This is a genomic window from Bartonella vinsonii subsp. vinsonii, assembly GCF_902825235.1.
Taxonomy (GTDB): domain Bacteria; phylum Pseudomonadota; class Alphaproteobacteria; order Rhizobiales; family Rhizobiaceae; genus Bartonella; species Bartonella vinsonii.
This window is the reverse complement of record NZ_CADEAJ010000001.1, coordinates 411,122-468,792: the sequence shown is the minus strand read 5'-3', so window position 1 is coordinate 468,792 and position 57,671 is coordinate 411,122. Positions and strand designations below refer to the sequence as shown.

56 protein-coding genes and 2 pseudogenes (2 of these 58 running past the window's edge) are annotated in these 57,671 nt (G+C 40.3%); 32 read left to right on the top strand and 26 right to left on the bottom strand.

Going from position 1 to position 57,671, the window contains the following annotated elements; genetic code table 11:
• Positions 1–425 carry the 3' portion of a fructose-6-phosphate aldolase gene (gene fsa / locus J7R12_RS01940; protein WP_126601921.1) on the top strand. 229 nt of this gene lie to the left of the window's left edge, so the window shows 425 of its 654 coding nt (coding positions 230–654); its start codon lies beyond the left edge, outside the window; the stop codon is at positions 423–425.
• Here fsa and lptE read toward each other — a convergent pair.
• Together lptE and leuS are read right to left on the bottom strand one after the other, a co-directional pair.
• The gene (gene lptE, locus J7R12_RS01935) at positions 422–1,012 is read right to left on the bottom strand and encodes an LPS assembly lipoprotein LptE (protein ID WP_126601923.1); all 591 of its coding nucleotides are present in this window, start codon (positions 1,010–1,012) and stop codon (positions 422–424) included. The genes fsa and lptE overlap by 4 nt on opposite strands.
• Entirely contained in the window at positions 999–3,641 is a 2,643-nt protein-coding gene (leuS, locus tag J7R12_RS01930) for a leucine--tRNA ligase (protein ID WP_126603993.1), read from the bottom strand. Before leuS ends, lptE begins: the two co-directional genes overlap by 14 nt.
• A gap of 177 nt (positions 3,642–3,818) precedes the next feature.
• Here leuS and J7R12_RS01925 point away from each other — a divergent pair, with 177 nt between their 5' ends.
• The 5 genes from J7R12_RS01925 (at position 3,819) to J7R12_RS01905 (ending at position 10,093) form a co-directional block, all read left to right on the top strand.
• Entirely contained in the window at positions 3,819–4,514 is a 696-nt protein-coding gene (locus tag J7R12_RS01925) for a YggS family pyridoxal phosphate-dependent enzyme (protein ID WP_126601925.1), read from the top strand.
• 924 nt (positions 4,515–5,438) lie between these two features.
• The gene (acs, locus tag J7R12_RS01920; RefSeq protein WP_126601927.1) at positions 5,439–7,397 is read left to right on the top strand and encodes an acetate--CoA ligase; all 1,959 of its coding nucleotides are present in this window, start codon (positions 5,439–5,441) and stop codon (positions 7,395–7,397) included.
• Between the two features lie 412 nt (positions 7,398–7,809).
• A complete protein-coding gene (ftsE, locus tag J7R12_RS01915; RefSeq protein ID WP_010705829.1) occupies positions 7,810–8,469 on the top strand; it encodes a cell division ATP-binding protein FtsE in 660 nt (219 codons plus the stop codon).
• On the top strand, positions 8,462–9,415 hold the full coding sequence (locus J7R12_RS01910; RefSeq protein ID WP_126601929.1) for a cell division protein FtsX: 954 nt from the start codon (positions 8,462–8,464) through the stop codon (positions 9,413–9,415). Before ftsE ends, J7R12_RS01910 begins: the two co-directional genes overlap by 8 nt.
• A gap of 3 nt (positions 9,416–9,418) precedes the next feature.
• Positions 9,419–10,093 (top strand): YdcF family protein, encoded by a 675-nt coding sequence (locus J7R12_RS01905; protein ID WP_126601931.1) that lies wholly within the window; start codon positions 9,419–9,421, stop codon positions 10,091–10,093.
• 108 nt (positions 10,094–10,201) lie between these two features.
• Here J7R12_RS01905 and J7R12_RS01900 read toward each other — a convergent pair whose 3' ends face one another.
• The 6 genes from J7R12_RS01900 to J7R12_RS01875 form a co-directional block, all read right to left on the bottom strand.
• Positions 10,202–12,205: a MacB family efflux pump subunit gene (locus tag J7R12_RS01900; protein ID WP_126601932.1), complete on the bottom strand. Its 2,004-nt coding sequence runs from the start codon at positions 12,203–12,205 to the stop codon at positions 10,202–10,204.
• 3 nt (positions 12,206–12,208) lie between these two features.
• A complete protein-coding gene (locus tag J7R12_RS01895) occupies positions 12,209–13,432 on the bottom strand; it encodes an efflux RND transporter periplasmic adaptor subunit (RefSeq protein WP_126601934.1) in 1,224 nt (407 codons plus the stop codon).
• Positions 13,432–14,925, bottom strand: coding sequence for an efflux transporter outer membrane subunit (locus J7R12_RS01890; protein ID WP_126601936.1), 1,494 nt, complete (start codon positions 14,923–14,925; stop codon positions 13,432–13,434). Before J7R12_RS01890 ends, J7R12_RS01895 begins: the two co-directional genes overlap by 1 nt.
• A 66-nt stretch (positions 14,926–14,991) precedes the next feature.
• A complete protein-coding gene (locus tag J7R12_RS01885; protein WP_126601938.1) occupies positions 14,992–15,801 on the bottom strand; it encodes an exodeoxyribonuclease III in 810 nt (269 codons plus the stop codon).
• A 31-nt stretch (positions 15,802–15,832) separates the two neighbouring features.
• A complete protein-coding gene (locus tag J7R12_RS01880; protein ID WP_126601940.1) occupies positions 15,833–16,462 on the bottom strand; it encodes a LolA family protein in 630 nt (209 codons plus the stop codon).
• A 113-nt stretch (positions 16,463–16,575) separates the two neighbouring features.
• Entirely contained in the window at positions 16,576–19,011 is a 2,436-nt protein-coding gene (locus J7R12_RS01875) for an FtsK/SpoIIIE family DNA translocase (protein WP_126601942.1), read from the bottom strand.
• Between the two features lie 452 nt (positions 19,012–19,463).
• Here J7R12_RS01875 and J7R12_RS01870 point away from each other — a divergent pair, with 452 nt between their 5' ends.
• Together J7R12_RS01870 and J7R12_RS09175 are read left to right on the top strand one after the other, a co-directional pair.
• Positions 19,464–20,759, top strand: coding sequence for a ubiquinone biosynthesis hydroxylase (locus J7R12_RS01870; RefSeq protein WP_370866376.1), 1,296 nt, complete (start codon positions 19,464–19,466; stop codon positions 20,757–20,759).
• 597 nt (positions 20,760–21,356) lie between these two features.
• Positions 21,357–21,490: pseudogene (locus J7R12_RS09175) on the top strand (SMI1/KNR4 family protein); the annotation flags it as partial.
• Between the two features lie 362 nt (positions 21,491–21,852).
• Here the strand turns inward: J7R12_RS09175 and J7R12_RS01865 are convergent.
• Positions 21,853–22,140, bottom strand: coding sequence for an H-NS histone family protein (locus J7R12_RS01865; protein ID WP_126601944.1), 288 nt, complete (start codon positions 22,138–22,140; stop codon positions 21,853–21,855).
• 128 nt (positions 22,141–22,268) lie between these two features.
• Between J7R12_RS01865 and J7R12_RS01860 the strand changes: the two genes are divergently transcribed.
• From J7R12_RS01860 to virB11, 17 genes and pseudogenes are all read left to right on the top strand, one after another.
• Complete coding sequence (locus J7R12_RS01860) at positions 22,269–22,895, top strand: hypothetical protein (protein ID WP_126601946.1); 627 nt, start codon at positions 22,269–22,271, stop codon at positions 22,893–22,895.
• Positions 22,892–23,542: a lysozyme family protein gene (locus J7R12_RS01855; protein WP_126601948.1), complete on the top strand. Its 651-nt coding sequence runs from the start codon at positions 22,892–22,894 to the stop codon at positions 23,540–23,542. Before J7R12_RS01860 ends, J7R12_RS01855 begins: the two co-directional genes overlap by 4 nt.
• A 127-nt stretch (positions 23,543–23,669) precedes the next feature.
• Positions 23,670–23,970, top strand: a pseudogene (gene korA, locus J7R12_RS01850) (KorA family transcriptional regulator).
• Positions 23,933–24,250 carry a VirB2 family type IV secretion system major pilin TrwL gene (gene trwL / locus J7R12_RS01845; protein WP_126601950.1) on the top strand — a complete coding sequence of 106 codons (318 nt, stop codon included), beginning with the start codon at positions 23,933–23,935 and terminating at the stop codon, positions 24,248–24,250. Before korA ends, trwL (J7R12_RS01845) begins: the two are co-directional and overlap by 38 nt.
• 157 nt (positions 24,251–24,407) lie before the next feature.
• Entirely contained in the window at positions 24,408–24,728 is a 321-nt protein-coding gene (trwL, locus tag J7R12_RS01840; RefSeq protein ID WP_126601952.1) for a VirB2 family type IV secretion system major pilin TrwL, read from the top strand.
• Positions 24,729–24,871: 143 nt separating this feature from the next.
• Entirely contained in the window at positions 24,872–25,189 is a 318-nt protein-coding gene (gene trwL, locus J7R12_RS01835) for a VirB2 family type IV secretion system major pilin TrwL (RefSeq protein ID WP_126601954.1), read from the top strand.
• Positions 25,190–25,315: 126 nt separating this feature from the next.
• Positions 25,316–25,627, top strand: a complete 312-nt coding sequence (trwL, locus tag J7R12_RS01830) for a VirB2 family type IV secretion system major pilin TrwL (protein ID WP_126601956.1) — start codon at positions 25,316–25,318, stop codon at positions 25,625–25,627.
• 143 nt (positions 25,628–25,770) lie between these two features.
• The gene (locus J7R12_RS01825) at positions 25,771–26,082 is read left to right on the top strand and encodes a conjugal transfer protein (protein ID WP_126601958.1); all 312 of its coding nucleotides are present in this window, start codon (positions 25,771–25,773) and stop codon (positions 26,080–26,082) included.
• A 14-nt stretch (positions 26,083–26,096) separates the two neighbouring features.
• A complete protein-coding gene (locus tag J7R12_RS01820) occupies positions 26,097–26,405 on the top strand; it encodes a type IV secretion system protein VirB3 (protein ID WP_126601960.1) in 309 nt (102 codons plus the stop codon).
• Positions 26,406–26,407: 2 nt separating this feature from the next.
• Complete coding sequence (locus J7R12_RS01815; RefSeq protein WP_126601962.1) at positions 26,408–28,879, top strand: VirB4 family type IV secretion/conjugal transfer ATPase; 2,472 nt, start codon at positions 26,408–26,410, stop codon at positions 28,877–28,879.
• Positions 28,876–29,649, top strand: a complete 774-nt coding sequence (locus tag J7R12_RS01810) for a type IV secretion system protein (protein WP_126601964.1) — start codon at positions 28,876–28,878, stop codon at positions 29,647–29,649. Before J7R12_RS01815 ends, J7R12_RS01810 begins: the two co-directional genes overlap by 4 nt.
• 234 nt (positions 29,650–29,883) lie before the next feature.
• Positions 29,884–30,768, top strand: coding sequence for a type IV secretion system protein (locus tag J7R12_RS01805; protein ID WP_126601966.1), 885 nt, complete (start codon positions 29,884–29,886; stop codon positions 30,766–30,768).
• A 183-nt stretch (positions 30,769–30,951) separates the two neighbouring features.
• Complete coding sequence (locus J7R12_RS01800; protein WP_126601968.1) at positions 30,952–31,095, top strand: TrwH protein; 144 nt, start codon at positions 30,952–30,954, stop codon at positions 31,093–31,095.
• Entirely contained in the window at positions 31,092–31,790 is a 699-nt protein-coding gene (locus tag J7R12_RS01795; protein ID WP_126601970.1) for a virB8 family protein, read from the top strand. Before J7R12_RS01800 ends, J7R12_RS01795 begins: the two co-directional genes overlap by 4 nt.
• Before the next feature lie 13 nt (positions 31,791–31,803).
• Positions 31,804–32,610 (top strand): P-type conjugative transfer protein VirB9, encoded by an 807-nt coding sequence (virB9, locus tag J7R12_RS01790; RefSeq protein ID WP_126601972.1) that lies wholly within the window; start codon positions 31,804–31,806, stop codon positions 32,608–32,610.
• Positions 32,610–33,770: a type IV secretion system protein VirB10 gene (virB10, locus tag J7R12_RS01785; RefSeq protein WP_126603995.1), complete on the top strand. Its 1,161-nt coding sequence runs from the start codon at positions 32,610–32,612 to the stop codon at positions 33,768–33,770. The genes virB9 and virB10 overlap by 1 nt, the downstream gene beginning before the upstream one ends.
• Entirely contained in the window at positions 33,742–34,806 is a 1,065-nt protein-coding gene (gene virB11, locus J7R12_RS01780) for a P-type DNA transfer ATPase VirB11 (RefSeq protein WP_197721514.1), read from the top strand. The genes virB10 and virB11 overlap by 29 nt, the downstream gene beginning before the upstream one ends.
• Positions 34,807–35,552: 746 nt before the next feature.
• Here the strand turns inward: virB11 and J7R12_RS01775 are convergent.
• The 7 genes from J7R12_RS01775 to rimM all read right to left on the bottom strand — a co-directional run bounded on the left by J7R12_RS01775 (position 35,553) and on the right by rimM (position 41,667).
• Positions 35,553–36,332, bottom strand: coding sequence for a succinate dehydrogenase iron-sulfur subunit (locus tag J7R12_RS01775; protein ID WP_126601976.1), 780 nt, complete (start codon positions 36,330–36,332; stop codon positions 35,553–35,555).
• Positions 36,333–36,346: 14 nt separating this feature from the next.
• Complete coding sequence (gene sdhA, locus J7R12_RS01770; RefSeq protein WP_126601978.1) at positions 36,347–38,191, bottom strand: succinate dehydrogenase flavoprotein subunit; 1,845 nt, start codon at positions 38,189–38,191, stop codon at positions 36,347–36,349.
• Between the two features lie 4 nt (positions 38,192–38,195).
• Entirely contained in the window at positions 38,196–38,582 is a 387-nt protein-coding gene (sdhD, locus tag J7R12_RS01765) for a succinate dehydrogenase, hydrophobic membrane anchor protein (protein WP_126601979.1), read from the bottom strand.
• An 18-nt stretch (positions 38,583–38,600) separates the two neighbouring features.
• On the bottom strand, positions 38,601–39,002 hold the full coding sequence (gene sdhC, locus J7R12_RS01760; protein WP_126601981.1) for a succinate dehydrogenase, cytochrome b556 subunit: 402 nt from the start codon (positions 39,000–39,002) through the stop codon (positions 38,601–38,603).
• A gap of 507 nt (positions 39,003–39,509) precedes the next feature.
• Positions 39,510–39,950 carry a 50S ribosomal protein L19 gene (gene rplS, locus J7R12_RS01755; protein ID WP_126601983.1) on the bottom strand — a complete coding sequence of 147 codons (441 nt, stop codon included), beginning with the start codon at positions 39,948–39,950 and terminating at the stop codon, positions 39,510–39,512.
• 210 nt (positions 39,951–40,160) lie between these two features.
• Positions 40,161–40,859, bottom strand: a complete 699-nt coding sequence (gene trmD / locus J7R12_RS01750; RefSeq protein WP_126601985.1) for a tRNA (guanosine(37)-N1)-methyltransferase TrmD — start codon at positions 40,857–40,859, stop codon at positions 40,161–40,163.
• A gap of 238 nt (positions 40,860–41,097) precedes the next feature.
• Positions 41,098–41,667, bottom strand: a complete 570-nt coding sequence (gene rimM / locus J7R12_RS01745; RefSeq protein WP_126601987.1) for a ribosome maturation factor RimM — start codon at positions 41,665–41,667, stop codon at positions 41,098–41,100.
• Positions 41,668–41,798: 131 nt separating this feature from the next.
• On the opposite strand from rimM, the gene J7R12_RS01740 reads away from it, so the two are divergent.
• Both J7R12_RS01740 and J7R12_RS01735 read left to right on the top strand, forming a co-directional pair.
• A complete protein-coding gene (locus J7R12_RS01740) occupies positions 41,799–42,620 on the top strand; it encodes a SapC family protein (RefSeq protein ID WP_126601989.1) in 822 nt (273 codons plus the stop codon).
• 2 nt (positions 42,621–42,622) lie between these two features.
• Positions 42,623–43,618: a tyrosine recombinase XerC gene (locus J7R12_RS01735; protein WP_126601990.1), complete on the top strand. Its 996-nt coding sequence runs from the start codon at positions 42,623–42,625 to the stop codon at positions 43,616–43,618.
• Here the strand turns inward: J7R12_RS01735 and J7R12_RS01730 are convergent.
• On the bottom strand, positions 43,615–43,893 hold the full coding sequence (locus J7R12_RS01730; RefSeq protein WP_126601992.1) for a BolA family protein: 279 nt from the start codon (positions 43,891–43,893) through the stop codon (positions 43,615–43,617). The two genes, J7R12_RS01735 and J7R12_RS01730, sit on opposite strands and share 4 nt — an antisense overlap.
• 122 nt (positions 43,894–44,015) lie before the next feature.
• Here J7R12_RS01730 and J7R12_RS01725 point away from each other — a divergent pair, with 122 nt between their 5' ends.
• From J7R12_RS01725 to cobT, 3 genes are all read left to right on the top strand, one after another.
• On the top strand, positions 44,016–44,636 hold the full coding sequence (locus tag J7R12_RS01725) for a J domain-containing protein (RefSeq protein WP_126601994.1): 621 nt from the start codon (positions 44,016–44,018) through the stop codon (positions 44,634–44,636).
• A 192-nt stretch (positions 44,637–44,828) separates the two neighbouring features.
• Positions 44,829–45,815, top strand: a complete 987-nt coding sequence (cobS, locus tag J7R12_RS01720; RefSeq protein WP_126601996.1) for a cobaltochelatase subunit CobS — start codon at positions 44,829–44,831, stop codon at positions 45,813–45,815.
• Between the two features lie 14 nt (positions 45,816–45,829).
• On the top strand, positions 45,830–47,719 hold the full coding sequence (gene cobT / locus J7R12_RS01715; protein ID WP_126601998.1) for a cobaltochelatase subunit CobT: 1,890 nt from the start codon (positions 45,830–45,832) through the stop codon (positions 47,717–47,719).
• Between the two features lie 131 nt (positions 47,720–47,850).
• On the opposite strand, the gene J7R12_RS01710 is transcribed toward cobT, so the two are convergent.
• Positions 47,851–48,537, bottom strand: coding sequence for a VUT family protein (locus J7R12_RS01710; protein WP_126601999.1), 687 nt, complete (start codon positions 48,535–48,537; stop codon positions 47,851–47,853).
• A 120-nt stretch (positions 48,538–48,657) separates the two neighbouring features.
• On the bottom strand, positions 48,658–48,963 hold the full coding sequence (gene rpmB / locus J7R12_RS01705; RefSeq protein WP_126602001.1) for a 50S ribosomal protein L28: 306 nt from the start codon (positions 48,961–48,963) through the stop codon (positions 48,658–48,660).
• A gap of 274 nt (positions 48,964–49,237) precedes the next feature.
• Here rpmB and J7R12_RS01700 point away from each other — a divergent pair, with 274 nt between their 5' ends.
• Positions 49,238–50,023, top strand: coding sequence for an SURF1 family protein (locus tag J7R12_RS01700; RefSeq protein ID WP_126602003.1), 786 nt, complete (start codon positions 49,238–49,240; stop codon positions 50,021–50,023).
• A 299-nt stretch (positions 50,024–50,322) separates the two neighbouring features.
• Here J7R12_RS01700 and J7R12_RS01695 read toward each other — a convergent pair whose 3' ends face one another.
• From J7R12_RS01695 to htpX, 5 genes are all read right to left on the bottom strand, one after another.
• On the bottom strand, positions 50,323–50,475 hold the full coding sequence (locus tag J7R12_RS01695; RefSeq protein WP_126602005.1) for a DUF1127 domain-containing protein: 153 nt from the start codon (positions 50,473–50,475) through the stop codon (positions 50,323–50,325).
• 145 nt (positions 50,476–50,620) lie between these two features.
• Entirely contained in the window at positions 50,621–52,237 is a 1,617-nt protein-coding gene (gene purH / locus J7R12_RS01690) for a bifunctional phosphoribosylaminoimidazolecarboxamide formyltransferase/IMP cyclohydrolase (protein WP_126602007.1), read from the bottom strand.
• A 166-nt stretch (positions 52,238–52,403) separates the two neighbouring features.
• Positions 52,404–54,119, bottom strand: a complete 1,716-nt coding sequence (locus tag J7R12_RS01685; RefSeq protein WP_126602009.1) for a heparinase II/III family protein — start codon at positions 54,117–54,119, stop codon at positions 52,404–52,406.
• Positions 54,120–54,165: 46 nt separating this feature from the next.
• Positions 54,166–55,533, bottom strand: a complete 1,368-nt coding sequence (locus J7R12_RS01680) for an RsmB/NOP family class I SAM-dependent RNA methyltransferase (protein ID WP_126602011.1) — start codon at positions 55,531–55,533, stop codon at positions 54,166–54,168.
• 41 nt (positions 55,534–55,574) lie between these two features.
• Positions 55,575–56,615, bottom strand: coding sequence for a zinc metalloprotease HtpX (htpX, locus tag J7R12_RS01675; RefSeq protein ID WP_126602013.1), 1,041 nt, complete (start codon positions 56,613–56,615; stop codon positions 55,575–55,577).
• Between the two features lie 83 nt (positions 56,616–56,698).
• Here htpX and J7R12_RS01670 point away from each other — a divergent pair, with 83 nt between their 5' ends.
• The gene (locus tag J7R12_RS01670) at positions 56,699–56,914 is read left to right on the top strand and encodes a DUF1674 domain-containing protein (RefSeq protein ID WP_126602015.1); all 216 of its coding nucleotides are present in this window, start codon (positions 56,699–56,701) and stop codon (positions 56,912–56,914) included.
• A gap of 112 nt (positions 56,915–57,026) precedes the next feature.
• Here the strand turns inward: J7R12_RS01670 and rpsP are convergent, their stop codons facing one another.
• Together rpsP and J7R12_RS01660 are read right to left on the bottom strand one after the other, a co-directional pair.
• Positions 57,027–57,392, bottom strand: a complete 366-nt coding sequence (gene rpsP, locus J7R12_RS01665; RefSeq protein ID WP_126602017.1) for a 30S ribosomal protein S16 — start codon at positions 57,390–57,392, stop codon at positions 57,027–57,029.
• A 43-nt stretch (positions 57,393–57,435) separates the two neighbouring features.
• A protein-coding gene (locus J7R12_RS01660; protein WP_126602019.1) for a chorismate mutase crosses the window boundary here: on the bottom strand, positions 57,436–57,671 show its 3' portion. The gene runs 64 nt beyond the window's last position; the window shows 236 of its 300 coding nt (coding positions 65–300); its start codon lies off the right edge, out of view — the gene reads right to left on this strand; its stop codon occupies positions 57,436–57,438.

Below are 57,671 nucleotides of genomic sequence, written 5' to 3'. Positions count from 1 at the left end.
CTGATAATATTTGCATCAAGCTTCCCCTAACGCTCGATGGATTAAAAGCCTCTAAAGCCCTTACAACACAGGGATTAAAAACAAATCTCACACTTTGTTTTTCCGCCAATCAAGCTCTCTTAGCCGCCAAAGCAGGTGCAACATTTGTTTCACCTTTTATTGGTAGAATTGACGATTGCGGAATGGATGGCATTGAACTGCTTCATGAAATTCGTACAATCTACAACAACTACGGTTTTGCAACACAAATTTTAGCAGCCTCAATCCGCACCGTGAATCATGTCAAAGAAGCAGCTTTGAGTGGTGCGGATGTTGCAACGGTCCCACCAAAAGTCTTAAAAGCGCTGGTCCAACACCCCTTAACCGATAAAGGTCTGCAAATCTTTCTAGAAGATTGGCAAAAAACCGGACAAAATATCGCTTAATGATGTGAAAGATCTTTTGAAAGCAGTAGGAGAATCTCTTCAGCTAATTCTTCAGCCACACGTTTTTGCGCATCTTCTTCTGCTTGCAAAGTTGCATATTCTTGGCGAAGCCGTTCAAAAGATGCACTCATGCTTACCGTGCTTTCGGCAATCACAACATTTTTCATATCTTGCAAAACATAGGAAACTTTCCCCATCACGGTTCCAACAGAAGGCCGCCCCTCTCTTTTCCTATCGCGATCCATCTCTATTTGTACAGAATTTCGTGTGAATGTGGATGTTTGCAATGCCAATTGATAAGCCGGAGCAGAAGGTTTCCGCCCATTTCCATAAAGAAGAAACAGCAGATGATTGCGCACCATTTGACCAAAACGATCTGAAGGTTCTGCAACAACAATGGAAGCAAGCTTTTGGGAAAGACTCAAAGCTTTTGGTTTTGCAGACGAATCCTCAAAAACGGAATCCACAGAACTTATTGTCGTCGAAATCTGAGATTCTTCACGATAAAGTGGCTCCACTATGCACCCACACAAAAGCGTAAGCAAACCAGCTAAACCCACAAAAATAAATTTTCTAAACAACGACATTTACAATCCTTTTTGGAACAATAATCATTTTTTTGACTGATTTTTCCACCAGATGCGCTTGGACAAAATCAAGAGCTAACACAGCTTCTTTAATCATCGCTTCACTTGCTGTTGCTGCCACCATCACCTCACCACGTTTTTTACCATTAATCTGTACCGGCAAACTATAGCTTTCTTCAACGGTTAACGCAGGATCATAAACAGGCCAAGGAAGCTCAGAAATCAAGGCTTTCCCTCCTAAAACAGCATGACACTCCTCCGCTAAATGAGGCATGATAGGCGCAATCAATGCAAGAAAAAAATCCATTGCTTGACGCAAAGCTGCCTTCATCTCATTTTCAACACTTTCTACTTTATTTAATAACGGTGCCATAATATTCAAGAACTCATAAAGACGTGCAATGGCGCGATTAAAGGCAAATTTTTCCAAATCATCCTCCACAGCACAAAGAGTGCGATGTGCAACTTTTGAGAGCTCCAAAGCAGCCCCCTGATGCCCTGCACACGGTGCAACTCCTCTTAACACTGGAGCACTCAAAGCCACACAGCGCCAAACACGTTGCACAAAGCGATGCGCCCCTTCAACACCAGCTTCTGTCCAAATAACATCTCGCTCAGGAGGAGAATCCGACAACACAAACCAGCGTACAGTATCGGCTCCATAGGAGGCGATAATATCATCAGGATCAACGACATTCTTTTTTGATTTTGACATTTTTTCAATCAAACCAATCGTCACTTCACTTTGATCAGACAATTTGTAAGCTTGACGTTTTCCATCCTTTTCAACAATGGAAATCTCTTCTGGTGAAACCCATCCCTGATCATCCCGATAGGTTTCATGAACCACCATTCCTTGGGTAAAAAGCCCCTTAAACGGCTCATCAACCGTCACATACCCTACCATTTTCATAGCACGCATAAAAAAGCGCGCATAAAGAAGGTGTAAAATTGCGTGTTCAATTCCACCAATATATTGCTGTACAGGCAACCATTCAGTTGTCGCATTTTTGTCGACAGGTTCTTGCGCAAAAGGAGCGGTAAAACGTGCATAATACCAAGAAGAATCAACAAATGTATCCATAGTATCGGTTTCACGTCTAGCCTGTTTCCCACAGACAGGACAGGCAACAGCTTGCCACGCTTTATGGCGATCAAGAGGATTGCCCGGCTGATCAAAAATCACATCCTCAGGCAATACAACAGGTAAATCCGTGCGCGGTACCGGAACCACTCCACAAACATCACAATGGATAATCGGAATCGGACATCCCCAATAACGCTGCCGCGAAATCCCCCAATCACGCAATCGAAATTGCACGGTTTTTCGCCCTTGTGGTTGACCATAAAGCATTTGCTCCTCAAGCCTTTTAGCTGCGGCTTCAAAAGCTTGCTGCGGTGTCAAACCATTCAAAAAATCTGAATTGATCATCACACCATCGCCCGTATAAGCCGTTTCTTCAACCACAAAATCTTCTGGATTTACCCCCTTTGGCAAAACCACGGGCTGCACAGGGAGATTATATTTACGAGCAAAATCCAAATCTCTCTGATCATGAGCAGGACACCCAAAAACAGCTCCTGTCCCATAATCCATAAGCACAAAATTAGCGATATAAACAGGAATATGCACCGTTGGTTCAAAGGGATGAACCGCCAAAAGAGGTGTCAGGAAACCTTGTTTTTCCGCTGTCTCAAGTGCTGCGGTTGTCGTCCCACCACACCGACACTCTTCAATAAAAGCGCTAAGCGCTTTATCCTTCTGCGCAAGAACTTGTGCAATGGGATGATCAACAGAGAGCGCCAAAAAAGAAGCACCAAAAAGCGTGTCAGGACGTGTTGAATAACAGACAACTTCCTTCAAAGTCTCACAATCCTCACCAGCAGTCTCTGTTGACTTTAAAGCCCAACGAATGAGTAAGCCTTGTGACTTCCCAATCCAATTTTTTTGCATAGTGCGGACTTTTTCCGGCCACTGCTCAAGCTTCTCAAGTCCAGCCAAAAGATCTTCACTAAAATCACTAATTTTAAAAAACCACTGCGTCAATTCGCGCTGTTCAACCAACGCGCCAGAACGCCATCCCCGCCCATCAACAACCTGTTCATTTGCCAAAACAGTCTGATCAACAGGGTCCCAATTGATCTTAGCAACTTTACGCGTCACCAATCCCTTCTGGTAAAGATCAAGAAACAACATTTGTTGGCGGTGGTAATAATCCACATCACAAGTAGCAAATTCGCGCGACCAATCCAATGAAAGCCCTAATTTTTGTAATTGCCCACGCATTACCGCAATATTTTGATAAGTCCAAGTTTTGGGGTGAATTTTATTTTGCAGTGCAGCATTTTCAGCCGGCATACCAAAAGCATCCCACCCCATGGGGTGAAGCACATTAAACCCTTTTGCACGTTTATAGCGCGCAACAACATCCCCCATGGTATAATTACGCACATGCCCCATATGAATGCGCCCAGAAGGATAAGGGAACATCTCTAAAACATAATATTTTTCACGGCAATCTTCTTGAACGGTTTGAAAAATCTTTTTTTCATCCCAAATCGCTTGCCATTTTTGTTCGCGTGCACGTGGATTATAGCGTTCGCTTAAATGAGAACGTTCAATTGTCATTGTCATTATACTCTTTATAAAATTGAACTAAAAAACTTGTTTTTATGCTTCACCATGGATTAACTCCATCGTCAATATTTTCAACCAATATTTTATTAAGTATCTTACAAAGCTCTGATAAGCAATTACTATAAAGAATTATCTCGTCTCTCAATAAAAACAGAAAGAATACAACTTATGAGCACAAAACAGCACCCCTCCATTGAAGCATGGAAAAATCTTCAAAAAGACATTGCTAAAACATGTGAGGACTATAACCGCTCCATAGAAGACGTCCAACTTATCGCTGTTTCAAAAACTGTCCCAGCAGACAACATACGCCCCCTTTTGCAAGCAGGACAGCGTCTTTTCGCAGAAAACCGCGTACAAGAAGCTGCTGAAAAATGGCCTCACCTGCGCCAACAGTTTGAAAAAATTGAACTACACCTCATCGGCCCTTTACAATCAAATAAAACAGCAGAAGCTGTTAAAATCTTTGATGTCATTCAAACGGTTGACCGCGAAAAAATAGCCAAGAGCTTGGCTGAAGAAATGCAAAAACAAAAAAAGCACCTCCCCTGCTATGTTCAAGTCAATATTGGCTTAGAACCGCAAAAAAGTGGACTTGCACCACAAGAAGTGGTTCCTTTTGTTGCTCATTGCAAAAATTACTACGGACTTGATATTATCGGTCTTATGGCCATTCCACCAGTACAAGAAAACCCCGGTCCCTATTTCGCGCTGTTAGCAAAACTAGCCAAGAAAGCCGGTCTTCCAAAGCTTTCAATGGGCATGTCCAATGACTTTAAAACCGCTCTACAATTTGGCTCTAATATTCTTCGTATTGGCTCTGCTCTATTTGGACAACGCCCAGTCTCACCGCCTTACCAATAACAACACTGCAAGAACAATGCTGCGAAAAAGAACTCATCTTTCATAAGAAAATGATAACAGTGCATTGCACACGAAGGAGAAAAAGCTTGGGAATGTTGGTTCTAATTTATAAAAAATAGCTTAAAAAATATTTCTGAAATTAGTAATTTTATAAATATATAGTTTTCAGAGATATCTATTATATTAACATATTATGATCAGGATTTTACTATAATGGACATTCTTTATAAAATTATAAGGTTGTTTTGCATGATAATTATAATGGTCCCTATACTTGCTACTACTGCTAAAGTATTCGGTGGTTGGGACTGAAAAGTAGCTATAATAACAGGATTATCAGTAGGTATTGTATTCTTTATTTCCGATAGTTTATGTAGGTATTTTGGTTTATATTAATTCTTAAGGGATTTCCTCTTTTTTAACAAAAGAGAGCAACACGAAAACATTCAAAGCAATAAATTATCCAATATGCTATAGCAATGCTTTAAAAGAGGATATGTTAGAATGTGCTGAATCGGATAGCTCCCTTAACTTTTCCCTTTCCCTAAAAAATAAGCAAAAAATTCATTTTAGCTTTTTAATTCTTTTTTACCTTCTGTAGGTTTCAAGAAACATCTCTCCTTGCTCTTAATTCCCTCCACCGACATCATCCGTCAATAGTGTATTACCAAGCACAGAAGTAATAAACCTGTAGCATGGCAATATCCGCGCTTCAGGGATGGCTTTACAAATGATACAGCATAAAAACATGCTCTTTTTAATAGTATTGCATCAGATTTTTAAAATTGACTATTCCAATATTTGTAAAATAGTCTAACCTCAATATTCTTTTCCTTAAATGGAAATCTTTTTAGAAAAATTATGCCAAAAATACAAAAGGTTAGCGGCTGATTTTTCCAAACAAAAAATGATAAGAGGGGACTTATGACTGTAAAAATTTATCCAATACAAGAGAATATTAAAAAAAATGCTCTGATTGATGAAGAGACCTATCAACAATGGTATCGAGAGAGTATCAATGATCCAGAAAGCTTCTGGGCAAAACATGGTCAACGTATTGAATGGTTTAAACCTTATACGAAAGTAAAAAACACTTCTTTTAATGATGATGTCTCCATTCGCTGGTACGAGGATGGGATAACAAATGTGGCCTATAATTGCATTGACCGCCATTTAAAAACCCATGGTGAAAAAATCGCGCTGATTTGGGAAGGAGATAATCCTTATCATGATAAAAAAATAACCTATAACGCACTCTATGAACATGTCTGTCGCTTTGCGAATATTTTGAAGAATCATGGTGTTAAAAAAGGCGACAAGGTGACCATTTACTTACCGATGATTCCCGAAGCAGCCTATGCCATGCTTGCTTGTGCCCGCATTGGTGCTATTCATTCGGTTATTTTTGCTGGTTTTTCTGCTGAAGCCATAGCAGGACGTCTTGTTGACTGTGAATCGACTTTCATCATTACCGCGGATCAAGGCTTGCGTGGAGGAAAACAGATTAACTTAAAAGACAATGTTGATCATGCCATTGAGATTGCAGCACGCCAACATGTCGATGTAGATCAAGTCATGGTTATCCAGCGTACCAGTAAACCCATTCATTGGGTAGAAGGGCGTGATTTCTGGTATCATGAAGAAGTCTCCCATGCCAAAACAAGCTGTCCAGCCGAACACATGAACGCTGAAGACCCGCTTTTCATTCTTTACACCTCCGGTTCAACAGGCAAACCAAAAGGTGTGTTGCATACAACCGCAGGCTATCTTGTATATGTATCGATGACACATCAATATGTTTTTGATTATCATCCTGATGAAATTTACTGGAGTACTGCCGATATTGGCTGGATTACAGGGCATTCTTATTTGATTTATGGACCTCTGTGCAATGGTGCCACCACTTTAATGTTTGAAGGGACACCAACCTTTCCAGACAAAGGCAGATTTTGGGAAATTGTCGATAAACATAAAGTAAATACGCTCTATACCGCACCAACGGCTATTCGTGCATTAATGGGAGCAGGAAATTCCTTTGTTGAACACTCTAAAAGAACATCTTTGCGCCTTTTAGGCACGGTAGGCGAACCGATTAATCCAGAAGCATGGGAATGGTTTTATCATACGGTCGGAAATGACCGTTGTCCCATTCTCGACACTTGGTGGCAAACAGAAACGGGAGGGCATATGATCACCCCCTTACCCGGTGCGACACAACTTAAAGCGGGCTCGGCAACACGTCCATTCTTTGGTGTTCAACCTCAAATTGTAGACGCGCAAGGAAATATTTTGGAAGGTGAAGCAGAAGGAAACCTCTGTATTATTGACTCATGGCCAGGTCAAATGCGTACACTTTACAACGACCATGAGCGCTTTATTGAAACCTATTTTTCGACATATAAAGGAAAATATTTCACAGGCGATGGCTGTAAACGCGATAGTGATGGTTATTATTGGATTACAGGACGTGTTGATGACATTCTCAATGTCTCTGGACACAGGTTAGGAACTGCTGAAATTGAATCAGCGCTTGTTTCTCATCCCGCCGTTTCAGAAGCTGCTATTGTCGGTTATCCTCATCCCATTAAAGGACAGGGCATTTACAGTTTTGTCACCTTAATGGAAGGGACACCCACTAGTGAAGAGTTGCAAAAAGACCTTATTCGCCATGTCAGAAAGGAAATTGGTTCTATTGCCATTTTGGATAAAATTCAATTTGCCCCTCAATTGCCAAAAACACGCTCAGGGAAAATTATGAGACGTATTTTGCGAAAAATCGCTGAAAATAATCTTGATAATTTGGGAGATATTTCAACCCTAGCCGAACCACAAGTCGTTGAAGATCTGATTGCTAACCGGCAACATAAAGAGTTTGCAGCTTAATACCAAACAAGAACGGTGACTTTAGCTTTTCTCTAAAATGAACTTGACATTCTTTCTAAAGTCACCGGTAAAAGGAAAACATCACACGAAGCTAGCCAATCTCTCTGAAAAAGTAACCTTTGCCAACCACCAGACATGAAAAACTACCGCTGCGTCAAAAAACGAGCGTGTTGGCCTTTATGTTTCTGCTAGAAACACCTTGGAATTCCTGCTAAAATCATAAATAAGGGTAAAATATAAGGAAAGGTAACAATTGATTGTATTCTTACAAACAATATTTCTCAACAACAAACTGAAAGCGATGAAAGAAAATATTGAAAACAGTAAAGTATGAACACAATCAGAAGCCTAAAGCAATGAAAGCAAAAGTCCTAACAATGATGCACTATAAAAACAGAAGTGGTAACAAAAAGTGATTCATTTTGAAAACGTTGGTCTGCGCTACGGAATGGGCCCTGAGGTCCTTCGTGATATTAGCTTTCATATTCCTGCCGGATCATTTCAATTTCTCACAGGCGCCTCTGGAGCTGGTAAGACGTCGTTGATGCGTCTGATGTTTTTAGCACTCAAACCAACCCGCGGCCATATTGATCTCTTTGGAAACGATACCGCATTACTCAAACGACAAGAGCTTCCTGCATTAAGACAACGTATAGGTGTTGTTTTTCAAGATTTTCGTCTGCTTGATCATATGACAACTTATGAAAATGTCTCTTTACCCTTGCGCATTAAGGGACAAGAAGAAGCAACCTATCGCAGTGAAGTGGAAGATCTTCTCTGTTGGGTAGGTCTTGGAGATCATATTCATGTTTTACCCCCCGTTCTTTCCGGTGGAGAGAAACAAAGGGTAGCGATTGCCCGTGCACTCATTGACCAACCTGAAATTCTTTTGGCTGATGAACCAACAGGAAATGTTGATCCACCTTTGGCAAAACGCCTGCTCCGCTTGTTTATTGAATTAAATCGTTTTGGAACAGCTGTCATCATTGCTACCCATGATATCGCACTAATGGAACAGGTCGCAGCGCGGCGTATGCTTCTCCATAATGGACGGATGACAATTCATGAATAAGTCTTTGCCAATTTTTACGAGCAATCAAAAAAATACAACTCCGATTATTCCAAACGGCAACATTTCTGGTCGAGCACTGGTCACAGTGATTGCTATTATGACCTTTCTCTCCAGCCTTACATTAATCGGAGTTGATCTCGTACAGCGTGCTGCGAAAAGTTGGAGCAATCAAATTAGCTATGAAGCAACGATTCAAATACGTCCTATTGAAAATGTTGATATCGAAAAAGCTCTTTATGACGCAGTTAAATTGGTTAAAACATTTCAGGGTGTGCAAGATGCCAAAATTGTTGACCAAACAGCCACCGAAAAATTGCTCGAACCATGGCTTGGTACGGGTTTAAGCCTCAATGAATTGCCCCTCCCCCGCCTTATCATTGTCACACTAAACGAGAAAGAAGCAATCGACTTTCACGCCATTAATCACGCCATCAAAACACAAATTCCAGGAGGCCAATTTGATGATCACCGTGTTTGGGTGGACCGTTTTACAACAATGGCACATACAACTGTTTTCATTGGTTTTTCAATTTTAATGCTGGTTTTAAGCTCACTGATACTCACGGTTATTTTTTCTACACGCAATGCATTGGCAGAGAATGCACATATTATCAATGTCTTATACTTTCTTGGAACTGAGACGCTTTTTATTGCACGACAATTTGACTGGCATTTTTTTAAAACTGCACTGCGTGGTGCATTATACGGTGGTGCCACAAGCACATTTCTGTTTGCTGCTTTTATCGTTTGGACAAACTATAACCTAGGGAGAGTGGAAACCAGCCAAATCACCGCTATGTTTGGACATCTTTCCATAAGTTCCATCCCCTATGGAAAAATCATTGGTCTTATTTTTTTTGTTTCTCTTCTTACCATGCTTACAAACCGTATGACTATTTTGGCACAACTTAAAAAAATTGATCAATGTGAAAACGGCTTATTTTAATTTATGACCCAAAACCTATACAATTCCAAACCACTCATACAATGCAATCCAGAGCATTCTGTTCAAAAACATACCAGAGGCAATCTATGGTCTCTACGCTGCTTGTTTCGCTATTTTCCACCGACAGCACTTTCTCTTTTAATAATCGTTCTCCTCTTTTGTATTGGTTTCATACTTTTTGCTGAAAAAACCGAGCAGCTTCAACCCCCAAATCCTTTGCCAAAAGCAGATGCAATTATTGTTCTGACAGGGGGAGAAAACCGAATAGAAGCAGGGTTAAGCCTCCTCAAAAAAGGGCTTGGTTCACGGCTTTTAATCAGTGGAGTAAACACAACAACCAACCTGAAGAGTTTGATGCACAGCACGCATATGACACCCCAACTTTTTTCCTGTTGCATTGACCTTGGACATAAAGCAACGAACACAAAAGGAAATGCCAAAGAAAGCGCAGCTTGGATTAAAAAACATCACTATAAAACACTTTATATCGTCACCCATGACTATCACATGTGGCGCTCTTTGCGTGAGCTTCAATATTTAATGCCGGAGATCAATTTTATTGCTTATCCTGTTAAAAAGAACAACAATGAAAGCACGATACAACAGATCAATCAAATACGCATTCTTATATTTCAATACATCAAAACAATCCAAGTATACATAAGAACTGTATTCTAAGCTTTACACATTGATTTTCTCAAAGTCTTTCAAGGCTCTTCATACCGTAAGACATATTCATCCAGTATGAACACACGAAAAAATCATAACCCTAGCAATTGATATAGCCTAATCGCGTGAGAGAGCAACAACAGGATCAAGCCGTGAAGCTTGTCTAGCTGGTGAAAAGCCAAAACATATCCCAATGAGGGTCGAAAAAGTAAGGGACAAGATGATGGAATCAATCGTATAAATCAGGTGAATAGGTGCCTTAAAGAGCAAAAACAAACCACCGATGGAGAATCCAAACAGGATTCCCAAACCACCACCAATGACACAAACCAAAATCGCTTCAATGAGAAATTGCTGCAAAATATCACTCTGACGCGCGCCAACCGCCATACGCACACCAATTTCATTAATCCGCTCTGAAACCGTAACCAGCATAATATTCATCACCCCAATCCCCCCCACAATCAGTGAAATAGCTGCAATGGAAGAAACTAACAGTGTTAAAATATGTGTACTCTCCATGATACGTTCACGAAAGAATTCTGAATTTCTAATGAAAAAATCTTCTTCACCATGCCGCATTGTGAGAAAGCGCTTTACCATGGTCTCTGCCAAATGTGCATCTACATTATCATCAATCTTAACTGTAATGGCACGAACCTGCGTTGTTCCAAGAAAACGTGTTTGTACAGTTGTATAAGGCAAATAAACCTGTATCGTATTTGATACACCATCATTTGCTTTATTTTGCGGATCCACAACACCAATAATACGCGCTGGAACTTTACCTACATGCACCACTTTCCCAAGTGGGTTTTCATGGCTATGAGGAAAAAGAATAGACAATGCTTCTTTTTCAACCACGAGATCCACCGCTCTCTCATGCACACTTTTCTGATCAAATAACTGCCCTTTGACAGCCTTAAGCCCCTGTGTCTGAAAGAACTGTTCTCCTACCCCCATAATAACGGCATTGACTTCAACAGCACCGAAACGCACCTTCGCGCTTGTTGAAATCTGAGGTGTTACACCAGAAACATAAGGCAAACCAGAGAGCGCTTCTGCATCAGCTTCAACAAGACTTGTTATTTTCTCTGCTTGTGGATCAGAAAAGCTTTTCCCAGGCAAAATTGTTAATGTATTAGATCCTAAACTTTTAAAATTTTCTAGGATTTTCTCTCGTGTCCCATTTCCCAAAGCGACCATTGCAATAATGGCACCAATACCAATAATCACCCCAAGCATTGTTAAAAAAGTTCGCATCCTATGGGAATTCATAGCTAACAATGCCATAATAAATGCCTCACGGAAACGCTCGAAAAAAGAATGCAAAAAACCGAGCTGTTGTTTGTCTTCGAGACTTTTTTCTCCATATTGAACACCGGTTTTTGTTTTTTCATCCACCGCTTTCGTTTTTGCACCCTTTGTCACATGATCGGCAATAATTTCTCCATCACTGATTTCGATAATACGATCTGCTCTTTCAGCCACCTGCATATCATGGGTTACAATAATAATGGTGCGCCCTTCTTGATGAAGCTCATCCAAAATACGCAACACTTCTTGGCCACTTTGTTTATCTAATGCACCCGTTGGTTCATCAGCAAGAATAACCTCTGCATTATTCATGAGAGCACGCGCAATAGAGACCCGTTGTTGCTGACCACCCGAAAGCTGATTTGGACGATGATTTACCCGATCCCCCATCCCTAAACGTGTTAAAAGGTCTTGTGCACGTTGTTTTCTTGTTGCCACAGGACAACCTGCATAAATAGCAGGAATTTCAACATTGCCCAAAGCTGTTAATTCATTCAACAAATGATAGCGCTGGAAAATAAATCCAAAATGATTACGCCGCAAAGCCGACAATTCATCAGCAGAAAGGGAGGCTATTTCTTTCCCAGAAATCCAATAACGACCAGAACTTGGCCGATCAAGACAGCCTAGAATATTCATCAACGTGGATTTTCCTGAACCGGAAGCGCCCACAATCGCTACCATTTCACCGCGTTTAATCGTGAGATTAATGCCCTTCAAAACAGTGACAAATGTTTCCCCTGCAGGAAATTTGCGCACGATATTTTCCAAAACGAAGACAGCATCTGCTTTGTCTGCTTTCATGCTTTAGCTTTCATCTTTGCTGTGGACATCAGGGATATCTGGCATCACACCATTACGCGCACCCGTGATAACCACATCACCCTCTTTTAGCCCTGAAACAACCTCTGCCACCACCTTATTATTAAGTCCAATCGTCACCTGTTTAGTAACCACTTTGTTTCGCCCCTCCAAAACAGAAACCCATGCTTTACGGTCTTTTGTTTCATCCCGTAAAGCATCACTTGGAACCAACAAAACATTCTGAGCACGACCTAATATAATATGAATTTGCGCAGTCATATAAGTTCGCAGAAAATTATCATTATTATCAACGTGGATAATCCCATTATAATAGATAGCCGATGATGATAAAGCACTAGAATCCATCACACCAGGATTAATACTCACATCCGCACGAATGGATTCAGGAGCTGGCTCTACCCTCTCTAAAGTTCCCTCATAACGACGCTGCGAATTGCCTAAAACTGTGAAATAAAGAGGTTGCCCATCTTGAACTTTAAGAATATCAGCTTCTGAAATTTGTGCTTTAATGGTCATCTTTGACAAATCACCTAAAATCACAATTGTCGGTGCCGACTGAACCGCATTGACATTCTGCCCTTCTTCTACAATTGTTGCTAAAACTGTTCCCGCTGAAGGAGCGGTTACCCGCGTATAACCCAAATTAACCTCTGCACTGTCCACATCAATTTGTGCTTGTACAATTTGTTGACGAAGTTGCGCAATTTGCGCTTCGCGTATTTTCACTTGTGTCGCAGCATCATCGAGATTAGCTCGTGAAATCGCGTGTGATTCAATCATTTTTTTCTGACGTTCTAAATTTTTCTGTGCAAGAGAAAGGTAAGCTTCTTGTTCTACTAAACTCGCCTCATAGTGCGATAATGCTGCTTTTTTTCTTTTTAGATCATTTTCTTGATCTACAGGATCAATTTCTGCCAAGAGATCCCCTTCTTTCACCACACTTCCAGGGGAAACGCGCATTGACACCACCCGCCCTGTTGCACGTGCACCAACAGCAACCAACCGGTAAGGGCGTACAAGACCAGAAGCCAAAACACTTTCCTCGATATCACCACGTTTCACCACCGCGGTCATATAAGCTGGTGTTGATGTTCCAAAAAAAACAGAACGCAACCATAATAACAAAACAATAAGAAATATAACGGTTAAAAATAAGGAAAGTTTTTTGCGTTTTGTAATGAAATTTTTGAGTAAGTTTTTTTTCATTATCCCACCTTTGCACGCGAACGGGATGTAGCATCAACAACCTCTGGACGATACACATCAACAACGCCATCCCAGCCACCACCCAACGCTTTCATAAGTGCAATATATTGAGTAACCAAAGAAACACGGCTATCTTTAAGAGCCATTTGCGCAGAATAATAGGAGCGATTAGCATTTAACAACTCAAGGAAGCTGGTATTTCCATTTTCAAAAAGGCTTCGAGAAAGTTTTAAAGAATGCAGCGAAGCTTTATTTGCAATAATAAGCTTCTCTAGACGCTGATGTTCTTTGGTTAATCTCACAAGCGCATTTTCCACATCTTCTAATGCTTCCAACACAGCAGCCCGATAAGTAATAAAAGCTTGATCACGCTGTGCCCGCGCTATAGCAATAGAAGCCTCAATCTGTCCCCCATTAAAAAAAGGAAAACGAAGACCGGGTTTCAACAACCAAGAAATTGTTGATGTCTTCCATAATTCATGAATTGTCTCCGGTGTTGTTGAAATATTCCCTGTTAAAGTGAGTGATGGATAACGTTCTGCCTCACGTTGACCAATCCGCGCTGTCGCTTGTGCATATTGGCGCTCAGCCCGCCGTAAATCTGGACGTGTCAACAAAATATCAGCCGGAATTCCTGCTGGTATTGGCCATTTTGGTTGCGGAATTTTTGCTTGTTTTGCATTTTTTTGCAGAAGGTCCTTCAAAGCCATAGGGACATGACCCGTCAAGATGGAAAGACGATGAATGCTCATTGCCACATTCGCTTCCATCTGTGCTATATCGGCTTCTGTATTAGCCATTTGTGCTTGTGCATTGGAAACATCGAGTTCCGAAACATCACCAGCCTTCAATTTGGCGCGCATCAATTCATATGTTTTGCGTTGTGATACAGCAATTTGCCGCACAATGAGCAACTTTTGCTGCCAACCGCGCATTTGAACATAATTTGTTGCGACATCTCCCAACAATGTCACCATGGTAGCACGCATATCTTCTATAGCGGCTTCAAAGCCATAACGGGCTGCTTCAATCGCTCTTTTATATCCACCAAAAAAATCAAGCTCCCAACTCGCATCAAAACTACTATTATAGTGATTCATATATTGGGTCATAATAGCAGGAGATTCCAGATAGCCAGAACGATCTGCTGAAACTGAACCTGATATATTCGGCAAAAGAGGTCCCCTAGCTTGCCCTAAATTCGCGCGTGCCTCGCGAATTCGTGCTTTGGCAACAGCCACATTATTGTTTCCAGAAATCGCAGAATCCATTAATGTATTTAAAACAGGATCATTCAAATGCCGCCACCACCCAGCAAGCGCAACTGAACGTCCCGCAGTCTGTGCAGTTTGCTCTCCCCAACTTGTTGGAACACGAAAAAATGTTTTCTTATAATTAGGACCAACCATACATCCTGATAAGATAAAAAAACACAACAAAACACTATAAAGCGATCTGTTAGAAGTCACCCACTCTAGACTTTTGATCTGCATCCATGCTCCCATATGTTTTCAGAATCAATCTATTAATACTTCATTTACTATGTTCTTATTTCAAACTTATTGTGAAAAATCAAATACAGTTTGCACAGGAACGTGATCTGAGGGTTGATTCCACCCCCGTGAACTACGAAAAATTGCAAGATCCTTAACAAAAGACGCAAGATCTGGAGAGGACCAAATATGATCAAGCCGCCGCCCACGATCAGCAAACGCCCAATCGCGTGCACGATAACTCCACCATGTGTAAAGCTTGGTAGGAACGGGAATATGCAACCGCATGAGATCAACCCACCCTCCTTGGCAACATAAAGCTTGTAAACGCTCAGTCTCAATGGGTGTATGGCTTACAACCTTCAATAATTGCTGATGAGACCAAACATCCTCTGGCAAAGGAGCAATATTCAAATCCCCCACCAAAAGAGAAGAAAAATCATTTCCCTGATCCGCCCGAACGAAAGACATTTCTTCTAAAAAATCAAGTTTATGACGGAATTTTTCATTCACCTGCGCATCAGGCACATCCCCCCCAGCAGGAACATAAAAATTATGAATTTGTATGTCTCTTCCATAAACTTCAACAATCACTGAAATGTAACGACAATCTTGTTTTTGACAAAAGAAACGTTTTTCAACACTCTTAAAAGGTAAGCGTGAAACAATTGCCACACCGTTGTAAGACTTTTGTCCACTCAATGCGATATGCCTATAACCCGCTGCTTCAAAAGCCTCCCTTGGAAAGAGAGCATCTGGACATTTTGTTTCTTGAAGACATAAAATATCCGCAGGAAATAGATCTAAATACTGAAAAATCTGTGCAAGACGTAAACGGATAGAATTAATATTCCAAGTAGCAAGACGAAAAAACATCTGTTTCAATTCCAATGTTGAAGGGAGCGCATTATTTCTTAGCGGGAAGTGTGAACATCCCATCAGCAAACCGAACGCCCGTCCTTACATTCATAATTTGAACAGTGGTTTCCAAATTCTGTTGATCAACAATTGTCCATTGGCGTAAATCATAATTTTTGGAATCAAAAACCATTCTTATTTGCCCTGCCCCAATAGTTTTATCACGCAGAACAATTGTCACGGCTCCTGGAACTTCACGAAATGCTAACAAACGCCCTGAGGATACATCAATTTTATTATCTAATAGAAATTTCATCGGTGTTTGAAAAAGTTGTGAAAAATTCCAAGTATTCAGAGCACGATTGTTAACTCCTACGAATTGACCATCTGCAATAATCTGTAAGGGTATTTTTTTGTAAATAAAACGAATTTTCCCTGGACGCTCTAAATAAAATGTCCCCTGAGACATTTTACCCTTTGGACTAAACTGAATAAAATCACCTGTCATTGTTTTAATTGCGGCAAAGTTATTAGCTATATTTTGTGCTCTTGCCACTTTATTGGATGCCATGACAACTTTATTAGATGATTGCGAAAAAGCAGGAAAAGTTAAGCACCAAAAGACAATAATTACCACAAACCCAATAACTCTTTTTTGTGGTGAAAAAGACGTTTTCATAAAAAATGCTCCCAAAGAATATTCATTTATCTTATATCTTATAATGATAAAAAGAATATCCTTCTTTGAAAGATAAAGATATTGTTTGAAAAGACTATCAAAAGATTTTTATTTCAAAAGCGTTCTTCTTCAGAAGGGATCAAAACCTCTCGTTTCCCCGCATGATTTGCCGCACTAATGATGCCTTCTTCTTCCATCCGCTCAATTAATGTAGCAGCACGGTTATAGCCGATGCCTAAACGGCGTTGAATATAAGAAGTTGAAGCCTTACGATCCCGAAGAACAATAGCAACAGCTTGACTATAGGGATCATCTGCTGCAGGAGAAGTTAAGGAAACATCCGCACTATTTTCTGTAATCTCTTCTGTAATGGTTTCCAGATAGTCAGGCAGCGCTTGTGCTTTGAGATGTGCCACTACCTGCTCCACTTCATCATCCGCCACAAAAGGCCCATGAACCCGCTGGATACGCCCTCCTCCCATCATAAAGAGCATATCTCCTTGTCCTAACAATTGCTCAGCGCCCTGTTCGCCAAGAATTGTCCTACTATCAATTTTTGAACTGACAGAAAAAGAGATGCGTGTAGGGAAATTGGCTTTAATGGTTCCAGTAATGACGTCCACCGAAGGGCGCTGAGTCGCCATAATCACATGGATACCAGCAGCACGTGCCATTTGTGCAAGGCGTTGAACGGCTCCTTCAATGTCTTTACCAGCAACCATCATCAAATCGGCCATTTCATCAATAATGACAACGATATAAGGCATAGGACTAAAATCAAGTGTTTCGGTCTCATAAAGGGGCTCACCGGTTTCATGATCAAACCCCACTTGAATTGTGCGCGTCATTGTCTCACCCTGCCCTTCTGCTTCCCTAAGACGCGCATTAAAGCCATCAATATTGCGGACACCCACTTTTGACATTTTGCTGTAGCGCTCTTCCATTTCACGCACAGCCCATTTCAGTGCAATGACAGCTTTTTTAGGGTCCGTTACCACGGGTGTTAACAAATGGGGAATGCCATCATAAACGGAAAGTTCAAGCATTTTAGGATCTACCATAATGAGGCGACATTGTTCAGGTGTCATCCGATACAGCAGAGACAAAATCATGGTATTAATGGCAACAGATTTTCCCGAGCCTGTAGTGCCTGCCACCAAAAGATGCGGCATTTTCGCTAAATCCGCAATCACCGTTTCCCCGCCAATTGTCTTCCCCAAAGCAAGCCCTAATTTTGCTTTGCTTTCCACAAATTCTCGCGCTTGCAACATATCCCGCAAATACACCATCTCACGTTTTGCATTGGGCAATTCTATTCCAATCACATTACGCCCTGGAACCACAGCAACACGCGCTGAAATCGCACGCATAGAGCGGGCAATATCATCTGATAACCCAATAATACGAGAAGATTTAATACCAGCAGCGGGTTCAAATTCATACAAGGTCACCACCGGTCCAGGGCGTGCATCAATAATTTTTCCCTTGACCCCAAAATCTAACAAAACACCTTCAAGTTCATGAGAATTGGCTTTCAAAGCAGCAGGTGAAAGTTTTGCATCCCTTGCCGCCGGCGGAGAAACTGAAAGATAATCCAAAAGTGGAAGAAGAAAACGACCGTTTGAAGAAGCCGTTATAGACTTAGAAACACGGTTTTTAACGGGAGGACCCTTCTCTTGATTTCCCTGACATTTTGTTTTTTCATCCACGAAAATTGGTTCAATCCGATCAAATGCCTTTCCTTGTTTCTGAGAGCGCTTGATAGAGAAGAAACGAAAAAAACGCGCTTGTAAAAAATAAAAAAGATGTAAAATAGCTCCCAAAGTTGTAGCAAAAAAACCATAGCGCCCCCTCTCTTCAATATGTTCTGTATCTTCTGCATCTTCTGACATATTAAAGAGAGGATCAACGACTTCCTTCTTTTGAACTTTTTTTATTTTCCTTTTATCTATACGCCGTCTCCATACCACATTGCCCGCAAAAGCAGCTATTAAAAAACCTAAAAGGCTAAAAGCCATCCCCAAGAGCACGTTCTGAAATGGAGAAAAAAAGACTGGAAAAAGTGAATAAACAGCGCTGAGAATTTTATCCCCCAAAACGCCTCCCAACCCCATCGGCAATGGCCAATACGTAAAAGAAGCAACAGGTGTCATAAGGGCAAAAGAAACTAAAAAACAAACCGTTGATACTCCCCACAAAAAAAGGCGAAAAATCAAATGATGGATATCCTTTTGTGCCAACAAAAGAAACGACCAAAATAATGGCGGCAACAAAACACCAAGACTTGCTAAACCCAAAAATTGCATAACAAAATCTGAAAAAATTGCCCCTGGCCATCCCATAAAATTTGTAACTTTATTTGGACTTGCATGGGTTAATGATGGATCTGCTGCATTCCAAGTTGCCAAAGCACAAACACAAAAAACAAGGAATCCAAAAAGCCCAAGCCCAATGAAAACACCAATCTGGCGCAAAAACATTTCAACGAGCCGTGAACTGTAAGATTTTTGTGCTTCTAATGAATCATAGGGAGAAGAACCTTGGTGCATCCATCAATTCCAAATACAAAATTCTCGCATTAAAGAGTTATAGAATTATGACCCTAAAATATTAACACAGTTTTAACCATCGTAATCATAACAATTTCTCTACTATGCTTATAAAACATGATCCTTCAAAACAGTAACAGAAGAGGCTTTTATTGCATCTTAAAAAGATCACATTATTTCTGTCTTATTTCCGTTTTCTTTTGCATTGATAAAGTGTAAAGTTGATAGGGAATATTCAGGGCAAAATTTTCCTAGTCAAAGTTATGAAGTAAAGTTATGGAATGAATTCATCAATAATCAGCAGAAAGAATAAATTAAAAAAAGCCAACCTGTTTATAAACCAATACGCAGAAAAAAGTGCGTCCTTTAAAGCAAAGAGGGAATAGTAAAGAGTGTAGAAAAAGTAATATTAAAAAAGATATTCTGTTTATAAAGAAAACAAACTGCCAACAATGGAACGAAGCGTTGTGTATCCTCATCCCAATAAAAATGTAAAACCCCATAAAAAAACAAGTTCCAATAAAAGTATCAGACAATGCGATCTTCTTATTGCAGGGGGGGCAGCTGTTGGTCTCACTTTAGCAATAGCGCTCAAGCAAGCAGCCCCTAATCTGAATATTAATATTGTTGATGCTGCTCCTCAAGAAGAACTCCCCACTTCTCATATACGAACCATCGCCCTTTCTGCTGCTTCTATTCGTATGTTAAAACAACTGCAATGTTGGGAGCATATAACCCCCTCTGCACAACCCATTCATTCAATGATCATCACCGATGCCTGTGCCAATGATCCTGTCAAACCAACGCTTTTAACCTTTGAAGGTGATGTTACTCCTAACGAACCCTTTGCTGCTATGGTGGAACATAGAGAACTCATCAAAGCTTTAAAAAAACGTGTGAAAGATCTGGAGATCACTTTTATTGCAAACATGCAGGTCATTGATTTTCATCAAGAAGATCAACATACAACTGTCACTTTAAGCAATGAAGAAATTTGGCAAACGAAGTTGCTTATTGCCGCCAACGGGGCACATTCGAAATTACGTGAAAAAGCAGGTCTTAAAAATTTTTCTCATTCCTATAAACAAACAGCAATCATTTGCACAATTGACCATGAAAAACCCCATCATGGTCAAGCAATTCAACATTTCTTACCCGCTGGACCTTTTGCACTTCTCCCTCTTAAAGGCAATCGCTCTGCTATTGTATGGAATGAACATCATAAAACTGCACAATATTACCTCAAGGCCGATGCTGTTATTTTTGAAACAGAACTCGAAAAACGCATTGGTCATCAACTTGGAAAACTCTCTTGGAATGGAGAGCGACAAATTTTTCCCTTAAGCCTTTCTTTAGCACGTCAATGCATTAAACCTCGTTTTGCTCTCATTGGAGATGCAGCCCACACAATCCACCCCATTGCAGGACAAGGACTCAACTTAGGATTACGTGATAGCGCCGCACTTGCTGAAGTTATTATTGAAACAGCACGATTAGGTCTTGATATTGGATCCCTCATTGCTTTAGAGCGCTATCAAAGCTGGAGACGTTTTGAAATTGTCCGTATGGCTTTGAGTAATGATTGGCTTAATCACCTTTTTTCCAATGATAATCTCCTCTTACGCCTGCTCCGAGATGCCGGTCTTGGAATTATCAATCAGGCACCAAAAATAAAGAAATATTTCATTCAAGAAGCTTCCGGACTCACTCCCAATGCGCCACGTCTTCTTCACGGACTCCCACTTTAAGTGACATATCATTTCGCTTCTTATCGTCTATGAATCAGTCGCTCTTTTAACAAAGGAATTCCCTTGCTTATTTTGAAATCCCAAGGTTTCTGGAGAAATCCTAGAGAAATCTATGTAGATATACAATAAAGCGATCCACACCCTAATCTATTTTTTAGTGAATACTGCACAGCTCCCTCTCCGAGAGCAATACAAAGAAAACAGACAAAGGTTAGAAAATAATCCCATCTTTTCGGTCTTCAACGTGTATTGTCTCAAACTTACGTAAGTTTCATCATTTTTAATACATGAGCCATTTATTTTCTGCTTTTCTAAAGCCAATTTCATTAAAACGACAAAATCCTAGCAGAAAATCTTCTTTGTACAGATCAAAAAACAGAACACATTGCCAACTCTTTTCAAATAAGCACAATCTTTCTATTACGATCATAATGCACGCAATAAAAACATCTCCTCGCAGGGAAATGAAGCGGCAATTTTTCAGCCTTACATCCATACCAATAAAATAAAAATTGGTTTCTGGCAGACAAATGATCTGTAAGACCATAGAGTGTTGGCTTATACTCTTATTTCCTTATAATTATTAAAATACAAAAACTAAACTCTATAAAAAATGGTTTAGCAAAACCACAGCAGCTTGTCGTTAGCAGAACTGATTTTGTGAGACATTTTATTTTGATTATTCTCAATTTTGGAATGATGAATGCCCACTCTATCTTAGGATTTCATCTTGATCTTCACATTATTACGCAAGTAATTTTTACACAAAAGAATTAAGGATCATGCTGGAGATAACGTATGAAAACTTATACTCTTTCTGATTTTACATATTATTCAAAAAGTAGAGCATGATGCAAACTAAAAACGCAACAGAAATTCTGAAAAGGTTTGACTAGGAAACACATCATTATGAAGCAGAGAATTGCGTATTATCATCTCCCCTATCGCATGGTGCCTATTCTCTATGATTTTATTAATCATTCAGTGCTTTAAGATATCAGCTCAGCATTTTTATAGATCAAATTCTCAAAAGAATATATGCCTCAAGTTCATATTTCTTGATATTCTCGTAGCTTGCAAATATTCCTATGCACTATGTTACTTCTAATTCTTCAAGCGCATAACCATTCTCCAACCATTCTTTAATCCACTTAGGTCTCCGCCCACGTCCATTCCACAATTCCCATTGGTTATTGGGATTTCTATAATGACGTTCTTTGCTTACAAGATCAGCGATATCAATTCCATGTGCACTAGCAATTTCAAGAATTTTTCGCCGCGCATTCTGCTTTTCTTTTGCGTGTCGTTTTTTCAATTCCATATCAATTTGGGCACGCATCTCTTGTAACTCATCAAAGTTCATATTTTTGAGATCATTCACCTTAATCACTCCCCTTGCAAAAAAGAATTGTGCTACGCCATATTTTAAACACAATTATAGACAATTTTTGTCTATTTATTATCGAAATTACAATTACGATGAATATATCACTTTGACGGAGATATGCTTTGAACAACGAAGAGTTATTGATTTGTATCTTAGCTGTCACAATTACACCCTTTTTCAGTTTAATTACTGAGATTGGTAAATGGAGTGTGCAAACTCTATCACACCGCTTTGGTTCTTATGAACCAGTAGTCAAAAGTGAATATAAATCGCCATCTTATAAATTATGGCAATATGCGATAAAGAACAAGCCCTCTACAAATAATGAGAGTGCAGTTTATTTTAACAATAAAAAATATATTCATATACAGCAATCTTCTCCTTCGTATCAGTGTTCTCCAGAAAAATTGAAACAATCAGAGAATTACACAAAATTATTAACCTTAGCGCCCTATCGAAAACAATCATCACTTGAAGGTAATCTTTCTTTCCATAAATGCAATAACTGTAATGTTGGTTGGCTTAATGTGTGCGGTCTTATCCCATATATTTATATGGTTTCTAGAATGTTAGCGTGTATTAAAAATGTTCTTAGAAGAAATCAAATCTGTGAGTGCAAAAAGTGTTTTAAACTAAATAATCTTGCTTTACGAGTTTATGGAAATGCAGTGTGTCAGCACTTAAAAAAAACACACAGCATCTACGTTTATATCAATAGAATTTTTTATCATCAGGTGTGTTGCTTATGACTATTCCAGATTTCATAATGCTTACTGCTGCATGTGCGCCTGCTCCATATTTTACAACACTTTCAACTGTTGTTATGCAAGAATCATGGAATAATACCTGTGCAATAAGTGTGCGTGATGAATTATTACATCAGCCACTTACGTTTGGAAAAAACATCGCAACAACTGAACAACTTAAGCAAAGTGGATATGATTCTGGCATATCTTTAGAACAAATTGGCATTCAAAATCTAAAATGGTTCCATGTTTCTCGTTCTAATATGTACAATTCGTGCAAAGATCTTAAAGCTTTACAGACCGCTTTAACGGGTCGCTATAAACAAACAATCTCGAAAGAAAACTCTGAACGGACCATATTGCGAGCTGCACTAAGTTTTTACAACCCGAAACGTTTTGAAAATGACTTCATTGGTACTTCTGTAAGAAAAGTTGGTTTCCATGTCGCAATGGAAGCTCCTGCACTCTCAGGTGGCGAATCGCAAGAACCTATACAGCTTCATACAGAAGAGCCAAATCAAATAATAAAAACAGAAACTCTTCCTCCCTCTTCAGAAGAACTAGTAGATGCATTTGCGCATAAGATAAGTGGCGCTCATGATGTTTTTACAGCAGAAGATGCTTCTTCATTGGAAAAGCAACAAGAATAATAATTACGATATTTATGCATGAAAATTACAATTTTGATGAGATACAATAATGAAAGGTAGATAAAAAAACATTAAAGCTCTAAATTAGTAAGATTAAATAAAATTTCTTCTAATTGAGGGCAAAATAATGAAAATGATAGAACAAAACAGTGTTGATATGGCATTCCATCAGAAAGCAGCGCGTGAGATTACAGTTGTGATGCGCTCAGAGAGAGAATGGTATTTCACATTTGTTGCAGATGATCCAATAACCGGAGAAACAAATAAATATACACTTCTTACGCAAAGAGGAAAACTAAGAACTTGGGCTGATCCCAAATATCTCTTTAAATTTCTTCATGAAAGAGGGGTTATTTATGGCAATTTTAAACTTAATCAGGATGAAAAAACATGAGACAATCGAATATTCTTCAAACAAAAGCTCATAATAAAATTATTGCGACTGCTGCAGCTATCACTGTATTTCTTACGGCTCATCCTATATGCGCCCAAGCACAAAATTTAGAGAATGCAAAAAATGTTTTAACCACATTCAAAACAGAATTAGGCAAAATTATTCCTGTCGCAGCTGCTGTTATACTTTTGTGCTTAGCAATTGGTTATGCAGGGCGCTACATCGAAAAAGATACATTTGTACGTTGGGCTATCGGCGTTGTCATTGCAGGCTCTGCGGCCGAAATTGCCAATTTATTATTTACAAAAGCATAGTGAGAATGAATCATAAAGTTGATAGTATGAAGTATTCTTTGTTATTCAAATAGAAGTATAAATTTAAGTGATTTTACCCAATCAATATAAGGTATTACTCATAACTAAGAAAAAAGTGTTTTTTATGCCAACTATACTCTGAATAAAGGTAAGTAATATGAAACAGTTCAATACTCTTAGAGCAACAATGAGCAATAAAATTAATGTAATTATTGCAATAACAAGTATGTTTTTTATGACTCATTCTGCGTATGCACAAGCGAACGGCTTAGACAATGCAAAAAAAGCTCTAGATGGATTCAAAACGCAATTAGATGTAATCATTCCTTTAGCCGCTGCTGTCATACTTTTATGTTTAGCAATTGGTTATGCAGGACGTTACATCGAAAAAGATACGTTCGTACGATGGGCAATTGGCGTTGTCATTGCTGGCTCTGCAGTCGAACTTGCTAACTTATTATTTAAAGCTAATGGGTAAATTTATTGAGATATGAAAGGTTTCTTTCATGTAAAGAAAACTTTGGGGTTCAGTAATTTCATGCATATCAAGAGAAATTTGTTCTGTCTTGCAGACAAAAGCTATTTTTATATCAATTACAATCTAATAGGCTAAACAACAATATGAAACGATTAATTAATTTCCAATCAAAAAATAATATAACTAGCACAATTGCTGCAGCTGTAACTATATTTTTTATAAGCAGTCCTTTGTATGCTCAACAAGCAACTTTAGGCAATGCCAAAAAAGCTTTAGAGGGGCTGCAAAGCGAACTTACTGGTAAAATTATTCCTATTGCAGCTGCTGTTATCCTTTTGTGCTTAGCAATTGGTTATGCAGGACGTTACATCGAAAAAGATACGTTCGTACGATGGGCAATAGGCGTTATCATCGCTGGTTCAGCAACCCAAATTGCCACGATGCTATTAAAGCCATCATGAACTTATTAGTAAGGTGGTAGAATACAAAGTATTTCTTTTTTTCAAAAACGAAGATTTTTCATGAGTTGCAAAGAAACCAATAAATATCTCAGCAATATCGAGAGTATAAAAACGTTAGAGTAAAATATGAAACAATTTAATAATCCCCCATCAAAAATTAACAGTAGAATTATCGCAATTTCTGCAGCTGTAACCGCATTTCTTATGTCTCATCCTGCATATGCAGAATTAAAACATGCTAAAGATGCTTTAGAAAAACTAAAAAAAGATCTTATTGACAACATCATCCCTATAGCCGCTGCTGTTATACTTTTATGCTTAGCTATAGGTTACGCAGGGCGCTATATCGAAAAGGATACATTTGTGCGGTGGGCGGTTGGTGTTATCATTGCTGGGTCAGCAGTTCAACTTACCACAATGTTATTTACACCTAATTGAAGCTAAATATGAAACTAGGAAATGCATAAAATGTTTTTAATACTATGTAAATTGGTTTCAGATGTATCTGTAATAATGTTTCTTATGCTCAGAAATAGGAAATATTATCTATAGTAAACTCATTCATGATGAGGGTGAAAAGCATGAAACAATCAAATATTTTTCAAGCAGAAACTAGCAAAAAAATCAATACTTTTATTATAACATCAATTATATTCTTAATGATCCAACCTGCCTATGCTCAAACAAAAACCAGAGCTATAGATATTTTTATAGGTATGCAATATGGGTTAAGTATGATTATTCCCATTGTTGGTGCTGTTATTTTTTTATTTCTATTGCTTATTTATCTGTTTCGCATCATCTCAAGGGCCACATTCATACGATGGTCGTTCAGTGTTATCGTCGCAGGCGCAGCATTTTATATTAGCGCTCTCTTGTTTTACATTCACTAACTGAAGAGTTTCCCATGAAACCACAAAAACATGAAGCATTTCCTTTATTTAAAGGAGCAACCCGTGTTCCAACAATTTGGGGTGTACCTATGATGCCACTTATCGTTATGGTTGTAGGTGTTGCTACTGTTGCTATGACAGTAAACATCTTTTTGTGGGTAATTGCACCGCCATTATGGTTCATTATGGTGCAAATTACCAAAAACGATGATAAAGCATTTCGTATCTGGTGGTTGTGGATCGATACCAAATTTCGCAACCGCAACAAAGGCTTTTGGGGCGCATCAAGTTACAGTCCCTCTAATTACCGCAAAAGGAGATAAGCATGACGGCTGTTGAAAACAGCAAACGCCTCGCATCAGAGACACCAGTAAGTCTGTTCATACCCTATTCACATCATATTACAGATACGATCATTTCTACCAAAAACGCAGAATATTTATCGATCTGGAAAATTGATGGACGTTCGCATCAAAGCGCTTCAGAGGAAGATATTTTTCAATGGACAAAAGAGCTAAACAATACCCTACGCGGTATTGCATCAGCTAACTTATCACTATGGACTCATATCGTACGCCGGCGCGTTTATGAATATCCTGATTCAACATTTGATCAAATGTTTTGCTATCAGCTTGATGAAAAATACCAGCAAAGTTTTACTGGTTATAATCTGATGGTCAATGACCTGTATTTAACTATCGTTTACCAACCTATAGCTGATAAAATTATGTCATTCTTTTCCCAGCATGAACGCGAGACGCTTGATCAAAAAAAGATGCGGCAGGAATCATGTATAAAGGCTCTCAATGATATCAACAATACTTTAGGCCAATCACTAAAACGTTACGGTGCAGAACTTCTTGGTGCTTATGAAAAAAATGGCCATGCTTATTCTTCTGCGCTCGAATTTCTTGGCATGCTTGTCAACGGCGAATACCGTCCTATGCCGATATGTCATGACCGTTTTGCTGATTATATGTCTATCAACCGGCCCTTTTTTTCAAAATGGGGTGCTCTTGGTGAGCTGCGTACAACCAGTGGAGTGCGTCGATTTGGGATGCTGGAAATTAAAGAGTACGACACAACAACCAAACCAGGCCAACTGAATGTTTTGTTGGAAAGTGATTTTGAATTTGTATTGACACAGAGTTTTTCGGTGCTTTCACGACATGCTGCCAAGGATTATTTACAGCGGCATCAACGTAATCTTATTGATGCACGTGATGTGGCAACCAGTCAAATTGAACAAATTGATGAAGCTCTCAACCAGCTTATTAGTGGACATTTTGTCATGGGTGAGCATCATTGCACACTGACACTTTACGGTGATACAATTCAACAAGTTCGTGACCATATGGCAAAAGCAAGCGCAGCGTTGCTAGACGTTGCAGTATTGCCCAAACCTGTAGATTTAGCTATAGAAGCTGGTTATTGGGCACAACTTCCTGCAAACTGGAAATGGCGACCACGTCCTGCACCAATTACATCGCTGAACTTTTTATCATTCTCATCCTTTCATAATTTTATGTCAGGTAAACCAACTGGAAATCCATGGGGACCAGCGGTCACAATTCTTAAAACAACCAGTAAAACGCCACTTTATTTTAATTTTCATGCCTCGAAAATTGAAGAGGATTCAACTGACAAGCGATTACTTGGAAATACCGCACTGATCGGACAATCTGGTTCCGGTAAAACTGTACTTCTCGGATTTCTGTTAGCACAAGCGCAAAAATTCAAGCCAACAACCGTTGTCTTTGATAAAGACCGTGGCATGGAAATTGCTATTCGGGCAATGGGAGGACGATATTTATCATTTAAAGCTGGCAAACCGAGTGGTTTTAACCCATTCCAACTTCCACCTACACAAGAAAATCTGATTTTTCTGAAACAATTTGTTAGAAAATTGGCTGAAGCTGGTGGTGAAGTCACGCACCATGATGAAGAGGAAATTAACCAAGCTGTCACATCTATTATGAGTAGCAACATTGATAGATCATTGCGTCGTTTGTCTTTTCTCGTGCAATTCTTACCAAATCCGCATTTGAGTGATTATAATGCATCGCCATCCGTTCACGCGCGCTTAGTAAAGTGGTGTGAAGGTGGTGATTATGGATGGTTATTTGATAATCCGAACGATGCTCTTGATCTCTCAACACATCAAATTTACGGCTTTGATATTACTGAATTCTTAGACAACCCAGAGACTCGTACTCCGGTGATGATGTATTTGCTTTACCGCACAGAAGGAATGATTAGCGGCCAACGGTTTATGTATATCTTCGATGAGTTTTGGAAACCTTTACAAGACCCATACTTTGAGGATTTAGCAAAAAACAAACAAAAAACTATCCGTAAACAAAATGGTATTTTTGTTTATGCTACACAAGAGCCCAGTGATGCCCTAGAAAGCAATATCGCCAAAACGCTCATTCAACAGTGCGCAACTTATATTTTTCTAGCCAATCCTAAAGCAAATTATGAAGATTATACAGAAGGTTTTAAACTTACAGATGCTGAATTTGAACTGATCAAAGGACTCGGTGAGTTTAGTCGTCAGTTTCTCATAAAACAGGGTGACCAATCCGCACTTGCAGAGCTCAATCTCGGCAAATTCCACGTAACAATCGATGGAAAAGCCATTGAACGTGACTTTAGTGACGAACTTCTCGTATTATCGGGTACACCCGACAATGCAGAGTTAGCCGAAAACATCATCGCTGAAGTAGGAGATGATCCCGCAGTATGGTTACCTGTTTTTTTACAACATGTAAAAACTGATAGGAGGGTGGCATGAAAAAAATAATCATTTTACTGACAATAACAGCAGTTTTAGGGACAACAAATGCAGCAAAAGCTTGGTGGGGAGCAGGAGCGGCGGATTTAAGTGCAACAGTTCCAGGGTGGCCAAGTTTTTCTTGGGGATCATCTCCTAAAAAGGCAGCTCCTAAAGAACCTTCTCCACCACAGCACTATGTAAACCTCATTGAATTAATAAAACAGCAACTTGAGATAAATAAGCAGCAGCTCAAGAAAACAGAAGAAACGCATAAGTCCGTAACAGAAAATCGGAAATTAGGCACTCCTCAACTTGAAGCTATAAAAACAGATCACACCAGTTTTTTTCTTAAAGATCCACAATGGATCTATAATGAAAATAATTATGATATTTTTGTATCTAAATTCAAATCGCTCAGTGACATTATAAAAGAGGAAAAGATTCCTGATTCTATCGATGAGGCACGCAAATCTATCGAAGGACGGAAACAATATGCAGCGATTGTTGATAAAGCTGTTAGTTTACGAACTTTTCAAGAATCAGAAAATCGCTTTAAGCAAATCTCTGAACTCATAGAACAAATAAATGTAACAACTGATCTAAAAGGTATTGCAGAATTACAGGCGCGCATAAAAGGCATGCTCGCTATGGTCCAAAATGAAACGGCAAAACTACAAATGGTCGCACATTCGCGCAATGCAGAACAAGCACTCATTAGTCAACAAAAGCAAAAACGCAATATGAGAATTCTGAACAGTAGAAATACAGAAATGCCTAAAATAAGATAAGTTTTTGTATAAAAGACTGAATTCTACACCATCGTTGTTTGGCATTCTCTCTCGGCAGAAAATTAGATATCATGTTGAGAACTTTCTCAATATCTTGGAGAAACACACAGAGACTTAACCCATCACAATCCAATAAAGAATGCTGGAATGAATTGCGTAAATGCAAATGAAACATACAACATGCCCCCATATTTCAAAGTAATGGAAAACTAAAATTTGCTAAAGAGGAATGCCATGGACTTCAAAATGTTCACGCAACTTTTCAAACACATTGATCAAGCAACAAAAACACATGTCGTAGATATTTCCTTAAAAGCAATTGCTACAATTACACCTTTCGTATCAATCGGTCTCACCATTGCTTTTATTGTATATGGATGGCTCGTTATTCGCGGTGCAATAGATATGCCTGCCTCTGAATTCCTAAGTCGTTGCTTGCGGATCAGTATTATTACTTCAATGGCATTGTCTGTAGGACTTTATCAGTCAGAAATTGCCAATGTGATAATAGAAATGCCGCATAATTTATTAAGTGCACTAATGAAAGATGCACCAAAAAACAATGAATTAATCAGTTTGATTGATAAAGTAGCTGAAAATGGCTTCACACGTGCAAGTGAAGCTTTCGAAGAATCTGCTTTCTTGGATACTAATGGGTTGCTATATGGTCTCTTCGGTATCCTTATTCTGCTTGCAACAAGCTTCCTAGCTGCAATTGGTGGCGCTTTTATTTTGATGGCAAAAATCGCACTTATACTCCTCGTAGGACTTGGACCACTCTTTATTACTGCTTTGCTCTGGCAACCAACCTATCGCTTCTTTGAGCAATGGATATCTCAAATTTTGAGCTATACAATTCTCATTGTACTCCTAGCCACTGTATTTAGTCTCATGATGAATATCTTTGCAAATTATATGACCGATCTGAAATTCGATGGAAAACAGAATGTCGGTTTTACACTTGGTGGTGTTCTCATCTTATCCATTATCTCCATCATAATGTTGCTCAAACTATCAAGCATTGCCAATGCTTTAGCAAAAGGCGTTACATTTGGACATCTCTGGAGATTAAATGCAGCAGGAAGCCTACCTGCACGTAACAACCGCACAATTAAATAATCAAAATACCTTAATTGCAAAATAGAAAACATCTATGCTGCAGTTGAGTATTTCTATACATAAAACTGAAATTAAGAAAAGAGAAATGATTGCAAACTATACACTTTACTTTTTCAATCAAAATTGAAATAATGATAAAAATATCACAATTTATCTTATGATAAAAAAGAGGGATGATTAAAAATGAAAAACATCATTTTTATAATTTTGATTGCAAGCCTTTTAACAGCTTGTGTATCGGCACCACAGCTAAAGAAGCCAAGTAATTGGAACCGTGTGCCTGTGAATAAAACAGTCCCTGCCGAAATTCAGCGAGAAATAATATGAGAAAAAAGCAAGCTAAACCAGTAAAAGCCGAACAACTTAACAGTTACTATGAAGAAAGCCGGGGTTTAGAGCGTGACCTCATTAGTGAATTTATAAAATCACGTAGAACAGCGTGGCGTGTGGCAGGTGTTGTTGGAGTTTTTGGATTGTTCGGCATGATGTGTGGAGTTGTTGGCTTTTCCCAACCAGCTCCAACACCTTTGGTGCTACGCGTTGATAACACAACGGGTGCAGTCGATGTAATTTCTGTGATGCGCGAGCATGAAACCAGCTATGGCGAAGTTGTGGACAGATATTGGCTCAATCAATATGTCCTTAACCGTGAAACTTATGACTACGACACCATTCAGCTAAACTATGACACTGCAGCACTTTTAAGTGCACCAACTGTTCAACAGGAATTTTATAAGATCTATGAAGGTGAAGATGCACGTGACAAAGTGCTTTCCAACAAAGCGCGCATTACAGTGAAAGTGCGATCAATCCAACCGAATGGACGTGGACAAGCAACAGTGCGCTTTACAACCCAACAACACGACGCTACCGGTGCCGTTGGACCTAAACAACACCAGATCGCAACAATTGGCTACACCTATGTTGGTGCACCAATGAAATCATCTGATCGATTGCTTAACCCCCTTGGTTTCCAAGTGACAAGTTACCGCGCTGACCCGGAAATACTGTTGAATAATTAAGGAATTGATTATTATGAAAAAACTTGCCTTTGTTGTCTTACTCTCCTCATTCTCTTTTCTTTATACGCTACCCGTGCAGGCGCTCAAAACTCCATCCAATTCACAATATGATCACCGCATACGCTATGTAACATATAATGTGGCTGATGTGGTGCAAATTGAAACGGTTCTTGGTGTAGCAACACATATTATCCTTGAAGAAGGTGAACAATATATCACCCATGCTTTTGGTGATTCGGATGCCTATGCCTTTGCCCATAAAGGGCGGCATATTTTTATTAAACCCAAAGCAGAACTCGCCAATACAAACCTTATCGTTGTTACTGACAAACGAAGTTATAAATTTCGACTACAATTTCGAAATGATCGTGCTGGAGCTACTTATGAATTAGCTTTCCATTATCCCAGTACCGATTCTCAAAAGTTAGAGGAAAACAAGCAACAGCTTGCCATTGAACGTGGTTTTCACCAAGTCGTGAACGGATATAATCTGAGCTACACCATGAGCGGCAACCAAAATATTGCCCCAATAAACGCTTGGGATAATGGACGTATTACCTATTTTAAATTTCCTACCAACATGGATATGCCATCAATCTACGTAGTGGATGCTGAAGGCAATGAAAGCCTTATACCACGTACTGTTGTAGGTAGTGCTAATGATATCATCGCTGTTCATAAGGTCAATCCCAAGTGGCTCATACGGCTTGGCAAAAGTGCTTTGGCTATTTTCAATGAAGCCTATGACCCCAATGGTATACCAAATACAACTGGAACAATATCTTCGGTGGTTCACCGCATCAATAAAGGAGGAAAATGATGTTCAACAATAAGAAAGGAGATGAGAACAACAAAGGCGGAAAACTTGACGACATCGAACAAAAACACATTGAAGGTGCCTATGGTAGTTCTGAATTGGGTACAGAACGCCGTCCAACAGTTCCTGGTGCACGTGCTTTATTAATGGTAGGACTCGTTGTCGTAGTGGCGGTGCCAATTGCTCTGACTTGGAAAGCTTTAAAAATGCGCAATGCCGTAGACGTTGAGGAAGAAAAACCACAGCAAACAGTGCAACAAATTATCCCTAGCTATACTCCTCGAGTCATAGAAGAGCCTAAAGTTGTAGAAGAGGTAGACAAACCAATACAAACAGAGGACTCAGCACTTGAAATTCCACCGACCTTAGCAAAGCTTCTTCAAACAACCATTCCGCCACATCTGCTCAAAGATTCTGAAGAATTAGCGCGCAAACGTATGTTCAGTTCAGGTCTTAACAATGGTGGTGGTAGCGAAGGCTCGACAGAACATTCAAAAAATAAAACATCTGAAAGTGATAGAAACAGTGGTGTATTATTCGACCAACTTCAGCCTGTACGTTTAGGTCAATCACAGGCAGTTCAACTTCGTAACCGTGATCTCTTGATTACACAGGGTACGCAAATAGACTGCACATTAGAAACAAGAATTATCACAACACAACCAGGAATGACGACATGTCATTTAACACGTGACGTTTATTCCACGAGTGGTCGTGTTATTTTGCTAGATCGTGGTTCTAAGGTCGTTGGTTTCTACCAAAGCGGCATACAACAAGGACAAACGCGTGTTTTTGTACAATGGTCACGTATTGAAACACCTTCTGGTGTTATCGTCAATCTTGACTCACCTGGCACAGGCCCACTTGGTGAAGCGGGTATTGGTGGTTGGGTTGATACACATTTTTGGCAACGATTTGGTGGGGCCATCCTGGTGAGCATAATCGGTGATTTAGGAGAGTGGGTAAAAGGAAAAATCGGTCAAGGAAATAAGGAAAAGTCACAATCTCAAAATGTGCGAGGTGCTGAATCGGTGGTGACCGAGCTTCTTCAAAACTCCATTAACATTCCACCAACACTCTACAAAAACCAAGGGGAGAGAGTGAGTATTTTTGTTGCTCGTGATTTGGATTTCAGTGATGTCTACAGCCTCGTCACACGCTAACCCGATACAGAAAGATCAAGCAGTTGCACAACTTCTGCAACCACTTGATCGTTTCTTAGAAGATCCAAAAATTACGGAATTATCAATCTGTCGCCCCTGTGAAATATGGACAAAAAGCTTGGGGGGATGGCAAGTACATAGCGTACCGGAATTAACACCTGCTTTTTTGCAAACGCTTATCACAGCTATTATCGTCTATAACGGTATGGCTCCCAGAAGCATTAATTATGTACATTTACCTGGAGGACAACGGGGTACAATTATACAAACACCAGCTGTCATCGATGGTTCACTCTCTTTTATGATTCGTAAACATTCTCTCACGGTTAAAACACTAGACGAACTCAACAGTGAAGGAACATTTAGTAATTTTACCGATGTAAGCTTTAATAAACCTTCAGAGAAGGAAGCAAATGACTTACTCTCAAAACAGGATTTCACACGGCTAGAGCCGTTTGAAGTGCAACTCTTGCAATTAAAGCGTGAAGGTAAAGTTCTTGAATTTTTAGAAAAATGCGTTCTAAACAAACGGAACATTATTATCGCCGGCAAAACAGGATCAGGTAAAACAACATTTGCCCGTTCTTTAATTGAAAAGGTGCCTGTAGAAGAACGCATTATTACGATTGAAGATGTCCATGAGCTTTTTCTTCCCAACCATCCTAATCATGTGCATATGCTTTATGGTGATGGAGTGGGACGTGTTTCAGCAGAGGAATGTCTTGATGCCTGTATGCGTCAATCGCCTGATCGTATTTTTCTTGCTGAACTGCGTGGCAATGAAGCATGGGAGTATCTTAATTCATTGAATACTGGGCATCCTGGATCAATTACAACAACGCATGCCAACAATGCTTTGCAAACATTTGAACGGTGTGCAACATTGATCAAAAGATCAGAGATTGGACGTCAACTTGATATAGAAATGATAAAGATAGTGCTTTACACTACAGTGGATGTGGTATTATTTTTCAAGGATAGAAAGCTCTCTGAAGTCTTTTATGATCCGATTTTTTCTAAATCAAAGATAGTGTGATTAGGCTTTTCTCTAAGAGGGAGCACATAAGACAACAACAGCCGCAACAACTTGTTGCGGCTTTTTATTTGATCTTTTTAAAACATTCCCTACCTCTGCTGCTACTCTGTTGAACCTTTCAGGCTTTTACAGCAAAGGAGCAATTAATGACTATCTCTGCAATGAAAGAGCAAAATCACGCACAAGGTTTTTAGTGCACACAATTTTATTTCTTTTAATAATTTTTTTCATTTATTTTTGAGAAACATGGTCTTGAAGAATACAAACAACAAATAGTACTTAATCATGCCCTTCACAGTTGCTATAGAGTTCCCTCTTTCATGTTAGAAAGAAACAAGGTATTTTTTGTTACTCAAACAAATTGCTTGTACTTGTCCGCAAGCAACAAAAAAATTAAAAGATAAAGCAAAAACCGTAACTACCGTAAAAATCTATTTTTCATGGATAAACATGAAAGAATGTACAAATAGCGCCCATGAAAATCCATAAAAATTAGGTATAATTTCTATGACTTTTGAAATCGTCTAAGATACCAATCGGTTACAGCTTTTATGCACATTCAAGATGCATTTTTTCAATGAGGTATCTCTTTTTTCTTGAAGAAATAAAGACTCCTTTTTAAAAAATGATAAGTGTTTTTTCAATTTTCATACAAAACCAATGTTATAAACTAAATCTTGTGTATCATTCCAAAAAACATACACAGCTTCTCTTTTCTCACATGACTCTTATTAACTGGTAAGTTTTTAAAGGCGACGTTCAACCATGAGTTTTTTAATCTCAGCAATTGCTTTAGCTGGATTTAATCCCTTTGGACAAGTTTGCGTACAATTCATAATCGTATGACAGCGATAAAGCCGGAAAGGGTCTTCTAAATTATCAAGACGCTCACCACACATTTCATCACGTGAATCAACAATCCAACGATAAGCTTGGAGTAAAATAGCTGGGCCCAAATAACGATCACCGTTCCACCAATAACTTGGACAAGATGTTTGACAACATGCACACAAAATACACTCATAAAGACCGTCTATTTTTTGGCGATCAGAGTGACTTTGTAACCATTCTTTTGCAGGTTCTGGTGAAACAGTCTGCAACCAAGGTTCAATCACACGGTGCTGCGCATAAAAGCGCTTCAAATCAGGAACCAAATCTTTAACAACGGGCATAGAAGGCAAAGGATAGACCTTAATGGGGTGCTTTACATCATCCATCCCTTTGGTACAAGCCAAGGTATTGGTCCCATCAATATTCATGGCACATGAACCACAAATTCCTTCACGACACGACCGGCGCAGTGTCAAAGTTGGATCAATATGATTTTTGATAAACAACAGTCCATCGAGAATCATCGGTCCGCAAGCTGAACGATCTACATAATAGGTATCCAGATGAGGATTTTCTTCATCATCAGGTGACCAACGATAAACATGAAATTCTGTCAATCGCGTAGCACCTTCAGGCTTAGGCCAAACCTTTCCCGGTTTTACTTGAGAATTTTTGGGAAGCTTAATTTGTACCATAATTCATTCTCCCCTTAATAAACACGCTTTTTAGGTGCGATACGCTTTAAATCAATACCGCCATCGGCTTCAGATGTTAACGGATCAACATGAACAGGCCGATAGCCTAAAATGACTTTTCCATCTTTTGATAAATGTGAAAGTGTATGTTTACGCCAATTTTTGTCGTCACGTTCTGGATAATCTTCACGCGCATGGGCGCCTCGGCTTTCTAAACGCGCTTCTGCGGAATAGACAGTCGTAATTGCATTGGCCATCAGATTTTCAAGCTCTAATGTTTCAACCAAATCAGAATTCCATATCAAGGAGCGATCTGTCACTTTTAGATCAGAAAGTTCACCCCAGATTTGGCTTATCCGTTGACACCCTTGTTGCAAAGAATCCGCCGTACGGAACACCGCAGCATCTTCTTGCATAGTCCGTTGCATTTTCTCACGCAAGACAGCGGTTGGTATTCCCCCTTTGGCAAAACGCAAACGATCAAAACGCGCCATAATTTCGTCAACGGCTTTTTCATTAAGAGGGGGAATTTCTGCATCACGATCAATGACTTCACCAGCACGAATTGCCGCCGCACGTCCAAACACAACAAGATCAATCAATGAATTTGAACCCAAGCGATTAGCACCATGGACAGAGGCACACCCAGCCTCCCCCACCGCCATTAAACCTGGTTGAACACGATCAGGCGAATCGGCTGTAGGATTGAGAACTTCTCCATAATAATTGGTAGGAATCCCGCCCATATTGTAATGGACTGTTGGGAGAATGGGGATAGGTTCCTTTGTCACATCAACACCAGCAAAAATCCGTGCTGATTCAGAAATCCCCGGTAATCGCTCATGCAATATAGCAGGATCAATATGGTTAAGAACCAAATGGATATGATCTTTCTTTGGACCAACACCGCGCCCTTCACGAATTTCAAGCGTGATACAGCGTGAAACGAGATCACGTGAAGCCAAATCCTTAAAAGAAGGCGCATATCGCTCCATAAAGCGCTCACCTTCAGAATTGACCAAATAGCCGCCTTCACCACGCGCTCCTTCTGTGATTAAGCAGCCGGAACCATAAATACCTGTAGGATGAAATTGAACGAACTCCATATCCTGAAGCGGCAACCCCGCACGCGCAATCATTCCCCCCCCATCACCGGTACAAGTATGCGCTGATGTTGCTGAAAAATAAGCCCGTCCATAGCCACCAGTCGCGAGAACAACCATCTTTGCTGAAAAACGGTGTATTGTACCATCATCGAGATTCCACGCCACAACACCGGTACACACACCATCCGTCATAATCAAATCAAGCGCAAAATATTCAATAAAAAACTGCGCATTATGTTTTAAGCTCTGTCCATAAAGTGTATGCAAAATTGCATGCCCCGTACGATCAGCTGCGGCACAAGTACGCTGGACAGGAGGACCTTCACCAAACTGTGTAGTATGCCCTCCAAAAGGACGTTGATAAATTTTACCTTCTTGTGTCCGCGAAAAAGGCACCCCATAATGTTCTAATTCGTACACAGCAGCAGGAGCGTTACGCACCAAATATTCCATTGCATCGGTATCACCCAACCAATCAGACCCTTTGACCGTATCGTACAAATGCCATTGCCAATTGTCAGGCCCCATATTGGAAAGTGAGGCTGCAATACCCCCCTGTGCTGCCACCGTGTGCGATCTGGTTGGAAAAACCTTTGTGATACAGGCTGTTTTTAATCCTTGCTCTGCCATACCAAGCGTAGCGCGCAAACCAGCACCACCAGCCCCCACAACAACAACATCAAATTTATGATCTACAAAGTGATACGGGGCGTTGCCTGCTTTAGCACCCAGAGATAATTCTGTACGCACCATATGTTCAACCCCCTAATGCAATTTTCAAAAGAGCAAAAATGATGACACCCCCACAAACAAAACAAAACAAAACATTTAATGCCAAAAAGAATATCCGGAAACCTTCACGTGGAATATAATCTTCAATAACCACCTGCATTCCAAGTTTCATATGATAAAGAACTGAAAAAGTTAGCAGCCCCATTAAAACAGCCACAACCGGATGTGAAAGCCGTGCATGCACAATGCTATAGTCCTTTCCAACAAGTGAGAGAATAAGAACAATAAAAAAGATCAAAAGCGGTAGATTGATAAAACCTGTCAAACGCTGTAACCAAAAATGCTCTGTTCCTTCATGCGCACTTCCACGTCCGCGTACTTTTGCAAGTTCTGTTCGAAAATCTTTTTTCATAGCCCTCTCCACCCCCAGCTAAACAATGCTATATCCAATAATCCAAATGGCAAAAGTAACAATAAGAGAAATAAACACTGTTGCCCACGCAGTCACCGTTGCCTTTTTTTTTGCCAAAAGGCAAGGTTTCAAGTCCCAAACAATGTGACGAATACCGCCAACCATGTGATGAACTCCAGCAAGGGTATAAAGAAATAAGATACAAAGCCCAGGCAAAGAACTATAAATCTCATTCACTGTTCTAAACGCCTCAGCTCCACAAGCAATTGACATTAACCAAAGAGCGAGAAAAACTATGCCAAAATAAAGAGCTATACCTGTGATACGATGCGCAATGGACATCGCCATTGTGATAGTCCAACGATAAATGCTTACATGGGGGGAACGAGGGCGCTCTTTTCTCCTAATTGTCTCTGTCATAAAACATCCTGACCTGGTTTTACTGCAACCGCATCATGCGCGATAAGATCCGCACAAAACGACCAAATGCATTTTATTTCCAATTTATTTGGCATCTTAAGATGCCAATATTACAGGTCGGTTATCTCAAATAACGGATTAAAGGTCACGCATAAAAAAACCGATTGTTTTACAGACATAAGCTATAAAACCCATTTTATCTAATACAATTTTATCTTCACGTCAAAGGCCTAACATCTTTTCTCAAAGAAAAAGACACATTTTTTCAAGTATAGACATCCCCATTTCTCAGCATAAACGATATATCTCCTGAGGTCTTGAATTTCAGATTTCAACCACAATTACAAGAGAAATAGGACAGCAAAACTTTGAGAGATTCAACACCCTCATGCACACGCAAATCCCTCAATGCCCCTTATCTAAGTGCAAACACGAATCACGAGAGACACAAAGAACAACGGAAAAACCGCTTTTACATGAATTCTAGCAGAGACAATATTGAATCGATTACTCAGCAACTTGCGCTTCTGCATCTGAAACAACAGCTGTTGCTTCTAGACTCTTAGCAAGCTTTTCACCTTTTTTCCGGTAATCTCTCTTTTCAGCGATACGCGCAGCTTTACCTCTCAAAGCACGAAGATAATAGAGTTTTGCACGGCGCACTCTACCTCGGCGCACAAGCTCAACAGCTTCAATCAAGGGAGAATAAACCGGAAAGACACGTTCAACACCTTCACCATAAGAAATCTTGCGCACTGTAAAGGTCTCATTCAATCCACCGCCTGAACGTGCAATACAAATTCCTTCATAAGCCTGAACACGGGTACGTGTACCTTCCGTCACGCGCACCATGACACGGACTGTATCCCCAGGTTGAAAGGCAGGCAATTGGCGTTTTGCTTCAATTTTTGCACATTGTTCAGCTTCAAGCTGTGCGATAATATTCATCTCTTTTATCCTTCATATTCTTTATCGAACAGTCAGAGCGCTCAACTTTTACCTAAAAAGCCTTGTTTACAAAGAAAAGAGTTCTTTAGGCTATGCTTTATGCAGGAGCGAATACACCATTTCTTCATTATCTTGGAACGATAGAAAACCCTTCACAGAAAAACTCTCTCAAGAGAGAGAGCCATGCAATACACTACCTTACAACATGAATCAAGTTTTCTGACGATTTTTATCATAGCGCGCATAAAGATCAGGGCGACGTTGACGTGTGAGCAATTCGGCTTGGCTTTGACGCCACTCAGCGATAGCCTTGTGATGACCTGATGTCAACACGGGCGGAATACCGCGTCCTTCAAAAAGAGCAGGACGCGTGTAATGGGAGTGTTCCAACAAACCATTCTCAAAACTTTCACACTTCCCAGAAAGTGCATTCCCCATAACGCCAGGGAGAAGACGGATAATGGCATCCAACAGAACCAGTGCCGCCGTTTCTCCCCCTGAAAGGATATAATCCCCAAGAGAGACTTCTTCTAGTTGTCGCGCTTCTATTACCCGCTCATCCACACCTTCAAAGCGCCCACAAACCAATGTCACGCCTGATTCACCCGCCAAAGAACGGGCATACGCTTGGTTAAAAACCCGCCCCCGCGGACTCATCAACAATCTTGGCGAATCATCTGGACAATGATCAAGCGCAGCAGCTAATACATCTGCACGCATCACCATACCCGCCCCACCACCAGCCGGTGTGTCATCAACGCTATGGTGTTTATCTAAAGCGAAGTCCCTAATTTGCACTGTTTCCAGCGACCATATCCCTCGCTTTAAAGCTTGCCCTGCTAATGAATACCCCAAAAATCCAGGAAACATTTCAGGATAAAGTGTTAAAATACGCGCTTGAAACTTCATTGATCCTCACCTTATATCCCAAGCATACTCAATCAACACCAACTGGCAACACCAACCGGTGCATCTTCAAAGCTATGGTTTAAAGCAAAATCCCTCATTTACACTGTCTCACCATATCCCTACTTTAAAACCTGCCCTATTTCAGAAGTCCTAAAAACCCAAAAAGGATTTCAGAATAAAATGCTAACAGATCTGTTTGGAAGCTTAATCTTGCCTTCTTACTTTTTTCCTTACCCCTTTATTTCTGCTTCAAGTCACCATCCTCTACTGCATTCTCTTCCTTATCGCTTAAACCAGCAGCGACGGGATCAACAACAAGAAAACCAGAAGCCATGCAAATTTTTGGAACGGCTGCTTTGCTAAAAGGGATAAGCACAGTTTTGCCCGCATTCAAGCGCATTTCAAGCAAATCACCAGCACCGAAATTAAAAAAACCACTCACCTCTCCCAAGATTCGACCAACACAGTCTTGGACACAAAGTCCAATGAGATCAACCTGATAAAATTCATCTTCTGTCAAATCATCTAGCAATTGATCACGCGCAACATAAAGGCGAATCCCTTTTAAACTTTCAGCAGCATTGCGATCTTCAATCCCTTTAAAATGCACAATCGCATTCTTTTTTTGCATACGAAGAGTTACAATTTCATAAGAGCGCCCCATATCATCATAAAGGATACCGTAAGTTTTTAAACGCTGTGGTTCAGCACTTAAAACTTTGAGCAAAACATCCCCTTTTATACCATGAGGTAAACCAATAATGGCAAGATAGACTTTATTTTTAAGCTTTTTTCCAGTATATTCCATATAAAAATATCATCTCTTTAAAATGATTCCCCGAATCTCATAACTTTGCTATTAAATCTTGTTGCCATATCAAAATCTTCCAAAAAGACCTTTCTTGGTGACAAAAACAAATGAATAAAAGGAGAAGTCTTATGGCAAATATTATGCTATTTTACAAAGATATTACCCCAATTAATAAAGTTACCCATAAAAACCTTAAATTTTCCCCTCCAAGTGATATGTCTTTTGCTAAAGATACCCATTGGGTTCCTTTAGCAAGCAGTGAATATTTTCAAGCTGCTCTAGACTATCCTATCTTGTTTATGTGCGCAGAAGATGAACAAAAGAAAAAGCACTATACATCCGCTGCTCTCGTGGGTCTTTCTAACGACGAAAATGACTACATCACCTCTGATAAAAATTGGGAACGAAATACTTATGTCCCCGCGTTTGTCCGTCGCTATCCTTTCGTTCTTGCACAACTTCAAAATGAAAAAGAGCTTTCTGTTTGCTTTGATCAACAATCAGGCATGTTTAATGAAGTTGCAGGAACAGAACTTTTTAATTCAGATGGATCTATTTCGCCCTTTATGGAAGAGCGTATTCATTTTCTAGAAAGCTTTAAAATTGCTATGGAAAAAACCACTGAATTCATTGATGCCCTTGTGGAGATGGATCTTCTAAGTCAAAAATCAATCAATGTAAAAAATGACAAAGGTCTCTCAGCACAATTAGAACATTTTTGGGTTGTTGATGAAGAAAAACTGAATAAACTCTCTGCAAGCCAACTTGCCAAACTCCATAAAAATGGCTTTTTAGGATTGATTTTCGCGCATCTTATGTCAACACATAATCTTTTAAAAATACTCTCTTTAAAAGGCGAAAAACGCATTATGAATCACGAAGAGCCACAACAAAAGAAAAATGGCATCTCTGAAAATAACACAGTGAAAAAGAAAGAGACCCTCAACTAGAAATGCCCACAAAAAAAGACGGTAGAAAAGGCAAAAGTGTCTTCCTGATTCCAGCAGACCACGCCATTTTGACCGCAAGGAAAAACTGGTTAGATGGTCTTGTACAAACACGTCGTATGTCCAAACAAACAGCACAAGCTTATGAGTGTGATACGAGACAATTTTTGTTTTTTCTCTGTCAACATTTAGGGATTGAACCAACTTTTGATGATCTTGCCAATTTGCGCGTTCTCGATTTACGCGCTTATTTGGCCTATCGCAGAGCAAATAACATAAGCGCCCGCTCTTTAAGCCGAGGGATGGCGGGTTTACGTTCTTTTTTCAGATATTTATCCCGCGAAGGGATTGTTAACGTCCCTGCTGCTAAGCTTATCCGAACCCCAAAACAGCCAAAATCGCTGCCAAAACCTTTGGCGATAAAATCCGCTCTTCATATCGTCAAACAAGAAAATCAACAAGAAAATGAAGCATGGATCATCGCCCGCAATGCTGCTGTTTTGATGCTTCTTTATGGCTGTGGCATGCGCATATCAGAAGCTTTAGCACTCACACCAGAACAATTTTCTGATCCTGAAAAAAAAAGCTTGTTTGTCACTGGAAAAGGTCAAAAAACACGCCTTGTTCCCCTCATAAAAATTGTTTACGAAACAGTACAGAACTACCTCAAATGCTGTCCATATCCTTTAGTGCACAACCAACCCATGTTTCGTGGTGCACGAGGAGGCCCCTTGCAGCCAGCCATTATTCAACGAGCTGTTCGAAATCTACGTTCAAGCCTTGGTTTACCAGAGACGGCGACACCTCATACTTTGCGTCATTCTTTTGCCACCCATCTTTTATCTCGTGGGGGAGATTTACGCACCATTCAAGAACTTCTTGGTCATGCCTGCCTCTCCACTACCCAAGCCTATACCCATGTTGATACAGACCGCTTATTAGAAATTTATCAAAAAGCACATCCTCGCTCTGAAAAAAACTTGAAGGGAAAAGCAAATTAAACAGAGGAAACTTCAAGCGCTAAAGCATGAACGCAAGTGGCTAGCTCTTTCTGTAAGACTTGATAAATCGCGCGATGTATCTCCACACGCGTCATGCCAACAAAAGAAGAAGAGAGAATTTTTACCCGAAAATGTGTTTCCCCTTTCCCATCAAAAGCATGCTCCTTATGAGGGTGCCCCTCATGAAGGTGGCTTTCATTAATCACCTCAAGTTTTTGTGGATGAAAAGCGTCTTGGAGCTTCATCTTAATTGTTGTTTGAATCGGGGTAGACATTTTTGTTCCTTCACAAAATGAATGCTAGAGTAAGCCTTCTTCATTACCAAAGAGAGTGTGAAAACAAATTTTTCAAAAGTCAATTCTTGTCAAATCAATTGATTTTGCATAAACCTAAGGGCATGGTAACAACATCTAAATTATTCGACTCAATTCGAATCAGCTCCCAAAAAAAGGGGCAGGCTGAATCACAAGCACAACAATGTCAATGGGAAGGCTGTGAAAAAGCCGGCGCCCATAAAGCACCAGCAGGTCGAAATCACGAAGGCCAATATCTGTATTTCTGTATTGAACATGTGCGTGCTTATAATAAAAATTTTAATTACTTTTCTGGTCTTAGTGATAAAGATATTGCCAAGTTCCAAAAGGATGCGCTCACAGGACATCGTCCAACATGGCCTACTGATTTTAGCAATGGCACATCAAAAAAAACAGCTGCGCATTACGCACAAATTCGCTCTGGAACAGCTGCTTACCAAAATCGTATGCGCGATCCATTCGCGCTCTTTACCCAACGTCACTCAACCAGAAGTTTCTCACGGAAATTAAAACCTTTAGAAGCTAAAGCGTTTGATACATTGGGATTACCAGCAAATGCTTCATCTGAGGATATCAAAGCAAAATATAAAGAGCTGGTAAAAAAACACCATCCTGATTCCAATGGCGGCAACCGTTCTTCAGAAGAGCGCTTTCGCGATGTTTTACACGCTTATAATTTGCTTAAAAAATCTGGTTTGTGCTAAAGAAACGCATCCTCATAAAAAGCCTTTTTCGTTTGAACCATTATTGTTTTTGCAACAGATGAGGGAACATCTGGTGAAAGATTCTTTTATATCCAAGACTCCCCTTATAGAGCATTGCATAAGTACTCTAACTCTTGTATCGTTATTTTAAAGAGTAAAAATAAAGAGCGTTCTTTCCCTTCCAGAAAAAGCATGACAAAAACAAAGCTTACAGTTGAAAATGTGCCTGATATCACACTTTGTGCGCGTGATCTGTTTCATATTGATACAGATATGAAAGTTTCTGCTTTTAGCACAAGAAGCCCCCACGTTCCCGATAGAGATCCTGATTATCTTTTTGATCAACAAACAACTTTAGCAATTTTAGCAGGTTTTGCCTTTAACCGTCGTGTCATGGTTTCTGGTTATCACGGTACAGGGAAATCAACACATATAGAGCAAGTTGCTGCACGTCTCAATTGGCCTTGTATCCGAATTAATCTCGACAGTCATGTCAGTCGCATTGATCTGGTAGGAAAAGATGCCATTGTTTTAAAAGACGGCTTACAAATCACAGAATTTAAAGAGGGTATATTGCCATGGGCTTATCAAAACAATATTGCTCTCGTTTTCGATGAATATGATGCCGGTCGTCCCGATGTTATGTTTGTCATCCAACGCGTCCTTGAAGCTTGTGGGCGACTAAGCTTACTTGACCAAAGTCGTGTCATCACGCCTCATCCCGCATTTCGTCTTTTTGCAACGGCAAATACCATTGGTCTTGGTGACACAACAGGCCTCTATCACGGTACACAACAAATTAATCAAGCCCAAATGGACCGCTGGTCTATTGTGACGATACTTAATTATTTACCCCATGATAAAGAGGTTGATATTGTTTGTTCAAAGGTCAAATCTTTTCAAACAACAGAGGGAAAAAAGACAATTTCACAAATGGTTCATGTTGCTGATATGGTACGGCAATCTTTTATTAATGGAGATCTTTCAACCGTCATGAGCCCACGTACAGTCATCACTTGGGCAGAAAATGCGGTCATTTTTCAAAATGTGGGCTTTGCCTTTCGGGTAACCTTTCTCAACAAATGTGATGAACTCGAACGTGCTACTGTTGCAGAATTTTATCAACGTGCCTTTGGAGAAGAGCTTCCTGAATCACTCATTCATGGTGTTTTGCCTTAAGGAATATGTCAATCATGACGACCGAAGCTGGCGACAATAGCAAAAATCTCGTAAATAATTCTCCCAATAATACTCTTAATACTGCCGCTTTCAAAAAAGCACTTTCCTCATGTATGCGCGCCATTGCTGCTACACCAAACCTTGAAGTTTCCTTCAGTCATAACAGACCATCTTTAAGCAAAAATGATGCGCGTTTACCGGAATTACCCCAACAAGCAACAGATAAAGATATAACGATTACGCGCGGATTAGGTGATTCCATGGCTCTGCGCACAGCATGGCATGATAATCGCATTCACGCACAATTTGCTCCACAAGAATCAGAAGCACGTGCTGTCTTTGATGCTCTGGAGCAAACACGGGTTGAAGCAATCGGCACTTTAGCCATGGAGGGAATTGCACAAAATCTTGATGAAATGCTTGCTGATAAATATCAAAGAGCGCATTATCAAAAGATCAGTAGCCAAAGTGAAGCCCCCATCCAAGAAGCCATTGCGCTTTTATTGCGTGAAAAAATAACAAAACGCCCTCCCCCCAAAGAATCTGGACCTGTCTTAGAGTTATGGCGTCAAGAAATCGAACAAAAAGCCGCAGCAGAACTAAACGAATTGACACATCATATTCACAACCAACACGCTTTTGCACGCATTGTTCGTCAAATGCTTTTTGCCTTAAAAATGTCAGCCCAACGAGAAGAAACCTCCGACAGCGAAAACAATAAAACATTAAAAAACGAGGGAGAACCTCAAAATCAATCAGAAGAAGAAAGCAATAACGAAAAAAAAACACAAAGTGACGAACAAACAACAACAGAACATGAAAACGATGCACAAGACGAAGGAAAAACGCAAGCAACACAATCAAATGACAATGATAAAACTGACGAAGAACAAAACCGAAGACCTTGGCAAGAAAAATCGAGCCAATCCAAACGTCTTTTTGCCATTTCAGAACAAATGGAAAAGCTCAACGATTATAAAGTTTTCACCCGACAGTTTGACGAAGTTTTGGAAGCGACAGATTTTTGTTCTGAAAGCGAATTGGATCACCTACGCCATTATCTTGATAAGCAAATCAATCATCTCCAAAACATTGTTGGGCGCTTAGCAAATCGCTTACAACGCCGCCTTATGGCACAACAAAACCGCAATTGGAATTTTGACCTTGAGGAAGGATATCTTGATACAGCGCGGCTCCCCCGCCTTATCATTGATCCCATGCAGCCACTTTCTTTCAAAATGGAAAGCAACACCCAATTTCGTGACACGGTTGTTTCACTCCTCATTGATAATTCGGGATCAATGCGTGGACGCCCCATTACTGTTGCAGCAAGTTGTGCAGATATTTTAGCCCAAACTCTTGAGCGCTGTGGTGTCAAAGTTGAAATTTTAGGCTTTACCACAAAAACTTGGAAAGGCGGGAAATCACGCGAACAGTGGCTTAGCCAAAACAAACCTCATAATCCAGGGCGCCTCAATGATTTATGCCATATCATCTATAAAAGTGCAGATACCCCATGGCGTCGAGCACGGCGCAATTTAGGTTTAATGATGCAGGAAGGGTTGCTAAAAGAAAATATCGATGGTGAAGCATTGATTTGGGCGCATCAACGCCTTTTATCACAGCATGCACAACGCCGCATTCTCATGGTCATTTCTGATGGAGCCCCTGTTGATGATTCAACATTATCGGTAAATTCCAGCAATTATCTGGAAAAACATTTACGCGCAGTGATTCGAGAAATCCAGACCCATTCTCCCATAGAACTCATTGCCATTGGCATTGGTCATGATGTCACACGCTATTATCAACGGGCTGTCACAATTATGAATGCCGAAGAGCTTGGCAATGCTATAACAAAACAATTAGAAACGCTCTTTAGCAATAAAAAATCTTCTCAATGAAGAGCCTAAAATCATGTTTAGACATTGAAGACAGCTATCGAAAATATCTCCGAACATGGCTCTAAAATGCTGCTTTCACAAAGACACAACATGCAATCTTTTCATCTGCAAAAATAAAAAGATAAAGATTCTCACTCGCTTCCCACAAAGGAGGATTTATCTTTTGCATGACTTTTATAAAGAGGACGTCTCATAGTTTTCAGAATTGTTCCATAAGGGATGAGCATCAAAAAACTCATAATAACCTTTACTGAAAAATCACCAAAAGCAAGTGAGAGCCAAACTGGAATCTCAAGTTCGAAGAAAATCACACTTCCAAAGAGCGAACTATTCGCATAACCTGTCATCTGATCGATAAAGGTAAAAAGGCCACAAAAAGCAAGAGAAAAAAATAAAACCGTATCCAGTGCTGAACCAACCAACGCTGCTGCTAAAGGCGCTATCCACCATGCTTTACGCCGCAAAGGAGTAAAAACAACAATATCGAGAAGTTGTCCAGATAAGAATGCTAAGCTAGAAGCAATTGCAAGCCGCGGTGTTGCCAAAATCCAAGAAACACAAACACCAGAACAAAAACCAGCATAAACCACACGCCGCGCTGCTGCAGGGCCATAAAAACGATTGGTCAAATCATTGATCAGAAAAGCAATCGGATAAGTAAAAGCACCGTAGGTCAACAATTCATTCAAATCAAACCAATAGACAGGGTACTGAACCAAAATATTAGAAGCGGTCACAGTAAGGCACATTGCAAAGATCGAGAAAGCAATAAAGTTTCTCTCTTGCTGTGGGAATAAAAGACCGGGCGCTGAAGACATTTTTTTTAACCTGGGATATGGAACCAATAAAATACAGCGATGAAATCAGTAAAAAGCCAAAAAACAACGCACCCCTAGTATAAGGAGAAGTTAATCTAACTCTGTCAATAAAAAAAAGAATTAGGCTGCTTTCTCAGCTGCATGTTCAGCTTTTTTCTTAATAATTTGGCGTTTTAACAAACGCGCACGTTGCGACAATTCTTTATCATCAGCTTTGATCAAAAAGCTATCAAGGCCACCGCGATGCTCAACAGAACGCAAAGCACTTGCCGAAACGCGCAAGCGATAACTTTGCTGTAACACTTCAGAAATCAGTGTTACATTACAAAGATTTGGTAAAAAACGACGACGGGTTTTATTGTTCGCATGGCTCACATTATTACCATAAAGAACAGTTTTCCCTGTCAATTCGCAGGCACGAGACATAAACTTCACCTTTAAACTCTAAGAAACTCTTCAATCTCAACAGCCGAAAAACAGAATAAATGCAAAAAGCGTACAACACTCCCTTGAACAGCATTATTGAGAAGTTGTGTTTTTAATAGGGTTTCGATAACAAAAGGTCAAGTCTTTTATAAAGCCTTTTGCATCTCCTGTTCACTAATTTTGCACCATTGCCCATGATAAGGTGTAGAAAATATTTTTTTTCACGCGCAACCGTGCTAAAAGAATATGAGTATTCTAAAAGGGAGCGTTAATCATGAGCAAAACCGTCCCCTCCATGACAGAGCTTCAACAAAAACAGAGCCGTTTATCTTCACTTCTGTTTGGTATTTTATGTACGTGTTTTTTTCTTCTCTTTAGTGCACTGGGTGTATGGCAAATACAACGCTTAAACTGGAAAACAAATCTTATTACCAGCGCTCATCAGCGTGTTCATTTACCTCCCATAAAAGCACCACCGCAAAATCAATGGAAGCAAGTTACTTTTGAGAAAGATGAATACCGACCTGTCATCATTACAGGAAAATTTTTGACAGATAAAAATATTTTTGTCACTGCTGTTACTCAAGATACCACGGGCTACTGGGTTTTAACCCCTCTACAAACAGCTGACAACACACTAACCTTTGTGAATCGTGGTTTTATTCCCATGGATGCACGCCATGACTTTCAAAACGCAGAGCAATCACACACCGGTGCCACTCCTCAACAATATTCTGCTAAAAACACGGAGCAAACCACGGTTATAGGTTTGTTACGGATGAGCGAAAAAAATGGATTTTTTCCACGCAAAAACAATCCGGATACCAATTTGTGGTATACACGCGATCTTCCTGCTATGGCACAAAGACTTAGGCTATCCAGTGTTGCCCCTTATTTTATTGACGCTGGGAAAAAAACAGCTCCGCAAAAAAACTTACCGATTGCTGGCTTAACTGTTGTACACTTTCGAAACAATCACCTTGTCTATGCTCTTACGTGGTTTACTTTAGCTGCTGGTGTCCTAGGGGGCTCTCTTTTCCTGCTACGACAAAAAAGCTAAAACAGATACAAGACAAAATCCCCGCCTCATGAAACATGTGTAGTTAAGTGACTTTTCTTTAAGAAGCACGCAGTTTACAACAAATATAATCTTCCGTTGTGTTAAAAACTTCACACGCCCCTTCCTTTACTTTTTCAAAAAAGGGCGCGCGAACACAACTCAAACACATAAGTGCCTTCTTACAGGTGCTGTTTTAAATATACCCAAAATGAAGAAAAAATGCCCAACGACAAGCTCTCCCCCTCCTCTCACAAAGGTGCCTCTCAAATGCTCTCACAAAAAAATTGAGAAAGCAAATTTTAAAAAGACCTACGGGAATAATACCGCGCAATTGAATTAATATCACCACGGTAAATGCCAAGATCATTCAGCTCATCTGTTGAAAGATGGCTCAACGCCTTAACTGTCCGCCGATAACGGCGCCAATTACTATAAGAACGTAGAATACTCATACTTTTTACCCCAAACCTCATTTGGTCCTCACTAGGATATAATGTAGAGCAAATTACAAAAAAGAGTCGTGCTATAACTACATAACAGATATGCGTTTACCACATGAGAAACTTTTCTCATTCAAAAGAAGCAAAATGCAAAATATTAATGGCGAAAATGCCGCACACCTGTAAAAACCATGGCTAAATCATGTGCATCAGCTTCTGCAATAACTTCTTCATCACGCATTGATCCACCCGGTTGAATAACCGCTGTTGCACCAGCTTCAACCGCTGCCAAGAGACCATCTGCAAAAGGAAAAAATGCATCTGATGCAACCACAGACCCTTTTGCCGGAGATTCTGTTAAGCCTGCTCTTTGAGCACTTTCTTCAGCTTTACGCGCAGCAATGTTCGCAGAATCAACACGGCTCATTTGGCCGGCACCAATTCCAACAGTTGCGCTATTTTTTGCATAAACAATAGCATTTGATTTCACGTGTTTCACCACCCGAAAAGCAAATTGAAGATCACGCATTTCCTCTGGAGTTGGTGCTCGCTTTGTCACCACTTGCAGTTTGAGATCATCAACCACCATATTATCACGCGACTGTACTAACATGCCGCCGGCAAGCGTTTTAGCAATAAGTCCTTCACAACGTGGATTAGGCACACCCCCTGTTACCAACAAACGAAGGTTTTTCTTCCTCGCAATAACCTCACGTGCCGCCATTGTTGCATCAGGAGAAATAATAACTTCCGTGAAAATCTTTACAATCTCTTCTGCACATTCTTCATCAAGGGTTTGATTTAACGCAACAATTCCACCAAACGCCGAGACATTATCACACAGAAGAGCTTTCAAATAAGCCTCTTTCAAACTTTGTCCTTCTGCAACACCACAAGGGTTTGCATGTTTAATAAGAGCAACAGCAGCAGTCTTTTGAGGATCAAATTCTGCTACAAGTTCAAATGCCGCATCTGTATCATTCATATTGTTATAAGAGAGTTCTTTGCCTTGCAAAAGTTTCGCTGTTGCAACGCCAAAACGTTTTTCACGACTGCGATAAAATGCTGCCCGTTGATGCGGATTTTCCCCATAACGCATAACGCTTTCAAGATGACCAGAAAAACTTTGCCACTCTGGGGTTTCAACTTTTAAATCCTGTGCGAACCATGCCGCTATCGCTGTATCATAAGCAGCTGTGTGTGCATAAGCACGCATTGCTAACTGACGTCGCATAGATAAGCTTAAACAGCCATCATGCTTTTTTAATTCAGCAAGAACCACATCATAATCACGCACCGCTGTAACAACACCCGTATAAGCATGATTTTTTGCTGCCGCGCGAATCATTGCCGGTCCACCAATATCAATATTTTCCAGTATTGTTTGTCCATCGGCTCCAGATTGAGAAGTTTCTTCAAAAGGATAAAGATTGACCACCAGAAGATCGATTCCATGGATACCATGCTTTTCCATAGCAGCGGCATGGCTAGGATCCTGTCTTACACCTAAGAGAGCTCCATGAATCAAAGGATGAAGTGTTTTAACACGCCCATCCATTATTTCCGGAAATCCTGTAATTTCAGCAACATCTTTGACAGCCAAACCAGCTGCCATTAGGGCTTTAGCTGTTCCTCCTGTTGAAATCAATTCAACACCATAAGCATGAAGCGCTTGTGCAAATGTAACCAAACCTGTTTTATCCGATACGGAAAGAAGAACACGACGAACCCGATGAAGATCAGGTACGGGAAAATTTTTTGCAACAATACCCATAAGAGAAATCCTAAAAATAAAAACGGTGACAATTTGAGAAAAACGCGCCTACGCATTTTATAGCACATGCCTTTATCAAAATACACTGAAAGAAGAGAATATCTTTTTTAACGCACAAAGAGTGACGTTATTTTTATTCGTGTAAAGAATCCCACCATTGTTTTCATTAACGACATGTAAAACGCCAACGAACTTTTTCTTGGAATGCAGGACGAAAATACAAAACAATTTGTTGTGTGCGTTGTGGACCAGTAAGTTCAGCAAAATCAATTGAATCTTCAAGAAAAATATCAGCGTCAGGTGATATAAAATACCACTCCTGTCCGCCTTTAGCAGCTAAACATACGCCGTTTCCATCATAGTTAACTTCAATTTGCGGATGAAGATGAAACCGAACAGCAACATTATTCTGTTCATTTTGATCAGTCTTATGTCTTTTTGAAAACCCCTTGAGCGGCATAAAAAAGCGATCAAAACCCTCGATCATTTTTCCATTTGTTGCTAAAATAAGACCACGCTCATGAACAAGATTAAAAGCTTGCACATAGCCATCATGGCTTGCAATAAAACCGGTTTTCTCTGAATCCTCTATACGGCGTACTTTAACATCCGTCGGTCCATCAAACAAAAGTGAAGCACCCTGTTTCCTTTTTTTATGAAAAACGCCCACCGAACAATCATTAAGTGTTGCCGTTGAATGTGCTGCGGTGACACGTCCTAAATGTCGATATTCCTCACGTCCATAAGGATTAACACCCGTATTAATAATAAAGCGGTTTCCTCGTGAAGACATTTCAAAAGACAAACACCCCGACCCAGCATGTTGTGCAACAGAGCGTGGTGGAAATTTTCCTGTATCAGCAAGCACTGTCGTTTGATTGGCTTGTAAACGCTGAAACCCTGAATAACGTGCATAACTAAAAGGATGTCCCGCTGTTTCATCAAGCTCTAAAACTGTCGATAAGCGTTCAGAAACCAGTGGCCCAACCCCATTAAAATGCGCCAATGTTTGGTCCTCATGAATAAAAAACCGTAAAGCTGGCAACATACGCTCAACAGAATCAATGAGGATACGTGGTGCTTTTTCATAACTATGTACAAAAAGATGACGTAAAGACAATAAATCCGATAACAAGTCGAGTAAGATGGCTGGACTGCGTGAAATATGACCACCATCAACCAAGATCTGGCACGAAAGTTCCTCTACAAGAAAGGTCTGCACTTTCTTTTTCATTGCTGCAGAAACAGGCAAAGCAAGAGAGGCAAATGTCAAAGCAACAGCAGCTTGTAAACGTTGTTCATTGTTTTCCATACTATAAATCGTTATGCGCAAATAACGAAATTGAAAACCAAGTGCGCGTAAAAAGCGTTTTTCAAACCGCTCACTTGCCCCTTGCAACAACATTTTCGAATGGCAAATCCACGACATTAAACGCCGCGCCACAACCGGAGCACTCCAAGCGAGCCCCTTAACTTTTTTGCCACCATGGTCAAGCCAATCTTCTAAGAGAGAACGTGCATGTGCTACAGCTAAATCACTCTCTGCTGCCGCCATATGTCTCAACCAATGAAAATCATGAAGAGCCGCCTCCCATTCCGGCGTTGGTGGAACCAATGCAAAAGGCGAAACCGCACCAGCGTGAACAACATGACCAGCAAAAGCAAAACGACCGTGATAAAATTCATGTGCCAGCGTTGGATTCGCTAAATGCAAATCAATGGGATGCGCTAAAATCTTATGGGGACGAAATCCTGAAAATCGCCAACGAAACAGAGGACCAACCGATAAACGCCGTATAAATTGGTGTATCATATACACAAAGTCCGACGCCTTTGTCTGAGGACCTTTTAACGCAATCGCCACAATCTCATCTCCGTACATACCGAATCGTGGACAATTTCAGCCATTTTAGTAAATGAACCGTTAATTAAGTCACTTTCCGCAGGCGCGCTGCAAAAAAACCATCCATTCCTAAAAACAGATTATTCTCGGCATTAAAACTTTGAGGGCAAAAATCAGCAGGCGTTGTTCGCAAAGTCCCTTTAACAGAAAGCAAATGCGTCAGTGCGCCCATTTCTTCCCTGCTAATAGGCTCTAAAACAACATCATCACGTTCTGATAAAATTTTCTCAATGAGATCTTCACCTTCTTCCCTTGCTAGGGAACAATTGGAAAAAACAATAAGCCCCCCCTTTTTCACCAAAGTAATTGCCGCCGCAAGCAAATCATATTGCAACGCCGCTAACTTGGCGATATCGTCCATTGATTTCGTCCATAAAATATCCGGATGACGACGTATTGTTCCTGTAGAAGAACAAGGAGCATCAAGAAGAACAGCATCAAAAAGCTGTTTGGGTTGAAAATTTCTTACATCCCCTTGCCAAATATCAACTGAAAAATGAAGCCGCTCCATATTTGCTTTTAAACGCGCTACCCGATTAGCAGAGAGATCAACTGCTGTCACATCAGCTCCTTGCAAAGCCAATTGTGCTGTTTTTCCCCCAGGGCTTGCACAAAGATCAGCAACCTTTTTACCCCGTATATTGCCAAGTAAACAAGCAGGCAACGCCGCAGCAAAATCTTGAACCCACCAAGCCCCCTCTGTATAACCCGCTAAATCGGTAACAGAACAATCCAAAGCACTTAATCGAATGGAACCATTGGGCAAAACAACACCCCCAAGCCGTTTAGCCCATCCAACACTATCGGATTTAACTGTCAAATCGAGAGGAGGCTCAACACTTTGAATGGCCACAATTTGATCAGCTTTTTCTTTTCCATAAGTTGAAACCAAAAGCTGTCCAAACCACGCCGGTACCCCTTCAATGGTAGGCACTTGTTGACGTAAAAAGTCTGCCTCACGTGCAACATTTCGTAAAAGAGCATTCACCACCCCTGAAAAACGATGCATTCGAGGATCAAATTTAGCCACACGCACAGCTAAATCAATAGCAGCATGATCAGGGACATCAAGGTAAAGAATTTGTGCCACACCAACATGCAAAAGATGCTGAAGTGAAAGTGCCTGAGAGGGTAAAGGCCGCTTTAAAAAGCGTGATAAAGCAGCTATAATCTGCCCCCGATGACGCAATGCCGCACCCAAAATGGCTCGGCACAATGAGCGATCTCGATGTGAAAGTCCTAAATATTGTGGATGTCCATGTTCATTATCCGTTAAACCAGAAAGAGACGCATGCTTATCAAGCACAGCTCCTAAAAGACGAACACACAATTGCCGAACAGCTAATCCGGGAACATTTTTTTCGGACACACGCCCCGCTTTCTTGTGGGTCAAAACAACACCTTTATGCTTTTGCTCCCTTAAGAGCTCTATGATCAAGATTTCTTTTTATCTTCATAACGAAGCCAAGAAGGCCGTTTTGTAATGCGCTGAAAAGCATTTTCCCCCTGACTATCTAAAATATCGGCTGGAACACTCTGACTGAAATCTTCATAATCCAAGCCCTTGCTTTTTTCATGCAAGCTACCTTCTTCATTCCATCCCATAGTTCTGACCATGTTTCCCTTCATCTCTTCTGCTTGCTGATAAAGAGCAGCAATGCGATTTGCCGTCGCCGGATGGGTAGAAAAAAGGCTATCAGCTCCTTCACCGCTCAAGGGATTGATAATAAACATATGTGCTGTTGCTGGATTATGTTCTGCCTCTTCATTGTATACCCCATGTCCGCCATCAGCAATTTTACGCAATGCAGAAGCCAACCATAACGGATTACCACATATTTCAGCTCCTCGGCGATCAGCAGCATATTCACGCGTGCGACTAATAGCCATTTGCACCAGCATCGCTGCAAAAGGCGCCACAAGCAAAGCAATCACACCCCCAAGCCCTCCACCATGAGAATGTTCTGAAGAATTACGTGTTCCCCCCATAAAAAAAGCGAAATTCCCAAGCATAGAAATCGCTCCCGCAATCGTTGCCGTCAACGTCATTGTTAAAGTATCACGATGTTCAATATGTGCGAGCTCATGTGCCATAACACCGGCAATTTCCTCTGCACTCAACTTTTCCAACAATCCGGTACTCGCCGCAACAGCCGCATTTTGAGGATTACGTCCCGTAGCAAAAGCATTTGGCTGCGCACTCTCAATAACGTAAACTTTTGGTTGAGGAAGAGAAGCTTTCCTAGCTAAATCGCTTACAATCTTATAATAAACCGGTGATGAATGTTGATCAACCTCACGCGCACCATACATGCGTAAAACAATTTTGTCCGAATTCCAATAAGAAAAAAAATTTAAACCGCTTGCCATCAAAAGTGCAATGATCATACCCCCGCCCCCTCCAACAAGATAACCAACTCCCATAAAAAGAGCGGTCATAAAAGCCAAAAGCATGGCCGTACGCATTATGTTCATTACTCAAAAAACTCCATGATAAAAATCAATTTATATTATATGATGGGGTTTTCTTTCTGCTTCTTCAATGGAATAAGGATAAAATGACAAAAAAAGACGAGCAAACAAGTCAACAAAAAGCAACGCGTGATAAACAGCAATCCCTCTCTTCCGCAGCACAACGCGCATTAAACGAAGCTGAAGAAAGACGTAAAAGTAAAACTCACGAAGAAAAGCCTGTAGAAAATGGTGGACGCGGCGGCAAAGACCCTTCACGCTATGGAGACTGGGAAATTAAAGGCCGCGCTATTGATTTTTAAAAAAATCAAACACCCTTCAAAGAAGTTCCGTTTTTGATAAACAAAAACGGATAACAATCACTCTTCTTTATAAAAGCTTTTAAAGGCACAATTGATTATATTGTAACAATCATCACGCTTCTTCTGCTCCGGCAGCAGCAGCTTCTTCAGCAGCTTGCTTTGCAGCAGCTATACGTTCTTGTGCTTTTTTGCCAGGTTCACCTTTGCGTGGATTATTGCGCACTGGACGCTTTTTCAAGCCAGCAGCATCTAAAAACCGTAAAACGCGATCTGTTGGCTGTGCCCCTTGGCCAAGCCAATATTGGATACGTTCTTCATCAAGCTTTACACGCGGTCCCTCTTTAGGCAACATTGGGTCCCATGCACCAACACGTTCAAGAAAGCGCCCATCGCGCGGACTACGAACATCCGCAACAACGATATGATAATAAGGACGTTTTTTTGAACCTCCACGGGACAAACGAATTTTTAATGCCATATTTTATCTCCTATTGTCAGTCCTGGCTTTCGTTTAAATTGATTTACTTTTTTTGTTCTTCAGCAATAATTTCATGCTGCCGCACAACCTCTTTAATAACAAACTTCAAAAATCTTTCAGCAAAATCGGGATCGAAATGACTCTCTTTCGCCAATTGTCGCAACCGTGCGACTTGGCTCTGCTCACGCAGAGGATCAACTGTAGGCAAATCATAACGGGCTTTTAAGTGCCCAACAGCCTTTGTACAACGAAACCGCTCTGCCAAAATATGAATCAACG

Excerpts from the sequence above, each read along its gene's own strand:
- lptE (WP_126601923.1), bottom strand. The coding sequence starts at position 1,012 with ATGTCGTTGTTTAGAAAATTTATTTTTGTGGGTTTAGCTGGTTTGCTT.
- leuS (WP_126603993.1), bottom strand. The coding sequence starts at position 3,641 with ATGACAATTGAACGTTCTCATTTAAGCGAACGCTATAATCCACGTGCA.
- J7R12_RS01925 (WP_126601925.1), top strand. The coding sequence starts at position 3,819 with ATGAGCACAAAACAGCACCCCTCCATTGAAGCATGGAAAAATCTTCAA.
- acs (WP_126601927.1), top strand. The coding sequence starts at position 5,439 with ATGACTGTAAAAATTTATCCAATACAAGAGAATATTAAAAAAAATGCT.
- J7R12_RS01910 (WP_126601929.1), top strand. The coding sequence starts at position 8,462 with ATGAATAAGTCTTTGCCAATTTTTACGAGCAATCAAAAAAATACAACT.
- J7R12_RS01905 (WP_126601931.1), top strand. The coding sequence starts at position 9,419 with ATGACCCAAAACCTATACAATTCCAAACCACTCATACAATGCAATCCA.
- J7R12_RS01900 (WP_126601932.1), bottom strand. The coding sequence starts at position 12,205 with ATGAAAGCAGACAAAGCAGATGCTGTCTTCGTTTTGGAAAATATCGTG.
- J7R12_RS01895 (WP_126601934.1), bottom strand. The coding sequence starts at position 13,432 with ATGAAAAAAAACTTACTCAAAAATTTCATTACAAAACGCAAAAAACTT.
- J7R12_RS01890 (WP_126601936.1), bottom strand. The coding sequence starts at position 14,925 with ATGCAGATCAAAAGTCTAGAGTGGGTGACTTCTAACAGATCGCTTTAT.
- J7R12_RS01885 (WP_126601938.1), bottom strand. The coding sequence starts at position 15,801 with ATGTTTTTTCGTCTTGCTACTTGGAATATTAATTCTATCCGTTTACGT.
- J7R12_RS01880 (WP_126601940.1), bottom strand. The coding sequence starts at position 16,462 with ATGAAAACGTCTTTTTCACCACAAAAAAGAGTTATTGGGTTTGTGGTA.
- J7R12_RS01875 (WP_126601942.1), bottom strand. The coding sequence starts at position 19,011 with ATGCACCAAGGTTCTTCTCCCTATGATTCATTAGAAGCACAAAAATCT.
- J7R12_RS01870 (WP_370866376.1), top strand. The coding sequence starts at position 19,464 with ATGGAACGAAGCGTTGTGTATCCTCATCCCAATAAAAATGTAAAACCC.
- J7R12_RS01855 (WP_126601948.1), top strand. The coding sequence starts at position 22,892 with ATGACTATTCCAGATTTCATAATGCTTACTGCTGCATGTGCGCCTGCT.
- trwL (WP_126601950.1), top strand. The coding sequence starts at position 23,933 with ATGAGACAATCGAATATTCTTCAAACAAAAGCTCATAATAAAATTATT.
- trwL (WP_126601952.1), top strand. The coding sequence starts at position 24,408 with ATGAAACAGTTCAATACTCTTAGAGCAACAATGAGCAATAAAATTAAT.
- trwL (WP_126601954.1), top strand. The coding sequence starts at position 24,872 with ATGAAACGATTAATTAATTTCCAATCAAAAAATAATATAACTAGCACA.
- trwL (WP_126601956.1), top strand. The coding sequence starts at position 25,316 with ATGAAACAATTTAATAATCCCCCATCAAAAATTAACAGTAGAATTATC.
- J7R12_RS01825 (WP_126601958.1), top strand. The coding sequence starts at position 25,771 with ATGAAACAATCAAATATTTTTCAAGCAGAAACTAGCAAAAAAATCAAT.
- J7R12_RS01820 (WP_126601960.1), top strand. The coding sequence starts at position 26,097 with ATGAAACCACAAAAACATGAAGCATTTCCTTTATTTAAAGGAGCAACC.
- J7R12_RS01815 (WP_126601962.1), top strand. The coding sequence starts at position 26,408 with ATGACGGCTGTTGAAAACAGCAAACGCCTCGCATCAGAGACACCAGTA.
- J7R12_RS01810 (WP_126601964.1), top strand. The coding sequence starts at position 28,876 with ATGAAAAAAATAATCATTTTACTGACAATAACAGCAGTTTTAGGGACA.
- J7R12_RS01805 (WP_126601966.1), top strand. The coding sequence starts at position 29,884 with ATGGACTTCAAAATGTTCACGCAACTTTTCAAACACATTGATCAAGCA.
- J7R12_RS01800 (WP_126601968.1), top strand. The coding sequence starts at position 30,952 with ATGAAAAACATCATTTTTATAATTTTGATTGCAAGCCTTTTAACAGCT.
- J7R12_RS01795 (WP_126601970.1), top strand. The coding sequence starts at position 31,092 with ATGAGAAAAAAGCAAGCTAAACCAGTAAAAGCCGAACAACTTAACAGT.
- virB9 (WP_126601972.1), top strand. The coding sequence starts at position 31,804 with ATGAAAAAACTTGCCTTTGTTGTCTTACTCTCCTCATTCTCTTTTCTT.
- virB10 (WP_126603995.1), top strand. The coding sequence starts at position 32,610 with ATGTTCAACAATAAGAAAGGAGATGAGAACAACAAAGGCGGAAAACTT.
- J7R12_RS01775 (WP_126601976.1), bottom strand. The coding sequence starts at position 36,332 with ATGGTACAAATTAAGCTTCCCAAAAATTCTCAAGTAAAACCGGGAAAG.
- sdhA (WP_126601978.1), bottom strand. The coding sequence starts at position 38,191 with ATGGTGCGTACAGAATTATCTCTGGGTGCTAAAGCAGGCAACGCCCCG.
- sdhD (WP_126601979.1), bottom strand. The coding sequence starts at position 38,582 with ATGAAAAAAGATTTTCGAACAGAACTTGCAAAAGTACGCGGACGTGGA.
- sdhC (WP_126601981.1), bottom strand. The coding sequence starts at position 39,002 with ATGACAGAGACAATTAGGAGAAAAGAGCGCCCTCGTTCCCCCCATGTA.
- rplS (WP_126601983.1), bottom strand. The coding sequence starts at position 39,950 with ATGAATATTATCGCACAGCTTGAAGCTGAACAATGTGCAAAAATTGAA.
- trmD (WP_126601985.1), bottom strand. The coding sequence starts at position 40,859 with ATGAAGTTTCAAGCGCGTATTTTAACACTTTATCCTGAAATGTTTCCT.
- rimM (WP_126601987.1), bottom strand. The coding sequence starts at position 41,667 with ATGGAATATACTGGAAAAAAGCTTAAAAATAAAGTCTATCTTGCCATT.
- J7R12_RS01740 (WP_126601989.1), top strand. The coding sequence starts at position 41,799 with ATGGCAAATATTATGCTATTTTACAAAGATATTACCCCAATTAATAAA.
- J7R12_RS01735 (WP_126601990.1), top strand. The coding sequence starts at position 42,623 with ATGCCCACAAAAAAAGACGGTAGAAAAGGCAAAAGTGTCTTCCTGATT.
- J7R12_RS01730 (WP_126601992.1), bottom strand. The coding sequence starts at position 43,893 with ATGTCTACCCCGATTCAAACAACAATTAAGATGAAGCTCCAAGACGCT.
- J7R12_RS01725 (WP_126601994.1), top strand. The coding sequence starts at position 44,016 with ATGGTAACAACATCTAAATTATTCGACTCAATTCGAATCAGCTCCCAA.
- cobS (WP_126601996.1), top strand. The coding sequence starts at position 44,829 with ATGACAAAAACAAAGCTTACAGTTGAAAATGTGCCTGATATCACACTT.
- cobT (WP_126601998.1), top strand. The coding sequence starts at position 45,830 with ATGACGACCGAAGCTGGCGACAATAGCAAAAATCTCGTAAATAATTCT.
- J7R12_RS01710 (WP_126601999.1), bottom strand. The coding sequence starts at position 48,537 with ATGTCTTCAGCGCCCGGTCTTTTATTCCCACAGCAAGAGAGAAACTTT.
- rpmB (WP_126602001.1), bottom strand. The coding sequence starts at position 48,963 with ATGTCTCGTGCCTGCGAATTGACAGGGAAAACTGTTCTTTATGGTAAT.
- J7R12_RS01700 (WP_126602003.1), top strand. The coding sequence starts at position 49,238 with ATGAGCAAAACCGTCCCCTCCATGACAGAGCTTCAACAAAAACAGAGC.
- J7R12_RS01695 (WP_126602005.1), bottom strand. The coding sequence starts at position 50,475 with ATGAGTATTCTACGTTCTTATAGTAATTGGCGCCGTTATCGGCGGACA.
- purH (WP_126602007.1), bottom strand. The coding sequence starts at position 52,237 with ATGGGTATTGTTGCAAAAAATTTTCCCGTACCTGATCTTCATCGGGTT.
- J7R12_RS01685 (WP_126602009.1), bottom strand. The coding sequence starts at position 54,119 with ATGTACGGAGATGAGATTGTGGCGATTGCGTTAAAAGGTCCTCAGACA.
- htpX (WP_126602013.1), bottom strand. The coding sequence starts at position 56,615 with ATGAACATAATGCGTACGGCCATGCTTTTGGCTTTTATGACCGCTCTT.
- J7R12_RS01670 (WP_126602015.1), top strand. The coding sequence starts at position 56,699 with ATGACAAAAAAAGACGAGCAAACAAGTCAACAAAAAGCAACGCGTGAT.
- rpsP (WP_126602017.1), bottom strand. The coding sequence starts at position 57,392 with ATGGCATTAAAAATTCGTTTGTCCCGTGGAGGTTCAAAAAAACGTCCT.